A 56,683-nucleotide genomic window follows, 5' to 3' on the forward strand; every position below is an offset into this window, starting at 1 on the left:
ACCAGCGGTGAAATCACCGCGCCGAGCTTGCCGGGGACGCGGGTGCGCAGGAGGCTGAGGTCGTCCTCGGTGGTGTTGACAGGCTTGGTTTCGACAGGCTCAACCACCGAGAGCGCGGCTTTGGGAGCACGGGTGCGCCGGGCAACGCCGTGACCGCCGGGAGTGCCATAACCGATCAACACATTCCCCGACCCGGCCTTCTCCTCTTCCCGGTAAGTCTCGGCTGCCGCCTCTGAGGCAGCTGGCGCGGATGATGCCGCCCCGGGAGTGGCATCGGGCCTTCCTGAGCCGGACGACATGCTGCTTGCAGCATGGTCGTCCGGCGAAGGGGCGGGGGCGGCGTCATCCGCGTCAGCCCCACCGGCGACACCAGTAAAGAGCGGCGTCACCGAGATCAGCGGCTTCCCCACATCCAGGGTCTCCCCCGGCTTCCCGTGCAGCTCGGTGACGATCCCCGCGTACGGGGACGGAACCTCGACGGCGGACTTTGCGGTTTCCACCTCGGCGATCGGCTGGTCAACAACAATCGTGTCCCCCACCGAAACGTGCCAGGCAACGAGTTCGGCTTCGGTCAGGCCCTCGCCCAGGTCCGGCAACAAAAACACACGTGCTTGGCTCATGGTCAGTTCTCCCACTGAAGGTCGTCGACGGCGTCGAGGATGCGGTCCACGCCGGGCAGGTAGTACTTCTCGAGTTTGGGCGCCGGGTACGGGACGTCGAACCCGGTGACCCGGCGGATGGGCGCGGCCAAGTAGTGGAAGCAGCGTTCCTGGACCCGGGCAACGATCTCGGAAGAGACGGACGCGAAGCCGTGGGCCTCGGCGATCACCACGGCCCGGCCGGTCTTGCGGACGGACTCACACACGGTCTCATCATCGAACGGCACAATCGTCCGCACATCGATCACTTCCAGCGAGCGCCCTTCCAGGGCGGCGGCCTCGGCGGCGGCGAGCGCGGTGGGGAGGGACGGACCGTAGGCAATTAGCGTGGCGTCCGTGCCGGGACGGGCGACGGCGGCCCGGCCTTCGGAGGTGCGTCCCGTCGTCGTGCCTTCCGCCTGTTCGCGGCGCAGCTCACCCAAGTCCACCTGGTCCTTGGTCCAGTACATCTTCTTGGGCTCCATGAAGATAACGGGGTCGTCGGAGTCGATCGCTTCGCGGAGCATCCGGTAGCCGTCCGCCACGGTGGCGGGGGTGTACACCTTCAGGCCGGCGGTGTGGGCGTAGTAGGACTCGGAGGAATCGCAGTGGTGTTCCACTCCGCCGATGCCGCCGCCGTACGGGATGCGGATGACCATGGGCAGTTTCACGGCTCCCTTGGTGCGGTTGTGCATCTTGGCCACGTGGCTGACAATCTGCTCGAACGCGGGGTACGCGAACGCGTCGAACTGCATCTCGATCACCGGGCGCATCCCGTTGATCGCCATGCCGACGGCCATGCCCACAATGCCGGATTCGGCCAGCGGAGTGTCGAAGCAGCGCTGTTCGCCGAACGTGGCGGTGAGGCCGTCGGTGATGCGGAAGACGCCGCCCAGCATGCCCACGTCCTCGCCGAAGACCAGGACGGAGGAGTCGGCGTGCATGGCGTCGGCGAGCGCCGTGTTCAGGGCTTTGGCCATGGTGACCGGCTGCGGGCCGGCGGCTTCGGCGGACGCCGCCGCGGAGGCTGCGGCCCGGGCGGTGGCGGCGGAAACGTTGCCGTTGGCCTCGGACGAGGTGGTGATGGTGGGGCTCACTTGCCGGCCTCCTGTGAATCAGTAGCTGCTGCATCGCGGGCGAGTTCGTCGGCGAGCATGGCGGATTCTTCCGCCAGCTGCGGCGTCTGCCGGTCGAAAACGTGGCGGAACAGTTCCTGCGGGTCGACGGGAACGTCCTCGCTGAGGCCTTCGCGGAGCTGCGCGGCAACGGCCTCGGCGTGTTCACGGATGCGGGCCTCGCCGTCGTCATCCAACAACCCGCGGTCCGTGAGGTACGTGCGCATCCTGTTGACCGGGTCCTTGGCCCGCCACTCGGCAACCTCGCTGTTTTCGCGGTAGCGGGTGTCGTCGTCGGCGTTCGTGTGGGCCTGCATGCGGTACGTGTTCGCTTCCACCAGCAGCGGACCGGAGCCTTCTCGGGCGAGCTTGACGGCGCGGTCCAGGACGGCCAGGAGCGCCACGACGTCGTTTCCGTCCACGCGCTCGCCGGCCATGCCGTAGCCCACGGCCTTGTGCGCGAGCGACGGCGCCACAGACTGGTGCGCCAGCGGCACCGAGATGGCGTACTTGTTGTTCTGGACGAAGAAGATCACCGGCAGGTGGAAGACGGCGGCGAAGTTGAGGGCCTCATGAAAGTCACCTTCGCTGGTGGCTCCGTCGCCGCACATGGCCAGGACCACGGTGTCCTCGCCGCGGAGCTTGGCGGCGTGGGCCACCCCGACGGCGTGCAGCAGCTGGGTGGTCAGCGGGGTGCACTGGATGCCCACCTTGTTTTCGAGGGGGTCGTAACCGCCGTGCCAGTCGCCGCGGAAAATGGTCATCACCTGCACCGGGTCCACGCCACGGGTCATGACGGCCACGGCGTCGCGGTAGGTGGGGAACATCCAGTCGCCGTCGGAGAGGCACAGGGCGGCGGCAACCTGGCAGGCTTCCTGCCCGTGGCTGGAGGGGTAGACGGCCATCCGCCCCTGGCGGACCAAGGCGGAGTTCTGGTCGTTGACGCGGCGGCCGACGACGAGTTGCTCGTAGGCTGCCAGCAGTTCCTTGTCGCCGGGCACGGGGTATTCGTGGCCGGGCTGGGTGCCCTGCTCACCTTCGGGGATGAGCCGGCCGTCCGGGTCCACCATCTGGATCTGGTGCCGGGCGGGGAGCATGTAGTCCTCCACCGTGATGCCGAACTTCTTCACAGCTTCGGTCAGCGCGTTTCCTGCTGGCTCGGTGCTGGTGGTGTCCGGCGCGGTGTGGTCTGCGGAGATCGTCATTGGTCCGTCCTTCGGTTGCCACTATTCGCTCCCAGTATGGTCCCGCAGCAGGTTTCGTATCTACCGGGTGGGCAAATCGTGGAGAAGCTGCTTCAAAGTGCCTACTATGGGAGACGATTTGTAACTGTGACGTGGATTACCGACGGGAGCCGTGGACAAAATGCCGGGCAAGGATGCAGCAGCCGAGGTCCCGCTGGACGACATTGACCGCCGGATCATCAGTGAGCTCACCCGGGACGGACGGATGTCCGTCACCCAGGTGGCGGAAAACGTGCACATCTCCCGGGCACATGCCTATTCGCGGATCGCCCGGCTGACCGGCGACGGGGTGCTGACCCGCTTCACCGCACTGGTAGACCCCATCAAGGCAGGGCTGAAGTCATCGGCCTATGTCACCCTCAAGCTGAAGCAGGACTCCTGGCGGGAACTTCGGGACCAGCTGGGCGCCATCCCGGAGGTACACCATATCGCCCTGGTGGGCGGTGATTTCGACGTGATCCTCCTGGTCCGGGCCGTGGACAACATCGACCTTCGCCGGGTCATTTTCGACCAACTGCAGACCATGCCGGGCGTCCTGGATACGCAGACTTTCCTGGTGTTCGAGGACGTGGATACGCGGTAGAAGCGGGCTAATTCGCCGAGCATGTTCGTCGCCGGTGCCGGGACGTAATGCCGACGCGCACGTCAGGGCGCTGCCCACCCGCGCGAGTACTCGACCCCCGATCCAAGTAGCGGTCAACTCCAGTCGCTGGAAATTCGGGTACCACTACGTGTTGTTGCGCCCTTTTGCGTTCGCAAATATTGGGTCATCGATCCACCGGAAGGCACCTCGATGGAGCCACCTATGGGGGAACGGGTTCTCAATCACACACACAAGGAGTCTTTCCATGCGCCCAATGACCAAGAAGAACAAGATCGCCGCAGCTGCCGCTTCCATCGCCCTGGTGGCCGTTGGTGGCGGTGCGGCGTATGCCTACTGGAGCACCACGGGCGGTGGTAACGGCTCCGCGGTAGCCTCCTCCGGCACCAGCCCCGTCACCATCAACGTGACCGTGGCGCCGGGCGTTGCCCCAGGCACGCCTAAGAACATCACCTACACCGCCGCCAACCCCAATGCCAGCAACACCCAAGTGACGCTGGCAACCCCCGTCGTCACTACCGATGTTGAGGGCTGCCTGCCTGCCTGGTTTACGGCCACCGCTCCCACCGGCGCCACCAACGTTCCTGCCGGCGCGACAGCCACTGCCCTGGGCACCGGAACCCTGACCCTGACTGACAGTGCAACGGTCAACCAGGATGCCTGCAAGGGCGCAACCATCACCGTGACCGTCGGCAGCAACTAGCCAACAGCTGGCCGGGGGCGGCGAAATCCGCCCCCGGCTTGCCGTCGTCTGCACCAAGGAACAAGGGGGGCACATGGTGCACAAGCAGGACGGGCCATCGCGGCACGGCACACGGAACGGCATCAAGGCAGCGCTGATAGCGCTGCTGTTGCTGCTGGGCAGTGCGGGGGCGCTGATCGCGGCATCGAACAATCCAAAGCCGGGCATCACTGTGCAGGTCTCCCCTGCCAGCCAGTCCGTCCAGCAGGGCCAGTCGGCCTCCTACACGGTGACGGTGACGTCCACCGGAGGATTCAGCGGAGCCGTCAACCTGGCCACCGCGGGACTCCCGGCCGGCGCGGCAGGCGCCTTCACGCCGTCGTCCGTCACCCTGACCTCCGGCAGCAACGCGACCGCAACGTTGAACGCCACCACCGGCGCCACTACTCCGGCCGGGACCAATGCCCTGACCATTACCGGAACCAGTGGCAAGGTGTCCGGCAGCGTGGACGCCAGCCTCACCGTGAACTACAAGATGTCCACCGCGTTCTCGGTGGCATCCACACCGGATTCCGTCACCGTCCCGCCCGGGGCAACCGCCGTCTACACGCTGCAGTTGGCCCGCAACAACTTTCCCGCCGCCGTTTCCTTCAGCGTCCAGGGCGGACTGCCCGCCGGCGCCACGGCAACGTTCTCTCCCACACCGACAACCGGAAATTCGAGCACGCTCCAGGTGGCAACCACGGCCGCCTCACCAACCGGCAGCTACAACCTGTACCTGGTGGGGACCGGAAAAGACTCTGCCGGGAAATCGCAGTACGCCTACGCGAACGTCCAGCTGGTCCTGGATTCGACCATCAAGCAGTTCACCCTCTCCGGGAACGTGCCCGGGACACTGTCGCCCGGCACCTCGGCCGCACTGGACCTGCAGATCAGCAACCCGAACAACAAATCTGTTTCCCTGAGCAACCTGTCCGTAGCTATCGCGGGGGTTACCAGGAGCGCGGATGCCACCGCGAAGAACCTGGCCTGCACGCCGGCCGATTTCGCCCTCACCCAGTACAGCGGGCCATACCCCCTGGTGGCGCCGACTGGCAGTAGTTCGCTGTCCGGTCTCCGCCTGGCACAGTCTGCTTGGCCGCGGGTGGGGATGCTGGACAGTTCCAGGAACCAGGACGGTTGCAAAGGCGCAACCCTCCAGCTCACGTACTCGGGATCAGGACAGGGGAACTGAGATGACCAGCACCCACAGGCATCGCGGCATCAAGGCCGCGGCCCTCGCCGGGCTCCTGGCCACTGCCGGCGCCGGTACCGCCTACGCCTACTGGTCCGCGGCAGGCGGAGGCTCCGGGTCCGCCGCGGCCGGCACCATGCAGGCAGTCACAGTCGACGCCCTGGTGGCCGGCGACAACCCGAAGACGGCCCTCATCCCGGGCGGCAGCGCCGACGTCGTGCTCCGCCTGACCAATCCCAACCCGTATTCGGTGCAGGTTTACGGCGTCACGGCGAACGGCCCCGCCGCCGCTGATGCCGCGCATCCGGGCTGCACCACCACCGGTGTCCGCTTCGCGGGTGCCGCGCCGCTCGCTCCCGCAACGTACGTTGCCGCCAACTCATCAGCACTCATCACCCTCCCCGGAGCGGCCACCATGGACACCACTTCCCTCGCCGCCTGCCAGGGCGCAACCTTCAGCGTCCCCGTGACGGCGGAGGTGCGGAAATGAGGTTCCTCCTGCTGCGCCGCCCGTCCCGCCGGCTGCCTTGGATCGTTACCGCCCTGCTGCTCCTGCTGGGAACGGGCACCGCCGCCTACGCGTTTTGGGCCTCAAGCACCAGCAGCAGCAACGCGGCCGCCGCTGCAGACACGCTCTCACCAGGATCGAAGCCTGCGGTCACCGCCGCCGGCTCCGCATTAACGGTCACCTGGGCCGGCGGCACCACGGTGAACGGACGCGCCGCCACCGGCTACACCGTTGCACGCTATTCGGCGGCCACCGGCGGCACGGCTACCCCGGCCACGGGCGGCTGTGCCGGGACCGTCACCACGCTTACCTGCACGGAACAGTCTGTGCCCGGCGGCCTCTGGTACTACACGGTGACGCCTGCGATCGCCCTGTGGACCGGCGCCGAGAGCCCGCGAAGCAACGGCACCAGCAGTGACTCCACCGCACCGGTGGCCACCGTTTCCGGGATCTCGCCCACGCCCAACGCGGCCGGCTGGAACACCACAAGCCCCGTCAGCGTGACGGTCACGGCAGATGACGGGGCCGCCGGGTCCGGCGTCGCCTCCATTTCCTACGTGCTCGACGGCGGCGCGCAGCAGACGGTCAGCGGCGCTGTGGCCGTTGTCCCCGTCAGCGGCGACGGGACCCACACGCTCACATACTTCGCCACGGACAACGTGGGCAATGCCGGGTCCGCGCAGAGCCAGACAGTGCGGATCGACACCCAGGCACCGGCCGCGCCGGCGTTCACCCCTCCGGCGTACGTGAATGCCGGCAACGTTGGAGCCGTGCCGCTGACAGGCACCGCTGAGGCGGGGTCCAAGGTGACGCTTGTTGCCAGTGACGCGGGTACGGGGCATTCTGTTACGGCCACCGTGACGGCATCCGGGGCGGGTACCTGGTCTGCATCCCTGGACTTGACCAGCCTGAACCAGGGCACCGTCACCTACTCGGCCACGGCCACGGACGCCGCGGGCAATACCAGCCCGGCCAGGACGGCTACTGCCACGAAGGACACGGTGGCTCCGGCCGCAGCGCAGTTCTCGAGCGTGCCGCAATACGTGAACAGTGCCGGGGTTGGTTCGGTTCCCATTTCCGGCACCGCTGAAACCGGCGCGGTGGTGACCGTTTCGGCGATGAGCCCGGGTTCAGCCGCAGCGGTTACCGGCACGGCGACTGCCACGGCTTCAGGCTGGGCGGTGAATCTCAACCTCACGTCCCTGAGGGACGGAACGGTGACGTACACGGTCACCGTGGCGGACTCCGCGGGCAACACTAGCGCCCCTGCCACCGCGACCGATACGAAGGACACCGTGGCACCCGTCCTGACCATCACGGCGCCGATGTTCGTGAACCTCAGCAGCAACGTGGCGGCGGTCCCGGTCAGCGGAACCACCGAGGCGGGGACGGTCGTGAACGTGACGGTCAGGAACGGAGTCTCGCAAAGTGTCACCAAGCAGGTCACAGCCACCGGGACGGCCTGGTCCACCACCATGGACCTGTCCTCCCTGACCGACGGCACCCTGACTTACACGGCGGCTGCAACTGATGCTGCAGGAAACCCCGGGACGGCCACTGCTTCCGGCATTACCGCGAAGGACATGGTGGCTCCGACGGTTACCGCGGTCACGCTGGTGAACAGCGGGGGCACGTTGGGCAAGGTGGAACAAGGGGACTCGCTGACAATCCAGTTCTCCGAACAGATCGACGCAACGAAGATCTGCTCTAACTGGACCAACAGCGGAACTCAGACTCTGAGCGGCAACAACAACGTCACCGTGAACATCAGCACTGCCAACCTACTGACGGTGACCAGTACAAGTTGCACCTTGAACCTGGGCTCGATTGCCCTGGGATCCAACGCCAAGTACGCGTCAGCCGGCGCCCTCAGCTTCAGCGGCAATGGCAACGCGAGCAACATGAGCTCCGTAACCTGGGACGGGTCCAGCATCCTCACCATCAAACTGGGCAAGTCCGGCGGAGGGACCTCCGGGACCACCACCACCCCGGACGCTCCCACCTACACCCCCGGGACCGGCTTTGCCGACCCGGCGGGCAACCCGCTCGGTTCATTCGCACTCACGGCAACATCTCGTTTCTAGGCCCGGCGCAGCGGCTCCCCGTCGGTTCGTTGCCGGGGAGCCGCTGCGGCTTTTCGAGACATGTGGGTTTCCCGGTCACTTCCGGCAGCGCACCACCAAAACCGATTTGCCCGTGCGTATTGATAAACACAGTGGTTCAATGGCGATTGTGCCCCACAGCACAGTCAGGACCCCGAACACCAGGAGGACAGTATGGCTGGAATCAATGCGAAGTTCGACAAGGAATACCTCGACAAAGGCATCGACGACTTGGCTGCGGCGCCGGTCGAAGCACTGAAGGGCCTTTCCGAGGGCGACGCCCAAAAGCTCAAAGAGGCGCTGAACATCAAGACCGTCAAGGACTTGGGGACCAACAAGTTCTTCCTCTGGGCCCAGGCCGTCTCCAAGCTCGCGGAGTAGCGGGCACATGCACAGAATCAAGGAAGCCCCTGGCGCACACATGCCAGGGGCTTCCTGCTGGTCAGGGGCACAAACACCAACGTCCAGCGGCCCAAGAATCTCCACAGCGGTTGCACAGCGGAGCCCTACATCGGGAACAGCCGGGGCCCGGATGCTTGATTCATCCCCCTCCAGCGGAGGGCCAACCCAGAAGGAGCCCACATGAAGACCACCGTAAAGTCAGCGATCGCCAGCCTCGCCCTCGCAGCAGCCATCGGCGGTGGCGCCTTGGCCAGTGCGGCGTTGCCGGCCAATGCCGCCACTACGGACTCGAGCACCAGCCAGTCCAGCACCGGCACGTCCACCAGTCAGGCTCCGCGGGACGAATCAAAGGGCGGCCACCAGGCCAACGGCATCACGGAGACGCTCCTCACCGGGGACACCGCGACCAAAGTGACGGACGCCGCCCTGGCGGCGAACCCCGGCGCCACCATCCAGCGCGTGGAAAACGACGCCGAAGGCGCCACCTACGAGGCCCGCATCATCACGTCGGATGGAACGCGCGCCACCGTCTACCTGGACGCCTCCTTCACCGTCACTTCCACGGAAACCGGCGGCCCCGGCGGCGGCCCGCAGGGCTGACCCGGAAGTACAGTAACCCAACAGGAAACCCATTGAGCCCGGCACCCTTTTCACAAGGGTGCCGGGCTCAAAGGTGCAACCGGTCCGGTGGTCAGCCGGCGCTGGAAGTTGGCGCCGGAACAGGCGTGGCACCGTACCCGGCGTCGTTGGTGGGTGCCGGCGTCGCACCCGTAACGGCCGACGTCGGCTGCCCGCCTTCCACGTACTGGCCCGCCGGTGCCGTGGCCGCCCCGGTCCCTGCCGGGGCGGGTGCGGCGGTTTCGGCGGGTGCCGTCGCGGGAACCGCAGCAGGGCTGTCCACCGCCGGGGCGGTGGGCCCCGTGGAGGGAACGCCGCTGGGGCCCGCGGACGCCGGGGACGTTGCCACCGAGGTCCCTCCGGCCACGGAATTGCCCTTGACGATGGACGTGATCTGGTCTTTGTATCCGGACAGCGTGGCTTGGATCTCGGAGAGCGGCACGTCCTGGATGTGCCTCCCGTAGTCGGCGATCTGCGCCCACAATGCCTCGAGCTGCTGCTTGGCGGCCGCATCCAGCGGACCGTCGATCGTGAGGACAAGCTGGCTGGCCAGCGCATAGGTCAGGCAGTCCAGGCAGTTGTAGTTGGCGGCCGCGGAGAGGTTCTGCGGCACGATGACATCGGCCTGCCCCACCACCAGCACCACCTGGAAACCCACGGCCACGGCCGCGCACCCGGTGCAGTTGGCGAAAGCGTAGGCCTCGTTGGTGCTGGTCACAGGCTCGCCGTCCTCGGCCCATACGAGCGCGAACGCCACGCTGTAGGCCACGGAGCCGTCGGTGGTGTTGACGGCGAGCGCCTGGTTTCCGTCGGCGGCCGGCGCGGCTGGCCGGTCGAACGGGAACACCCAGGACGGAGCGGATGCGGGCGAGGCACTGCCGGACGCAGTGCCGGGCGATGCACCCGCCGGGGATCCGCCAACGGGCACCAAGACCATGCTCAGCTGCGGGTTGTCCCGGGTGGGCTTGGCGGCTCCAGCGGGCCACAACGCAAGGGTCCGTCCGGCACTGCCCTGCCGCAACGCCCCACTGTCGCGGACGGGAAGGATGGCCCGGGTGGCATCACCGATCGTCCCGCGTTCGTACGCCTGGACCGGACGGTACGTCCCGCCGTCGGGCCACCACGCCCAGGCCAGCCCGGCGAGCAGGACGGCCACGGCACCCATGGCGATGGTCCGCTGGACCAGCTTGCCGCGGGTCTTCTGCCACAGCCCCGTCACCAACTGCCGCAGCAGCCGCACCACGATGTACAGGACGCCCAGCACCGGCACCGCCACCACCACCATGGCCAGCGCCCGCACCGCCACGCCCGCGAAGTCACCGGCGGACAGGCTGGCAGCGAGCTGTTCCTGCTGCTTCCCCGCGCTGGCCCAGCCCGTGGCCAGCAGCCTGGGCAGGGACAGCACCATCATCACCATGCTGAAGAGCAGTACCGGCACGGTGACCAGGACCCAGGCGGTGACGACGGCGCGTGCCCAGGGCTTGAGCACCTTGCTTTCCGGGTTCCCCCACCGCCACGGCAGGATCCCCAGGAGGGTGGGTTTGATCCGTTGGAAGAGGTCCGGCACCCCGGTGGCGTCGGCGAGGATGTGGTACCCGTCGTACTTCACCAGCGGGATCAGCTGGCGGACCATCTGCAGGATCTGGGTAACCACCACCAGCAGCAGCGCGTCGAAGCCGGTGGCCCACCACAGCCCCATGATGGCCACCGCCACTATCGCGTTGAAGTACAGGCCGCCGAGGTCGGTGCGGATCCTGCCGCCGCGGCCCAGCCGGTAGGAGTCGGTGACGTCGGTGAAGAATGCCGGCCACAGGAGATACAGCCCGGCCCCCATGGCGCCGGGGGTTGCGCCGCCCTTGCGGGTGGCGGCGGCGTGGCCGAATTCGTGGAAGCCGGCGGAGAGGATGGTGACGGCGAGGATCAGCAACAGGAGGGCGGGCTGGGCAAACGCCTCGTGGGTGGCCGAGCCCAGGCCCTTGACCATGAGCACCCACCAGCAGGCCGCCAGGAACGCCGCGGTCACGGCCACCACGATCAGCGGGTTGAACAGGACAGCGAACGGCGCGGTGATCCTGCGGGTCCGTTCGGGATCCGTCACGATGTAGCGGAACCGCAGGCCCAGCAGCGGGTTGGACTTCTTGACCTCGGGCTGGCTGCCGTCGGCAAGCCGCAGCAGGCCCATCGGGAGCAGCTGCGAATCCATCAGGGTGCGCACGTTCTCCGCGCTGACCAGCCGCCCGGATCCCTCGCTGGCGTGCCGGGCGATTCCGTCGAGGTCCCGGTTCCCGTCCGCCGCTTCCAGCACCAGGTACAGCAGCCGGGTGAGCTGGAGGGTCTGGCCGTCGCCGCGGCGCACCAGGGCGGGCGGCTCACGGTAGCCGGAGCCCTCAGCCGTGCCAAGCAGCTGCACGCCGTCGGCCAGGGCCGGAAGGTGGACTCCCGCCGTCGTACGTCCTTGGCCCGGCGGTTCCTGGGCGAGGGAAACGCGTGACGACGGCGGGCCCGCCTCGGGAGGCGGGCCGCCGTGGGTTTGGGTCATCTTGGCTTACTGCTGCAGGTTGGACGTCTGGCCGGCTGTGGCGTTGGCCTCGCCGTCGATGTGCTGCGAAATGGTGGCGCTCTGGTCCGAGATGGCGTACGCCTGGCTGTCGATGGAACCGATGTTCGCGGCAACGGCCGCATCGATGGGGGCGGCGACGTTGGCGTTCGCGGCCACGGCACCGTTGATGGGGGCGGCGATGGCGGCGTCGGCGTCCAGGTTCACGTCCACGTTCAGCAGGTTGCCGTTCAGCGCGCCCGCTGCGTCGGTGACGCCACCGGTGCTTGTGGGGGCAGGAGCTGTTCCGGTGGTCCCATCCGTGGTTCCGGTGGTGCCAGCATCGGTGGTGCCTGTGCCCGTCTCGGTGGTGCCGTCGCCCTGGCCGATCACGCTGTCCTGGGCGGAGTCGGCATTGGCGTCGGCCACGATGCCCTGGTCAATCGCGGCGTCCTGGTTCGAGAGCGCCTGCGCGTCAGAGCCGAAGGAGAGAATGTTTGCCGAGGCTGCCGCGTCGATGGGGGCCGCCACGTTCGCGTTGGCGGCTACGGCCAGGTCGATGGGAGCCGCAGCGTTAATGCCCAGGTCCAGGTCCGCGTTCAGGTCCAGGACGGATGCCACTTCCTTGTCCGGCAGGGCGGTGGCCTGCTCAGACATCAGTTCATCATCGGTGAGGGGACGCAGTTCGTTGTCCATGCTTGAGAGACCTCCGGTGCGGCGCGGGTGCTCTGCCCCCAGCGGGCAGCCCGCGCCCCACAATAGTAAGCATGGTTAGCAGTTTTGCGAAGCACCGCCAGCGTCCCGGCGGCGGGGGCCGACCTCAGCGGCTTCGTGGCCTACTTCTGCTCGGGGATCCAGGCAGGTGCTTCCGCTCCCGTGCCTGTGAGATTGTCGCAACGCACGAGCTGGGACCCGATCCTTTCCAGCGGGCAGTCCACGTATGTAGTCAGTGGATTGTCCCCGGAATCGGATGAATTGGCAGTTCCTCCTCCGGTGAGGAAGAGCGCAGGGAAAAGGGCGGCAATGACTAAGTTGTGTTGTGCGATCATGGCTGTCTCCAAGTACGGCATGAACTGTAATGGGTGGCCAGCCCAAGAGAGTGGCGGGAAATGCCGGCTATTGAAGCACTTCGCCGCGACCTTGTTGCGCTGGCCCGGTGACTGCCGTGTGGCGTCCTGTGGCCTTGCTAGCCCAGCGCAGCGCAGACGTCCACGGCTTGCCCTGAGGTGCTGGCCAACGTGAACACGCCAGTGGCGGGATCGACCGTGTAAACGATGGCCCCGATGTACTGGGTGGTGGTTGGGCCAGCCGGAACGTCGGTGGGGAAGAGAATCAATCCGTTATGGCCACTTGCTCTGACGGTTAAGGAACCGTCAGCGTTGTACGTGGTCTTCGATACCGAGCCGCTCGTGTTGAAAGAAATGGATCGCCGGTTTGCCAAATTTGTATAGGTGAGCAGGACGCCCTTTCCCGCCGTAATGGTACGGACCTTGCTTCCGTCCCTGTCGTAGAAGTCTTTTGTCTGCAAATTACCTCCGGAGCTCTGGAGTTGCAGGTCAAAGTTTGCACAGCCCAAACCTGCAGGCAGGATGAGGGAATCGTCCGCGCGGGCTGGTTGGGCCGCGGCCACCGCGGTGGCCGTCAGCAGCGCAACGAGCGCAAAGGGTTTGGCTCCATTTTTCATGATTCTTCTCTATTCAAAATTGGGTGCTGGTGCGATGTGTCTTTCCGGAAATGGAATGTGCCTGCACGCTTCCGGGCAAGCCGTGCGACCGGACCTAGATCGCCGCCTCCCTGGGATGCAGGCGGCTCCAGTTCAATAGATGCAGGACAGTGAGGTAAGTTTCTGTGCCCGCTATGTCCAGCTTAGAAAAGTTTGCGGGCTGTTTCCCTAAGCAGTTCTACGTACTGGAAGGAACACTAAACAGGGGCTTAAATGGGTAGTATCGCGGCTGTTGTTGGGCGCCGCCTGGATCTAAGATTCTCGCGTGGTTCGCAATGACGCGCTTTACAAATTGTGGCTGGAGTTCTTGGGGGACGTCCTTCAGGGGCCGCCGGCCGCGTCCACGCACTACGAGGCACAGCTTCTTAAGCTCATGGCCGAGTCGTTCAACGGTTCGTTTGCATCGCGGAACCACGTGAGCCCGGAGTGGGAGAACCATATCCTTTCCTGTTGGCCGCTCGACTACATTCCGAACGATCCTCCAGGCGGTTACGACTTCAGGCAACAACCGCTGCTTCGCTGGTTTGTGTTCACTGGGCAGACCGCGCCGCAGTCCTACGGCCGGGTCCCCGCCGCGTTGGCCAGCGACCACCAGAAAGGGGTTTGGGAAGACTTGTCCCGCCCCTGGGGCGTTAACCATCAACTCTCCATACCGCTGCGACTCGGTGGCCCCGACCATAACGCCTACCTTGTCTCCCGGCCTGACAGGGACTTCACTGAACAGGAGATGGCGCTGGCCGGACTGCTGCAACCCGTGCTCACCGGGCTGTCCCTCCAACTGATTGTTGCCTCGGCTCAGGCCAGCCTGGTCCCGAAGAGCTCAGCACATGATTTGACGGGTCGTGAGCTGACAATCCTCACGCTCCTGAGTGAGGGTCTAACGGCAGAAGCACTCGCCAGGCGGCTCACCATATCGCCACGCACTGCAACCAAACACCTTGAGCATATTTACCGCAAACTGGACGTGCGTGACCGGCTCATGGCAGTCCAACAAGCACGCCTGTTGGGCATCCTGGCACCAACACCTGAGATCCCTGCCGGAGCGCCGTCGAAGCGCAGCTGCACGTAGTCGTTGAGGACGAACTCCACCGAGTACAGCCGGTCCCCCACCAGCCGTGACAGCAATTCATTCGGCACGTAAGGCTTCCCCTCCATGGCCTCATACCCCTTTCACAGTGCCCGAAAGACGACTCTAACCAATGGGCGTGAATGCGGGTTTGAGCAGCGTGAAGATGGGTGACCAGCACAAATGTGGGTACGGCCCAGGCATGGGGGAATACGTCACGCGGTTTAGCGACCCCACCAGGAAGGGACCCCGGATTGGAATCACTGCCCCTTGCAGTCCTCCTGCTCATCTTTGCCGCCGCTGCGGCCGTGATCTGGGTGGCCGGGATCCAGCTGTCCAAACAGACGGACATCCTCGATGACCGCCTGCACCTGGGCTCCGCGCTGGGCGGCCTCATCCTGCTGGCCATCGCCACCAACCTGCCCGAAATCGCCATCACCGTCTCCGCAGCCCTGGCCAACAACATTGGCGTGGCCGTGGGCAACATCCTGGGCGGCATTGCCATCCAGACGGTGGTGCTGGTGGTCCTGGATGCCCTGGGCAACAAAGGCGGCCACCCGCTGAGCTACCGCGCGGCATCCCTGACGCTGGTGATCGAGGCGGTCACCGTCGTCGCCGTCCTGGGCGTGGTGATCGCCGGCAGCCAGATGCCCGGCAACCTGGTGGCGTTCCGGCTCACGCCCGCCGCGGTCCTCATTGCGGTGTTCTGGATTGTTGGCCTGATCCTGGTGCAGCGCTCCCAGAAGGACCTGCCCTGGCACCAGCAAGGGGACGCCCCCGGGGCGCAGGACAAACCCAGGGGGCACTCCAAGAAGCAGGGCGCCGAGAAGAACAAGCACCTGCGCACCGGCACCTCGGTGCTGATCTTCAGCGTCGCCGCGCTTGCCACCCTGGGCGCCGGTGTGGTGCTGGAACGCAGCGGTGATGCGATCGCCGGAAACATCGGACTCTCCGGGGTGCTGTTCGGTGCCACGTTCCTGGCGCTGGCAACCTCACTGCCGGAGATCTCCACCGGGCTCACGTCCGTGAAGCAGGGGGACTACAAACTCGCGTTCAGCGACATCTTCGGCGGCAATGCCTTCCTTCCGGTGCTGTTCCTGCTGGCGGTGCTGATCACGGGCAAGCCGGTACTCCCCCAAGCCCAGTCAACGGACATCTACCTCACCGCGTTGGCCATCCTGCTCACCCTCGTCTACCTGCTGGGGATCCTCTTCCGGCCGCAAAAGAAGCTGCTGGGCATGGGCGTGGACTCCTTGCTGGTCCTGGTGTTGTACCTGCTCGGCGTTGCCGGGCTGTTCGCCGTCGCGGCTTCCTAGAGCGGGCCGCTATTCGTTGTCCCGGATGTCGTCTCGTGGTGGTCATTCAAAACCGGTTTGAACGATGTCCATAACGGTCCTTCCGCGGGAGCTGTGGAACCAGCCACCCCGGAGCAACCGGGGCCTGCTTGTGCATCCGGCTGCCCCGCGCAACCACCGCGTAGGCCCGTGCAGGCCCCGGCGGCAGGGCAGGGAAGTACGACGGCGGCGCGCACCACAGTGCATGCGGGAACCTTCAGCACCCGGCGGAAGGGGCCGCCGTTACCTGCTCTTGGTGGGCTGCGGGCCGGGGGCGCTGACCAAGCTCTGCGGCGGGGCGTCGAAGTTCCCGTGGTCGAAGAGGCCCACCACGCCCTGCATGTACTGCGCCCATTGCGGTCCGGCAATGTAGGCCCCGTCCACTGCCGGATAGAACTTTCCGTTGACAGTGATGTTGCGCCCCAGCCGGCTGGGTCCGCCGTTGAAGGGGTCGCCGAAGAACGACGCCGTGGCCAGCCCCTTGGTGTAGCCCACCACCCAGGTCTGGTTGTTGTACTCGTTGGTGCCCGTCTTGGCGGCGTCCGGAACTCCCAGCTTCTGCGGAATCAGCAGGCCCGATCCCTTGGTGAGGACGTCCTGGAGGACGTTGGTGACGGCTTTGGCCACGTCCGGATTCAGGGAGCCTGGCTGGCAGGACGGTGCCTGTCCGCCGATCTTCTTGCCTTGGGCGTCGTCCACTTCGGTGATGGAGATGGGTGCGCAGTAGGTGCCGTTGGCGGCGAAGGTTGCGAAGGCGTTCGCCATGGTCAGGGGGGCAACGTTCTGGCTGCCCAGGATGTTGCCCAGGGTGGAGAGGTCGATCTTTTGGTCGTGCCCGCTGCCCAGGTGCAGCCCTATGGCGTCTGCCGCACGCTGGACGTCGCAGAAATCGTTCAACCCGGCCAGCGACGCGAACGTTGCCGTGTTGATCGACTGGTAGATGCCTTCCCGGACCGTCATGGGCCGGTACCAGTTGGGCTCGTCGTTTTGCAGGTCGGAGGACTGCGGCACGGTGCTGTCGAACCAGCCCTGGACGGGGTGGCAGGTTGTCTTCCACGGGTAGTTGATGCCGTAGCGGCGCCTGGAGGCATCGACCACCTGGTTGGTGGACTTGCCCTCCCCCAGCCACGCGGCGAGGGTGACGGGCTTCATCGTGGAACCGGGCTGCATCCCGCCAACACCGCCGAGGCTGTTCCCGGCGGCGTCGCTGCTGTCCACGTTGAAGTTGTAGTCGGAGACGAACCCGCTGCCTTCATCGGGCAGCTTCCTGGAGTTCTGCGCCATGGACAGCACCTTCCCGGTACCGGGTTCGATGGTGACCAGGGATGCGCCCCATTTGTCCGGATTGGCGCCGGCCGTGGCGTCCACCTGGGACTGTGCCGGTCCTTGCAGCCGCGGGTCCAGGGTGGTCTTGATGGTCAGGCCGCCCGCCATGATCTTCTGGTCCCGTTCATCCTGCGTGGCGCCGTAGGCGGGGTCATTTTCGATCTGGTGGAGCACGTAGTCGCAGAAGTACTGGGCCTGGGAGGCGTAGGCGCACCCTTGCTTGGGTGGATTGACCTTGAGCTGGAGGGGCATGTTCACGGCGTCGTCGTGCTGCTGCTGGTCGATGTAGCCGTGCTGCAGCATGGCGTCCAGCACCAGGTCACGCCGGGTTTTCGCGGCCTCGGGATGGACGGTGGGGTCATACAGCGAGGGGCCGTTGACCAGTCCGGCCAGCAGCGCCCCCTGCGGCAGCGTGAGGTCCTTGGCGTCGACGGAGAAGAAGTACTGACTGGCCGCCTCGATGCCGTAGGCGTTCGCGTTGAAACCCACCACGTTCAGGTACCCGGCGAGGATCTGGTCCTTCGAGTACTTTTCTTCGAGGCCGATGGCGAGCTTCATCTCCTGGACTTTCTGGTCCAGGCCTTTCTGCCCGTTCAGCACCACCTGGGCGTCCTTGCCCTGGGCAATCAGGTTTTCGTTGAGCATGTTGGTGACGTACTGCTGCGTCAGCGTCGAGGCCCCCTGGTGGCCGCCGCCGGCGTCAATGACCAAGGCACGGAAGATGCCCTCGGGATCGATGCCGCCGTGCTGGTAGAACCGGTAGTCCTCAATGGCCACGATGGCGTTCTTGATGTTGGGGGACATCTGGTCCAGGGAAATCCGGGTCCGGTTCTCACTGAACAGGGTGGCAATCAGTGACCCGTCAGCGGCCAGCACCCGCGTCATCTGGGCCGGTGGCGCCGAAAACACGTCGTTGGGCAGATCAGTCTTGAGCGCGGCGGCGCCGTCCGCCACCGCCGTCTCGGTCACCGCCGCCGCGGGCATCATCAGGCCCGCCACCAGGGCGCCGCAGAGCGCGCTAACGCCCAGGAAAAGCGTGATCCAGCCCAGGGTTGTTCCCGTGGCGCGGAAAAGGTTGGGGCGCTTGGCAGGTTCCCGCGCGGCAGGGAATTCCTTGGGCATAGGTGTCTCCGGTTCCGCGCGTGGTGGTACAGCACCGGTTGCCAGCTCCCCGCGTCACATCACGCCGGCAACCGTCTTTTCACCCTACTCCGCGAAGAGGGCTGTGACGGACCGGCACCCCGGACCGCGGGACACTGGCAGGCAATTCACAGGAACTACGAGCCGGCGCTTGAGGCCACCATCCCCAGGCCCAAGGCGGCGAGGATGCCACTGCTCCCGCGTTCCAAGGACCGGCTCACCCGGGGGCGCTGCAGCCACGCCATTGCCTTGGCGGCTACGACGGCGACGGCCGCCAAGTACAGGAACCCGATGACGCTTTCGATGGCGCCCAGGACCAGGGCGGTGTTCAGGGTGTTGCCGCCGTGCGGGATGAACTGGGGCACCACCGCAAGGTAGAACAGCCCAACTTTGGGGTTGAGCAGTGTGGAGAAGGCACCGGCGCCGAACCCGGCCCGGCGGCTGTACGCCCGGCGGGCGGGGACTTCCGGGCCGGCAGTCCCCGAGGTGCGCCGCGCCCGGATCAGTGACGAGACTCCCAGGTACAGCAGGTACAGGCCGCCGGCGATCTTAAGCCAGCGGAACACCTCGGCCGACTCCTCGAGCACTGCGGCCAGGCCCACACCCACCAGGGCGGCCCACACCAGGGCCGCCGCGGCCGAACCGAACGCCGCCGCAATTCCGGCCCCGGCGTTCTGCAGCGAGATCCTCAGCACCAGGAAGGTGTCCGGACCCGGCGTGACAGACAGCAGCAGGCACAGCCCGGCGAAGGCGAGAAGGGACATGGGAGTCATGGGCACCATTGTGGCGGAGCCCGCCGTCGGACGGCAACGCAGGCACCCCGGCGCTGCGATGTCAGGGCACGACGGCGGCCTCCCGGCAAGGGCTGTCGCGGGCGGCCGGGGCGGCACTAGAGTCGGTAGCAGACCATCCGGCACTTTCCCAACAAACCCCAGGAGTCCCCATGCCCCAGCCAACGTTTGCCCCCGGTGATCCCTGCTGGATCGACCTCATGACCTCGGATCCTGAGAGGTCCCGCGAGTTCTACAACCGGCTGTTCGGCTGGACGTATCAGGAGGGTGACCAGGAGAAATACGGCGGTTACATCACGGCCCTCGCCAATGGCTTGCCGGTGGCCGGGATGATGAAGAACGACGCCGAATCCGGCTATCCCGACGTGTGGACCACGTATTTGCGGGTGGAGGACATCAAGGCCACCGCGGCGGCTGCCCACGCGGCCGGCGGCCAGGTTTTCATGCCGCCCATGGAGGTCCCGGAGCAGGGGCACATGGCCATGTTTGGTGACACGGGCGGCGCGGCCGTGGGAGCTTGGCAGTTCGGCGGCCACACCGGGTACCAGGCGAAGGGCGAACCCGGCACCCCCTACTGGCACGAACTCCACACCCGCGAATACGCGCCGTCGGTGAAGTTCTACCAGGACGTCTTTGGCTGGGAAACCGACGTCATGAGCGACACCGATGATTTCCGTTACACCACGCTCGGCTCCGGTGATTCCTCACGGGCCGGCATCATGGAGGCCAGCTACCTTCCGGAGGGCGTGCCGTCCAACTGGACGGTGTATTTTCACATTGCGGACGCCGATGCCGGGGTGGATATGGCCACGTCCATGGGTGGCACGGTGATCCATCCTGCCGAGGATACGCCGTTTGGCCGCATTGCCGTCCTGGCCGATCCCACGGGAGCGCTGTTCAGGATCGCCCAGCGCTAGGTTGCCGGGCTGTGGGCGGGCCTAGCGGCACCGGACCGGGGATGCCGCCCTTGGGTACTGTCAGACCATGATCCAGGCAGCGGCTGTGTCCGCACTGACGTCTTATAACTGGCTGGGCATCCCCATCGCAGTGGCAGGCGCAGTCCTGCTCGCGCTGGGAACCCTGTTCCAGCACCGGGCCGTAGAAGACCAGCCGGCCGCGTCCGGGCGTTCGGCGGGCAGCATGGGCGGCGGGCGCCTTCAGGCCCTGGTACGCCGGCCGGTGTGGCTCGCCGGGACGGGGATGCTGGGTGCGGCTGTCCTCCTCCAGCTGACCAGCCTCCGATTCTCTCCCCTGATCGTTGTGCAGCCCATTGGCGCCGTGGCGTTGGTGGTCACAACTCTTGCGACTGCCCGGATGACCCGCAGGCCGCCCGGGCGCCGGGCCCTGACCGCCGTCGCCCTCTGCATCGGCGGGGTGGGTGTGTTCGTCACCGTGGCGGCGTTCTCGGCGGCGGATGTGGAAATCAGCGACCGGCACCTGGTCACCATCCTGATCGTGCTCGCCGTCGTCCTCGCGTGCGTGGCGATGGCGTACGCGCTGTGGCGCCACCGCTCGGGTGCCGTGGTGTTTACCGCCGGCGCCGGAATCCTGTTCGGTTTCGTCGCAGCCTTAGCCAAGACCGTCATCGCCAGGCTGTTCCAGGGTGATTTCGAATGGCTGTCCCTGACGTGCCTGGCGGGGTTGCTCATTGCGGCGCTGGCAGGCAGCTTCCTGGTCCAGAATGCCCACACCAGAGGTACCCCGGAACTGGTGGTGGCCGGCCTGACCGTCATCGACCCGCTCGTCGCCGTGGCCATCGGCGTCACCATCCTCGGCGAGGCGGCCGCGGCTCCCCCACTGGCCATCGTCCTGTTCCTGCTGTCCGGTGCCACCGCCGTCGCCGGTGTTTTCCTGCTGGCCACGGTCAAGAAACCGGTGGAGCCAAGGGTCACAAGCTGACGGTCACGCCATGCGCTATTCGTTATCGCGGACGTAATCTTCGGGGCTGACGTCCTGGGCCTTGATGCCGGAGGCGTGCTTCGACTCAAAGATGGCGAAGGACAAGCCCAGGCGGTGGCGCAGCTCCAGGGACGCGTGCTGCCGGAAGTCGGTCAGGCCTTCGCGTTCCTCCTCCGCCATGTGATCACCGTTGGCTTCATTGACCTTGGCCAAGGCCGCCCACCACTGCTGCGTCCCCGCCTGGTGCCGGGAGACTTCACTGATGGCGTCCCTGATTTCGTTGTGGTCATGAATCGCATCGGTGGTTTCGTCCTCGGGGGAATCCTTCCCACCTGCGCCCTCCCCCAATTTCAGCAACTCGGGGTAAAACAGGTCCTCCTCCCCTTTGGCGTGGACTTCCAGCAGGATGCGGAGTTGGTTCCAGACAGCGTCGAGGTCTGACGGTTCGGAGCCGTGCATCTCGTCCAGCAGGGCGAACCGGCGCCGTTGTTCGTGGTGGTCGTTCAGAATCACTTCAACGATGTCCATGGTGGTCCTTTCAGAGGGCGGCGGGGTCAACTGCCCCGGGGTGGCGATGAGCCGCTCGCAACGGATACCCCTCAAGAATGGCTCTCAACGGTTCACCTGTTACTCGGTCAATCAAGGCTAACGATGGCAAGTCCCATGCCTAGCAACAACGGCCCGACCAAGCGTGTCCTCGACGCTGGGCCGGGACACTTCCCATCGAAGCTTCAGCCAAGGCGTCCGGCCGTCCGACGCGAGAAACAGGCGACGACGACGGCCAGGCCGCCGGCCAGGGCGAGGTTGAAAAGGTCCGGCCCGGCGAATGCCTGGTCGGACCTTTTCCATTCCACAAGGGATTTCTGCCCCTCAAGAAATCTCGCGGTCAGTTGGAGAGTATTTCCACGCGGTCGGCGGCGGCGTAGGTGCCGCTGGAGGAGGCGTTCTTGGTTCCCGTGATGCGGACCCTCAGGGTGTGCGTGCCGCTGGCCAGGACCGGGCTGGTGTAGAGCAGGTTCTGCTCAGACCGGGACGAGGCGTAGGGGTCAACCATCGTCTCGGGGCCACCGTCGATGGAGACACCCACGATGCCCAGGGCCGAACTCTTCTCGGCGAAGATCTTGGCCTGCGTACCGCTGAACTGCACCTGATAACTGGCGTTGGTGGCGTTGGCAAAGTGGTTGTCCGACTTGTACGCCGTCGCAGGGTTGCTGACGCTCCAGGAACCGCTGTAATTGAACTGGTTCAGCCCCGTACCCACCGTGGCATCATTGAGCTCCAGCGGCGTGTTGGTACCTGCGGTGGTCACCGTGATGGTGCTGGTGGCCGACCCTGAACCCGTGCCGTTCGTCGCGGTCAGCTTGGCCGTGTACGTCCCCGCCGCCGCGTAACTGTGCGTCGGGTTCTGCACCGCGGAAGTCCCGCCGTCACCAAAATCCCACGCCCACGACGTCGGGGTGCCCGTCGACGTATCCGTGAACGTCACGTTCAACGGCGCCGTCCCCGACGTCGGCGAAGCCGTAAACGACGCCACCGGGGCAGGAGGCGGCGGCGGGGTGGTCCCGCTGGCCGTGATTTCGACGCGGTCGGCGGCGGCGTAGGTGCCGGTGGCGGAGGCGTTCTTGGTTCCCGTGATGCGGACCTTCAGTGTGTGGGTGCCGCTGGCCAGGACCGGGCTGGTGTAGAGCAGGTTCTGCTCAGACCGGGACGAGGCGTACGGGTCAACCATCGTCTCGGGGCCACCGTCGATGGAGACACCCACGATGCCCAGGGCCGAACTCTTCTCGGCGAAGATCTTGGCCTGCGTACCGCTGAACTGCACCTGATAACTGGCGTTGGTGGCGTTGGCAAAGTGGTTGTCCGACTTGTACGCCGTCGCAGGGTTGCTGACGCTCCAGGAACCGCTGTAATTGAACTGGTTCAGCCCCGTACCCACCGTGGCATCATTGAGCTCCAGCGGCGTGTTGGTACCTGCGGTGGTCACCGTGATGGTGCTGGTGGCCGAGCCTGAACCCGTGCCGTTCGTCGCGGTCAGCTTGGCCGTATACGTCCCCGCCGCCGCATAACTGTGCGTCGGGTTCTGCACCGTGGAAGTCCCGCCATCTCCAAAATCCCATGCCCACGACGTCGGGGTGCCCGTCGACGTATCCGTGAACGCCACGTTCAACGGCGCCGTCCCCGACGTCGGCGAAGCCGTAAACGACGCCACCGGCGCCTGCCCGGCCGCCGTCACCGTAATCGTCGCCGAAGCGGGCGACGACGGCCCCGTGCCGTTCGTCGCGGTCAGCTTGGCCACATACGTCCCCGCCGCCGCATAACTGTGGGTCGGGTTCTGCACCGTGGAGGTCCCGCCGTCACCAAAATCCCATGCCCACGACGTCGGGGTGCCCGTCGACGTATCCGTGAACGCCACGTTCAACGGCGCCGTCCCCGACGTCGGCGAAGCCGTAAACGACGCCACCGGCGCCTGCCCGGCCGCCGTCACCGTAATCGTCGCCGAAGCGGGCGACGACGGCCCCGTGCCGTTCGTCGCGGTCAGCTTGGCCATATACGTCCCCGCCGCCGCATAACTGTGGGTCGGGTTCTGCACCGTGGAGGTCCCGCCGTCACCAAAATCCCATGCCCACGACGTCGGCGACCCCGTCGACGTGTCCGTGAACGTCACGTTCAACGGCGCCGTCCCCGACGTCGGCGAAGCCGTAAACGACGCCACCGGGGCAGGGGCGGCGGGGCCGAGGGACCGGTCCGAGAACCAGTAGCGCTTTGCCACGTTGTCGCTGGCCATGACCACCAGGCCGGTGGTGCCGTCAACGCCCTGTTTGGTGGTGGTCACATCATTCATGTTGGACGAGGAGGCGCTTTGGATGACCGGCGTTCCACGTCCCGAGCCGAACACCGGGTTGTCCATGGACGCGGTCTTCTCATAGATGCTTCCGGCCACGCCCGAGAATGCGCACCCGCTGACCGACGTCGGCGGTGCCGTCTCGAAGGCGTGGACCAGGTTGTTTTGGGTGTCCAGGACGATCTGCGGCCGGGTGACGCAGTCCCCGGTTGTGGAAAGCGTTGATTGCGTGAAGGAGCCGGTTCCCGGCTTGAAGACGAGCAGCAACAGTTGGGGCAGCGTGGGATCCGAGGACGTATCGTTGAGGCTCGTCTTGACGGCGGCAAAGACCCGCCCGCTGGGATCAGCCTGCAACGACTTGATGTTGAGGTGGTCATCAGCCTGGCCAGTACCCCTGATGGCGGGCTGTTGTTTCCACGATGACGACGCCGTGGGCGAGGTTCCGTCGGTCCGCGTGGCCCACCAGACAGACCCGGTGAGCTGGTCGCTCCACATGACGCCAATCTTGTTCTTGTTGAATGCGACAACCGCTGAGATGTCATCTGGTGTGGCATTCGGGTTGGAGACCGGGATGACAAACGGGCTTGCCCAGCTGGTGCCCCCGGGTGCGGAGTCGTTCACATACACGGTGTTGGTGTAGCCGGCGGTGGAGTTCCCGGCCACCTGCGTCCAGGTGGCCCAGATGGCCCCGGTACTGTCTTCGTCAATGGTCATTGATTCACTGGTGTTGTTCGTGATGACCGTGGGGAATCCGGCGTCAAGGGTGTACTTGCCGCCGGCGTAGCTGTACCGGTAAAGGTTGGCGGGCTGACCGGTCACCGAAACGACGGGGCTTGAGTTGGTCGAAACCGCAACGACGTGGGAGGCAATGTACAGATGCGTGCCGTCCCACAGCACATCGGCCAGCGTATTTCCGCGCGCGTCATTCAGTAATCCGGTATCCACCCAGGTGTGCGTTCCACGGTCGAGGCGGTAAATGTGCCAGCCGCTGCCGGTTGTCCACATATCCGCCCACCAGGAGCCGTCATTCCACCACAGTTTGCTCTGGGGTTTATCCGAGGTGGGCGGATTCGCCACCCCTGAGTAGGAGATGCTTTGCGTACCGTAGACCGGATCAGCCGAGGCCGCCGGCGACATCGCCAGAAGGGACCCGGCCACCAAGGCGGCGGCAACAACGGACTGGGACAACCATGTCAGGGAACGCTTGATGCTCACAAAAGGCTCCTGGGCACTAATAAGCAAATAATCAGCAATTTCTTCACTGGTTCTTATTCGTGCGCCCAGTCACCACGAATTTCAAAGTTAGCCCAGACGTTAGACCTGAATACACAACTGCGCAAGGACCTGCTGGCACAGGACTCCGCCCCCTCCGTCCAAGCGAAAAATCGAGGCAAGGTGGACCACCCGTCAATAGTGATGTGGCGGCTCCCAGCCTTTTCCGGGCCGGTATTCAGGCTATTTGCGTAAGCTCACGGCAAACGCTGGGAAAACCACATGTTTTCTGCACGGATCCAAATGGAACGGGCACCACAAAGTGTCCTGAGGCAGGGAGGAAATTGTGAAAGCTTTAACCGTTATCCCCGGTTCCGTCGATTCAATGGAGCTCAGGGAAATCGCCGAACCCGCCACCGCCGAAGGTTCGGTCCTCGTTGAAACCCTGGCCATAGGCCTCTGCGGAACGGACATTGAAATCACCGCCGGCGAGTACGGCGAAGCACCGGAGGTCTCCCCCTACCTTGTCCTGGGCCACGAAAACCTCGGGCGGGTCCTCGAAGCCCCGGAATGCAGCGGACTCAGCGCCGGTGACCTGGTGGTGGGAATCGTCAGGCGCCCGGATCCTGTGCCGTGCCCCGCTTGTGCGGCCGGCCAGTGGGACATGTGCCGCAACGGCCGCTACACCGAACATGGAATCAAAGGACTGCACGGCTTTGCCCGTGACCGCTACCGCGCCGACCCCCACGCACTGGTGCGGCTTTCGGGGTCCCTGGAAGATGTGGGTGTCCTGCTGGAGCCCACCACCATCGTCGCCAAGGCGTGGCAGCACATTGATGCGATCGGTTCGCGCGCCTTTTTCGAGCCCAAAACCGCCGTGGTGACAGGTGCCGGCCCCGTGGGCCTGCTGGCAGCGCTCCTGGGCGTGCAGCGCGGTCTGGAAGTGCACGTGTTTGATCGGGTGACCACCGGCCCCAAACCCGAACTCGTCGCTGACCTTGGTGCCATTTACCATTCGGAAAGCCTTGCGACCTCCGGGGTGGAAGCCGACGTGCTAGTCGAATGCACCGGTGTGGCCTCCGTAGTGATGGAGACCCTGACCTGCCGTGCGGTGGATTCGGTCACGTGCCTGACGGGGGTTTCCTCACCCGGCAAGACCAATTCCGTGGACGTTGGTTCCGTCAACCGGACCCTGGTACTGGGCAACGAATCGGTGTTCGGCAGCGTCAATGCCAACCGCAGCCACTACGAGGCTGCGGTTGAGGCGTTGGAAAAGGCGGACCAGGGCTGGCTTCACCGGTTGATTTCCCGCCGGGTCCCCTTGGCTGACTTTGACGATGCCTTCCGGCGGAGGGACGACGACGTGAAAGTCGTCCTGGACTTCCAGGACCTCTGAGATGCGGAAGATCGAGGACTACGCCATCATCGGCGATCTGCACACGGCCGCGCTGGTCGGCGCTGACGGCTCCATCGACTGGTTGTGCCTCCCCCATTTTGACTCCCCTGCCTGTTTCGCGGCCCTCCTGGACAGTCCGGAGGCCGGGCGGTGGCTTCTGGCACCCGTGAATGCGGGAGCCTGCACCAGCCGCCGTTACCGCCACGACACGCTGGTCTTGGAAACCGAGTGGGAGACCGGCACGGGGCGGGTCCGGGTCACCGACTTCATGCCTCCCCGGGATGAAGCCGCCAACCTGGTCCGGATCGTTGAGGGACTGGAGGGCACAGTCCAGCTGCACAGCGAATTGGCGTTGCGCTTCGACTACGGGCACGTGGTTCCATGGGTTCGTCGCACCAAGACCGGGATCCACGCCGTCGCCGGGCCCGACTCGGTGCACGTCGCCTCACCGGTTCCCATGCACGGCGAACACCGCCGCACTGTCAGTGAGTTCACGGTCCATGCCGGGGACACGGTTCCGTTCGTCCTGACCTGGGCCCCCAGCTACCGCCAGCGTTCGCGGACGATCGGTGCTGACGCCGCGCTGTCCCAGACCGTGGCTTACTGGGAGGAATGGTCGGCCCGCAGCGGGGCGGACGGTCCGTACCGCGACGCCATTCAGCGCTCCTTGATCACGCTGAAAGCGCTGACCTTCGCCCCCACCGGCGGGATCGTAGCGGCCGCCACAACCTCTTTGCCTGAGCAGCCGGGCGGCCCGCGCAACTGGGATTACCGCTACTGCTGGCTCCGGGATGCCACCCTCACCCTCCAGTCGCTCATTACGGCCGGCTACACGGACGAAGCCAAGGCCTGGCGGCAATGGCTGCTGCGGGCGGTGGCGGGGGACCCTGCAGACCTGCAGATCATGTACTCCCTCGACGGGCGGCGCCGGCTTCCTGAGTCCGAGCTGCCCTGGCTGGCCGGTTACGAAAAGTCCTCGCCGGTCCGGACCGGCAACGCCGCGGCGGACCAACTTCAGCTGGATGTGTGGGGCGAAGTCATCGATGGGCTTTCCCTTACCCGCAACGCGCTCCTGCATGTCCCGGACGATTCGTGGGACATCCAGACTGCGCTGATGGAACACCTCGAGGGTGTGTGGCAGCAACCTGACAACGGGTTATGGGAAGTCCGCGGACCCCGCAGGCATTTCACCCATTCCAAGGTCATGGCCTGGGTGGCCGTGGACCGCATGGTCAAGGGCGTCCGCCAGTTCCACCTGCCGGGCCCGGCGGACCGGTGGGAAGATTTGCGGGACGCGATCCATAAAGACGTCATGGAGCACGGCTTCAACGCTGAGCTGAACTCCTTCGTCCAGTCCTACGGCGGCACTGAACTGGATGCCAGCCTGCTCCTCATTCCACGGGTCGGCTTCCTGCCGGCGGACCACCCGGCCGTCGTCGGGACGATCGAAGCCATCCAGCGTGACCTGACGCAGGACGGATTCGTCCTGCGTTACCGGCCGGAGGAGAGCGACGACGGACTGCCCGGCAATGAAGGCGTCTTCCTGGCGTGTTCCTTCTGGCTGGTGGACGCCCTTCTCGGCGCCGGGCGGCGGACCGAAGCCACGGAACTCTTTGAAAGGCTGCTTGCGCTCCGCAACGACGTGGGCCTGCTCAGCGAGGAATGGGACGCACGCGCAGGCCGCCAGCTGGGCAACACTCCGCAGGCTTTCAGCCACTTTGCCATGGTCACCACGGCCTTCCAGCTCCACCGCGGGCAGCCGGGTCAAAGCGATGAGCAGATTCCTGCGGGCCGCGCTTCCTGAGCCACACGGGCCGGCGGCCGCTGCCCCGGCCCTGCGGCCGGGGCAGCGGGGCCGGGGCAGCGGCCTAGGTGGCCAAGGCAGCGCCAACGTGCCGGAGCAAGGCCAATGTCCCGTGGAGTCGCCTACGGCTTCGCGGGTGTTTGGGCCGCTTTGGCTTCGATGGCCTTGGCCGCCTTTTGAATCTTGTCCCCGTAGCCTCCGTTGAGGGCAGTGTCCTTGATCTTCGCCGCATCGCCGTCACGGTCGGGAGCCGCGGCTGCTTCCAGGGTCTTCAGGTCTGCCTGCAGGTTGGCCGGGAGCTTTTCGAAGGCTTTGGTGTGGTGGATCAGCACATAGGCGATCTCGTGGGCCTTGTCCCCGAAGCCGTCGGCTCCCTGGAGGTCCACCCTGAGCTCGTTCCGGAGGGCGCGGGCGAAGGGATGGGCGGCGGACTGTTTCCCGTTGCCTGGGCTCGCCGCCGCGGAGGTGGCACCGGCTGAAGGTGCCGGGCTTTGGCCAGCCGCCGAGGCCGACGTCGCCCCAAGAACCGCTCCCCCGATGAGGACAGCTCCTGCAGCGGCCGCGCCTGCGCGAACGCGCCAGCGGCGTGCGTCGCTGTCGCGCGGCGCGGTGGGATTGGTGTTCATGCGTATCTCCTCGATGGTTCAGTGGACCCGGGCAGTTTGTGCCGGGCCTGCGCTGTGTTGCCTTTCCACTGTGGCGCGGGCAAGTCAGGACTGTGTTCGGCGAATGTAAGAGGACGGTAAAGTTCAGGCGACGGCCGGCCGGCCGGGTGCTGCTATGGCGTTGAATGGATGCATGGAGCAATCAACAGCTGCCGGCACCACGCCGTCCCGCGGGCTTGTGCTGATTGTTGAGGACGAGCGCGCCATCGCTGACGTGCAGCGCCTCTACCTGAGCCGGGCCGGCTTCGGCGTGCACGTCGAGGCCACCGGGGAAGGCGGCCTGGAGCGGGTCCGGAGCCTGCGGCCGGTGGCGGTGGTGCTCGACGTCGGGCTGCCGGGCATTGACGGGATCGAGGTCTGCCAGCGCATGCGTGCCCGGAACGACTGGACGCCGATCATCTTCGTCACCGCCCGCGACGAGGAGGTGGACATGCTGCTGGGGTTGGAGCTGGGCGCCGATGACTACCTGACGAAGCCGTTTTCGCCCCGGGAACTGGTGGTGCGCCTCAAGACGGTGCTCCGCCGCACCGCCGGCGTCCCGGGCAGCGGAATCCTGCGCGTCGGGTCGGTGGCCCTGGACCGGGAGAACCGCACCGCCAGCGTGGAAGGGAAGCCGGTGGAGTTGACTGCGCGGGAATTCGATGTGCTCGCCTACCTGTTGGCCAGCCCCGGCCGGGTGTTCAGCCGGGAGCAGCTCCTGTCGGCGGTGTGGGGACAGGCTGACTACTCGGCGGGGAGAACCGTGGATGTGCATATCGCCCAGCTGCGTTCCAAGCTCGGTCCGGGCAACCCCATCCGCACCCTGCGCGGGGTCGGATACTCTGCGGACGGCGACCGGGCGTGAGTGGCCCGCCGCCCGGACCGGGCGTACGCGGGGAGCGCCGCCCCGAACCTGCCACGATGTTGTGGCTGCGTTCCCTGGCCGGTCGCATCACCCTCGTCACGGCCGCCGTCGCCGTCCTGGCAGTCCTTGTCACCGGCAGTGTCGCCTTTCCGCTGATCCGTTCCGCTGCCGTCAACCAGGCCCGGGAGCAGCTTTCCCGCCAGGCTGATGCCTTCAGCGCCGCCCCGGTGGCCGCCCAGGCATTGGACCTGCGGGAGCGCAATCTCCTCGGACCGGACAATTACGATCTCTCCACCATTACTCCCGCCGGTTCCGTCACCGGTGCGGCCTCCCAGATCCTGGGCCCGGACGCGGTCCACCCGGTGCTCGCCGGGCAAAAAATCTCCCGCACCGTCACCCGTGGAGGTGTTCAGTTCCTGGTCGAAGCGAGGCCCCTCGCCAAAGGCGGCGGGATCGTCCTGACCCGGTCGCTCTCGGACGTCAACGCAGCATCGGCCCGGCTCCTGCAACCAACGCTCCTTGCCCTGGCGGCCGGGCTCCTGATCGCAGCCCTGGCCGGGACCCTGCTTGCCCGCCGGCTCTCAGGCCCGCTCGTCAGGACTGCAGCGGCGGCACGGCGGATGGCCGCCGGTGAACGGACCGTTCATTTTGAACCCGCAGGCGCTGCCGAGGTCCGTGCCGTGGGCGAGGCGATCAACACGCTGGACGATGCGCTGCTGGCCAGCGAAAGCCGGCAACGGGAATTCCTGCTGTCCATCTCGCATGAGATCCGCACGCCGCTCACCGCGCTGCGCGGATACGCCGAGGCCCTGCAGGACGGATTGGTGCCACCCGAAGACGCAGCCCGTGTGGGCCAGACCCTGGCCGCGGAAACGGACCGGCTGGACGGTTTTGTCCGGGACCTGCTGGCACTGGCCCGGCTGGAGGCTGACGATTTCACGCTCGATGTCCAACCTGTCGACGTCTCCGCGCTCCTGAAACAGACGCAGCGCGCCTGGCAGCCGGCAGCGGCCCAGGCGGGCGTGGAGGTCACAGTCCACCTGCCCGCTGCGGATGCCGGGGAACCCTTGATGGTCACCACGGACGCCCAGCGGCTCCGCCAAATCATTGACGGGCTCATCGGCAACGCCTTGCGCGTCACGCCGCCGGGGAAACCCCTGGCCCTGAAGGTGATGATCGAAGATGAGCCGCCCTCCCCCGCGACGGCGCCAGGTAACCACCAGCGCGGCATCGTCGCCATCCAGGTTCGTGACAGCGGTCCCGGGCTTACCGCGGAGGACGCCGCCATCGCCTTCGACCGTGGAGCCCTGGCACGCCGGTACAGCGGACAACGGCCCACCGGCAGCGGACTCGGCTTGTCCATCGCGGCCCGGCTGGCCCAGCGGATGAATCTCAGCCTCACGGTGGAACCAACGGCGCCGGGCGGGGATGGCGCCTGCTTTGGCATCCGGCTGCCGCGGGCAACCACCGTCCCGCGGTAAACGGGCCAGGGGAAGTACGACGGCGGCGCGCGGCAAAGTGCCGGGGCGCACCGTTGCCGGGCCGGGCGCTAATTGATCAGGTAACTGTCCTCGGCGTCGTGCCCGGGCGCGGGCTTCACGAACGGCAGCGAGCTCACCACCGTCTTCACCCCGATCACGGGCAACAGTACAGCCGCGGCCGCCACGGACACCGCCGTGAACCCAACGAGCTCGAGCGTCTCGCGCTTCGGCAGGCGGCGACGGCGGCGCCCACCATCCATGAGATCCATCATGCTGACGAGGCTACGAGCGTGCCGCCGGGATGTCCCCGGTACCGGCTACCTGTCTTTCGCACCGGGCACTACTCAGGCGATCAGCTACTGGCTGCGGCGGGCACCGTCAGCCACGGACAGGTAGGTGTCATAGCAGTCCCGGGAGCAAAACACCGCAGTGGGAGAGGGAGGGAGGACCAAGCCGCAGACCTTGCACTTTGGCTTGGGACGAAAACTCCGAAGCACGGTTTTCAGCATGAATGCAGGATATGCAGCCGCCCGAAAAATGTGATCAGTAACCGATACCTGAATCCGGCGGCGGGGATACCTGCCCCGGCGCCGGAAAATAACGAACTGGTTACCGGTACCCGTCCACGATTGCGGCGGCAATCTCCTTGTAGGCGCGCCGCGTCTCGGGCTTCAAAACATCCAGGGTGACCAGGTCGCCGTCGGCCACGCCGCGGTCGTGCGGCACGGCGATCAGTTCGCGGCAGATCCCGGAGAGGTGTTCCTCGATGGCGTCCTTGTCCACCCGGGAGGACACCTCGTCCTTGTCCGTGATTACCACGATCGCGTTCCGGGCCAGGTCCTCGTAGCCGTGGCTGGCCAGCCAGTGCAGGGTGCTGCGGGCCCGCTTGGCGCCGGAGACGGCGTAGCCTGCGGCGATCACCAGGTTGTCTGCCGACTGCAGGATCCCGCTCATCGCGTTGTGCGTCACGCCGGTGCCGCAGTCGGTCAGCGCCACCGAGTAGTAGCTGGAGATGAGCTTGCGGATCCGCAGGTATTCCTCGGCGGTCAGCGAGTCCGAGACCTCCGGGTCCTGCTCCCCCGCGATCAGGTGCAGCCGGCCGGCGTGGTGCATGTACCGGGCCAGGGCGGTGAGGGAGTCGATGGATTCGATGTTCTCCAGCAGGTCCGTGATGGTCCGCGGGCTGGACTGCTGGTAGATGCCCTCGCCCAGGGCGCGTTCCACGAGGTCGCCGGAGTCCGGGTTGGCGTCGATGGCGCACGGCGCGTCGCCCCGGTATTCGGCCAGGGTCAGGCCCACGCCCACCGTGGTGGAGGTCTTGCCGATGCCGCCCTTGAGGCTCAGGACGGCGGTGTTGTAGCTGCCCTGGAGCTGCCGGGAAATCCGGCGGCCCAGCTCGTCCTCCTGGCGCTGCTTGGGTCCGGGGCCCAGGTTCCAGGCACCGCCCGTGAGGTTGTACAGCGCCCCGCGGAACCCGCCCACGGGCCGCGGCTTCTGTTCCTTGACGAACAGGCCGGGCGAGCTGATGAAGTTAGGCATGGGGCTTTCCGCGATTGTGTCGGCCACGGTGGGCCGGCTGCGGCGGAATGACGGAGTGTCCGACGACGGCGCTGCCGCTTCCGGAGCAACCCCGCCGGCGCGGCGGGCGGGCTCAGCCGCGGCAGGTTCGGCGGTTCCCGGCCGGGAGGTGCCCGGCACGGAGGCGATGGGTTCGGCGGGCGTCGACACCGGCGCAGCGGGCGGGGCTGCGGGTGCCGGAGGCGGGGTGCGGGTGGGGGCCGGGGCGCGGGACGGCTTGGTGGCGTCGGCTGCGGCGGCCGCCTCGGCCCAGGACGTGCGGCGCGTCACCGGCTTTCCGGCGTCGTTCTGGCTGGAAGGGGAAGGGGTTACTGCTGGCATGGTTCCTGTCCAGGCATCGTCCACTGTTCCGTCGGCACGACGAAGGTCGCGGCGTCGGCGCAGTTGCGGCTGCCCTGCATCCTCTGCTGGGGCGCCTGCATTCTGATCCGCCGGTTGTGGCATGTCTGTCCCCCCCGGACGATCGGCAAACTGTTATGCAGCACTAGTTCAAACAGTAAGTCTACGGGCTATGCCGGGAGCATCCGGCCCCGGGCGGCGGCCGCCTGTTCCTTTTGGCACTGTTGCTCGCAGGGTTCCGGCGGATCATATTCACATGAGAAGGATCATGTGGTGCGTGACCGCAGCCATCATTGCCACTTTCGCTTTCGGCAGCACCTACGTCACGTTCCAGCAAATCGGACGCCGTGCGGCCAACACCGCTCCCGCGGCGGCAGCGGCGGCGCGGACGATGGGGACGGACACGGTGACGTGGCAGCCGGAGACCGGCCTGCGGATGGCAATCGTCGCGCGGGAGGCGGCCGGCAAGGTGGTGGTGGCCGGCCAGTCGCTGGCGCCGGTGGAAGCCAGTGACCGGATGACCTTGCTGATCCTTGCCGCCGGCTGGCTGGGCAGCATGGTGGTCATTTCAGGGGCCCTCGGCGCGGCAACGCTGATGGACCGCAGGGCAGGCAGAGTTCCTTGGCGCCGCATAGGGGAATCAGCCGGGTAAGAGTGGCAAAAATTCTTCCGCGGGCTGCATCCGGGCAGGGCATTCGGCCGGTAGTAGGGGGTGTAAGCGGAACCTCAGCCCCATCGGGGCCCCTCATTAGGAGTTGGAATGCGCAAGACACTTTCTGCAGTCGCAGGAGCAACGACGCTGCTGGCAGCACTCGCTTTCGCCACCCCCGCCCAGGCGTCCGGGTGGCACCACGACCATGACGGAACGGCCAAACTCTCCGTCCTCCACGGCGTCCCGGGCCTGACCGTGGACGTCTGGGTGGACGGCAAGCTCACCCTGGACAACTTCACGCCGGGCACCCTGGCCGGGCCGCTGGAGGTTCCGGACGGAGACCACAAAATTGCCATTACGGGCGCCGACGCGACCAGCGCCGACAACCCGGTGATCGGCCCGGTCACCGTGGACCTCAAGGCCGGCAGGGACTACACGGCGGTGGCGCACCTGGCCGCGGACGGGACCCCCACCGCCACGCTTTTCAAGAACAACACCAAGCCCAGCCCTGACGGCAAGGGGAAGCTGACCGTCCGGCACGTCGCGGCCGCCCCGGCCGTCGATGTCCTGGCCGGCGGGACCGCCGTCGTCAAGGGGCTCACCAACCCGAACCAGAAGACCCTCACCTTGAAGGAAGGAACCGTCTCTGCCTCGGTGGCGGCAGCGGGAACCACCACCCCGCTCATCGGCCCCGCCGACTTGAACATCGCCGAGGGCAAGAACACGATCGTGTACGCCTGGGGCAGCCTGGCCGATAACACCCTGGGCGTGGCCGTCCAGGTGGTGGACTCCGCCTCACGCGGACGCGACTGCGACTAACCCCCGCAGTCCGGCCGCACGCACCTGCAACTTGTCCCCGGCGGCGCCGGCACCCTGGCGCCGCCGGGGACAAGCACGGGGGTACCCGCCAGTGCCATGAGCCCGTAGCGGGCCGTCCCGTGCAGCGGCATAATGGGGCTTCCAATCAGGCCCATTGCCGCCCAAGGAGCATCCGATGGAGGCTGCCGCCACCCGAGAATGGGACCCCGGCCTCGACCCGGCGTTTGCCGGCGGGGACGAGAACGCCCTCGTGGAGGCTGTGGCCGACCGGCTGATCCTTGACGATGAACTGGAACATTTGGGAGACCCCCAACAGGCGATACTCAGGCTGGCGTTCTACGATGACTTGACCCACGATCAGATCTCGTCGCGGCTGAACCTGCCGCTCGGAACAGTCAAAAGCCATATCCGGCGCAGCCTGGCCCGGCTGCGCACCCGCCTGGAGGTGGAGCATGGAACACCTTGACGCGGAACTGTTGGGCCTCATGGCCCTGGGCGAGACACCGGGCACGGAGGCCGACGCACACCACCTGGCCACCTGTCCGGAGTGCGCCGCAACCCTGCGGGGTTTCCGGCGGGTCACCGACATCGCCACCCTGGATCCTGCGGGCATCGTGCTCGAACAACCCAGCGCCAGGACCTGGACGGCCATCCATCAGGCCTTGGGACTTTCACCGGCGCTGGCAGCGGATCCCCTGGCCGGGCCCGATCCCATGGCCACGCCCGGGAGCCAGGCTGACCAACCGGCTGCCCCGCCTGCTGAGGTGGAGACACCGTCAACGCCCGACGACGGCAAGGTTGCCGCACCCATTCCGCTGCGGCCGAGTGCCAAGGACCGGCGCCGCCCCAGGCTGTGGATGGCAACCGCAGCCGCCGGGATCGTCCTCGGCACGGCCGCCGGCTGGACCGCTGCGGGGGTCCTGGGACAAAGGGGTACGCCGTCGCCCGGCCCCGCCCGGTCAGGTCCGGTTGCGAGGGTCCTCGCCGAAACGCCGTTGACTCCCCTGGCCGCGCATACGGGCAGCGGCGAGGCACAGATGGAACAACTGCCCGACGGGACCCGCCAACTCACCATCCATCTCTCCGCCGAGCAGACTTCGGGGTACCGGGAGGTGTGGGTGGCCACCAGCGATCTTTCCGGGATGGTCGGCCTGGGCGTCCTCGCCAACGATACGGGCTCGTTCACCATCCCCACCGGCATCGACTTGGCCCAGTATCCGGTGGTGGACATCTCGAACCAGGCGTACAACGGGAATCCGGCACATTCGGACGACAGCGTCGCCCGGGGAAAGCTCAGTCCCAAGGCCTGAGACCGGGACATCCCGGCGACGGAGGTACTCCCCCGGCCGGGATGGATGCTTAGTGGTGGGTGAGTGCTGCGGCCACGACGGCGACGGTGAGCACCAGGAGAACAGTCAGGACAGCGTAGCCCACCCACTTGGGACGGCCTTTGTGGGGGTTGATATCGACATACGGCATGTCAGCGCTTAATACCTCGGGGTGCGGGACGGACGGGGATCCGGAGGGCGCGGCGCTTAAGCCGCAGCATCTGGTAGAGGACTGCAAAGGGGATCAACAGGGTGCCGAGCAGTGCGCCAAGCGCCATTGCGTAGTCGGAAAAAGCCACAACAGTCTCCATTGGTGATAGTGAGCCCCCGCATAGACCCAACCAGATGAAACCCAAAGTGACAAATTGCGTCAAAAACTCAAGGTTTCCTCAAGATGATTGACGCAGCCATCCCACCGTACTGAAGACGAGCGGCAACTGGGCCAAGGCGTAAACAGCGTGGAACAGGTAATGACTGAGTGTTTGTTCCGGCAGGAACGGGAGGAACGGCAAGGGAAGAACGCTGATCAGCCCCCCGCCAAAGAAATGCAGCAGCCCCCAGCCCAGCATGGCCAGGGTGGCCGCGTGCCGGATCGGCGTGAACCACCCGGCCACCAGCAGGGCAGTAACGAGTAACGGGATGAAGGATTCCGGGCTGAGAAGGCTTTGTCCGGGCAGCTCGGCGAGATTATGGATGAACAGCCCCGACCAGCCGATTATTGCGGTCAGCGGCACAGCGGGTAACGGGGCCGTTGTAAGGCTCATGCCGCTGCTTGCCGGTTCAGGGTCTCTGACCAGAAGGCAAGGACGTGCTGGGTGACTTCGTGCGGTGCCAGCAGGAGCGGGGCAACGTGTCCGGCCCCGGTCACACGTGCAAACCGCCCGTCCGGAACACTGCGTGCTGCGCGCTCCGCCTGCTCAGGGTCATTCATGGGATCGTCCCGGCCCACCAGCATCAGCGTGGGGGCCCGAAGCAGAGGCAGGACCGGACGGAGGTCAGGGCGCTCCAGCATCACTGACTGCATGGCCCAGTATTTGCCCTGTTTGGTGCCGCGGCGGAACGCATCGCCTACCGCTTCGGCAGCGGCCGGCGATGTCTTCGCCACATTATGCCCGGCCAGCGCCTCCACTATGGTCCCGCTGAAAGGTCCCGGACCCAGGACCCGGTAAAGGTAGACCAGTAGCGAAGTCTGCAGGCGCTCTGCACGGGAGAACGGATAGGCGGGCGTGCCGATCGTGGTCAGTGTTCGGATGCGCGCGGGGAACGTGCGGGCAAAAACGATGCCTACGTGCCCGCCCCAGGCATTGCCCACCCAGTCCACAGGCGAAGACACGCCTGACGCATCCAGGACCTGGGCGGCTGCACTGGCGCACTCCTCAAGGGAATAGCGCCTGCGGGGTCCGGGGCTGCCGCCGTGCCCCGGCCCGTCAACCAAAAACAGCTCACGATGCCGGCCCAGATCCTCCAAGACGCCATCGAAGGTTTGACTATCCACAAAGAGGCTGTGCCACAACAATGCAGGCGCACCGGCGCCGGTCCGGCGGACCATCAGGGGACCCAGCGTTGTATCAATCAGGGTTGGCGAAGTTTCCGAAGACATTGCAGCCTCCAAACGGTCGTGTACTTCACACCAGGCAATCGGCCGAATTTACTTCGGATTCCGAACCTTCTGGGATAAAGTCTCCTCCATGCCCATGCCGTCGTCAAGTGATTCCGACCATCCGCGGAGACTCCCCGTAGGCCAGCTGCTCGTGCGCCTTCTGGCCGAGTTCCGGCGCGAGCTTCTGGACGAAGCGGAATCCCATGGCTATGGCGACATCCGCCTGGCCCACCTCCAGATCACGGGCAATGTTGGCACCAAGGGAATCCGGCTGACAGCCCTGGCAGAGCGGGCCCAGCTCAGCCTTGCTGCCACGTCAGAACTGGTTAACGAGCTGCAGGCGCTGGGATACCTGGAACGCCGGCCAGACCCTTCCGATGCCCGGGCGAAACTCATCTTCCCGTCCCCCCGGGGACTGACGATGCTGCGGGAAGCATCGGCCAAGGTCCAGGCGTTGGAACAGCTTTGGGGTTCCTACGCGGGCAAGCAGCGCTTCGAAGCAGCCCTGCAGACTCTTCAAGACGTCTTGGACGCCACACGGGAATCGGGTAGGCAGGATCGGGGACCGGCCTATAACGGTTCCGCCCGGAGGACGCCCAAGACGCCCCCTCCTCAGCCCTCTCTGAGCGGGCCCGGAGGACCGCCGGACGACATTTAGGATGGGAGACAAAACCGCAGGCCACCAGGGGGTTCCGCTTTGCCTGAAGAGCAGTCCACGGACAATTCCGTGACCCGCCGGGGGGCCATGGCGGACCGGTTCAAGTCCTGGGCACTCCCCGTGGCCGCCGCAGTGTTGGCCGTGGGATTCGGGGTGGCCAGCATCTCCAACGGGCTGGCTGACCGGAACCGGGACACCTCGGCCTCGGACCAAAGCACAGCGGGCCAAGCCTCCACGGACCAAAGCCTGCCCGTCTGTGAGGCGGCGGACCGCGCCAGCCTGGTGCCGTCGTCGGGAGCGCTCTTTGGGGTGAACCTGGACCTGGCGGCCAAACCGCTGGCCCAATACGCCGCGGACCTGGGGCATAAGCCCGCCGTGAGCGTCTCCTTTGTGGACTTCCCCTACACGGACCAGGACCGCACCAACCTGCAGCAGGCCGCGGCCCAGATCCGCAAGGACGGTCAGATGATGCTGCTGACGCTCGAACCCAAGAACGGCCTGTCCGCGGTCACCCCCGACGCCATCGCCGGCCTGGTGAAGGACCCGGCGTCCATCAACGGCCAGGGCGTGCCGGTGATCGTCCGTTTTGGGCACGAGATGAACGGCTTCTGGTTCCCGTGGGCGCAGCAGCCGATTGAGTACCGGGCGGCCTTCACCAGGGTGGCTGACGCCGTCCATGCGGGGGCGCCGGGCTCGGCCATGATGTGGGCGCCGTCCTACGCCGGCGGCTACGCCTACCCCGGCCGCCTCAACGACGCCCAGCCCGGAACGCCGGACTTCGCGGCCCTGGACACGAACCACGACGGCGTCCTCACCATCGCGGATGACCCTTACGCCCCGTATTACCCCGGGGACGCCGCGGTGGACTGGGTGGGCCTGTCCCTCTTCCACTGGGGCGCCACATACCCGTGGGGTGCGAACGCCGTGCCGGAGGCGAACAAGTTCGCAGACCAGCTCACCGGCAACTACAACGGCACCAACGGGGACGAGCGGTCCCTGCCGGACTTTTACGGCGAGTACGCGGTGAACCACAACAAGCCGCTGGCCATCCCGGGAACCGCTGCCCTGTACAACCCGGGCGCAGGCGGTCCGGCCGCGGCGGAGATCAAGCGCGCCTGGTGGGAGCAGGTGTTCAGCGCCCAGACACACGCCCGGTTCCCGCAGCTGAAGATGATCAACTGGTTCGAGTGGGACAAGGACGAGGCCGAAGTGAACGGCCGGATCGACTGGACCGTCACCACCACCCCGGCCATCAGGGCAGCCTTCACGGCGGCGCTGCCGGACTGGCTCAAGTACGGCGCAGGGACCAACTGCCGCCCCGCCGGGTCCTAGCCACGGGGCAAACCCGGTAAACGCCGCCGCGCGCAGAAAAGTCCGCGAGTTGCCCATCACGTCCCTAGGATGGGACAGAACTGCTGGTCAGGAAAGGTTTGGTGTCGGTTGTGGGGGAACGTCCTGCGGAGCACAGCGGGTCCAGGAAAGAGAACAGGGCAGAACTGCGCCGGGCGTTCGTGCTGCCCGTCCTGATCGGGCTGGTGGCTTTGGGCTTTGCCGGATGGAACTTCGCCAATGACCTCTCCCAGCGGCAGTCGCAGTCATCCCCGGCGGCGTCCACGTGCGAGGTGGAGCCCCGCGCGTCGCTTGCCCCGGCTGATGGCGCCCTGTTTGGCGTGAACCTGGACTTTCACTCCAAGCCGCTGGCCACGTTCGCCGCGGACCTGGGCCATAAGCCGGCAGTCAGTGTGTCGTTCACCGGCTTCCCGCTGACAGCCAAGGATGAGGATGACCTTGCCAAAGCGGTGGACCAGATCCGCGCCGACGGCCACATGATGCTCCTGACCCTGGAGCCCGCCGACGGGTTGTCCACCATTACCGACGCTACCGCCACGGCCCTGGCGAAGGACCTGGACCGGTTCAACAGGAACGGCGTCCCGGTGATTGTCCGGTTCGCCCACGAAATGAACGGCTCCTGGTATGCCTGGTCGCAGCAGCCGCTGGAGTACGTGGCCGCCTTTAGGACCCTCGCCACTGCGGTGCACACCACCGCACCGGGGTCCGCCATGATGTGGGCTCCGAACTATGGTGGGGGCTACCCGTTCGCCGGCGGCAAATATGAGGCCAAGCCGGGCACCGCGGATTTCGCCGCCCTGGACACCAACCACGACGGCGTGATCACCATGGCGGACGACGCCTACGCCCCGTACTACCCGGGTGACGACGCGGTGGACTGGGTGGGGATGTCGCTTTACCACTGGGGCGCGAAGTATCCGTGGGGCGAGAACGAAATCCCGGAGGCGAAGAAGTTCGCGGACCAGTTGACCGGCAACTACAACGGAGCCAACGGCGATGACAGCCTGCTGCCTGATTTCTACGGCGTGTACGGCAAGGACCACAACAAGCCTGTTGCCATCCCGGAAACCGCTGCCCTGTACAACCCTGCGGTGGGTGGCGCGTCCGAGGCGGAGATCAAGCGCGCCTGGTGGGAGCAGGTGTTCGGCGCCCAGACGCACGCACAGTTCCCCAACCTGAAGATGATCAACTGGTTCGAGTGGGACAAGAACGAGACCGAGGTCAACGGCCGGATCGACTGGACCATCACCAACACCCCCGCCATCCGGGACGCCTTCACCGCGGCCCTGCCGGACTGGCTGCAGTATGGGTCAGGGACCAATTGCAGCCCCGCAGGGTCCTAGACCAGGAACCGCGGCTCAGCGGTGCAGGAGTTGCCATCAGTGTTACGGCGACTACCGCGTGCTGAAAGGACGGAGTACGACGACGGCCACCACGCCGGTGCTGATGATCGCCTGCAGGATGATCAGGAAGGGGTTGACGGCGCCAAAGTAGAGGGCGAGCAGCAGCGGGCCCAGCGCGAGGATGGTTACGTCCAGCCCGCGCAGGAGGGACGAAAATTGTGATTGGGGCACCGGCCCGAATGGTGTTTCGACCGGGGGAACGGACCAGTCAGGTGCCGGGCGGGTCGCGCTGCGTACCGCGCCGGCGCCCATCGCGACACCCGATAGCGCCCCCATCAGGACTAGCGCCGGTTCAACTGGCCCCAACATCACCAGGATGCCACTCAGGCATACCATCCAGAGGGACATTGCAAGGGCCGGCATGAGTGTCCTGTTGGCCCTCACCAGGGCCGGCGCTACGGGCAGGAGTGCGTCGAGTTCAGGAACCAAGGCTGTCCGGCGCGGCACGGTTCCAACACTGGAAGCAGTGGCGCAGCCTGCAAGGGTGATGACGGCGAGTTGAAGGGGCGCGGGCAGGCCGGCGTCGACGAGCAAAACCGAGATGCATGCCCCCAGACAGAACACCGGAGCAGCCATGGACGGGTGCAGGCGGATGAATGCCACGATGTCTGCCCGGAACAGCGCGCCGACTGGGCCACGTGCAGGCCGGGCGTAGAACCGGGCTGCTCTCCCGGTCTCGACCGCGTGCCGGTTTCCTCGGAACACCCGGAACATTTCGTTGGTGTCCATGAAGAAAATGGATGCACTCGCGTGGCCGGCCACGGCGCCGCCACGGATCAGCTCCGCTCCCCGAACGTGGCCCGCACGTGGCGCGATGACGCTGATGAGGACGATGGCGGACAAGGCCGCCAGGATCAGCGGCCAGGGTGACCAAGTCAGGGAAGGGAGAACAGCACACGGCAGCAGGACAACGGCGGAGGCCGAACGGGTGAACCGGTGGTTGATTATCTCCAACTGCTGCAGTGCCGCCAGGGCTACGGCCAGGACGCTGACTGCGCCGAAGGTAGCTGATGCCAGCAGGTGTTGGGGTGCGGTTCGCCCAAGGGAGGTCAGGAAGCTGAAGGGCAGGAATGCGGCAAATGCGCCGGCACATGTGAGGACGCACCGGCGCAGAAAGGCCGGTAGCACCATCGGCCGCCGGTCCACCGGCAGGGGCAACCACCAATTCCCTTCGGGTCCCCGGACAGAAATCGGACCGAGCCTCCGGGCAAGTGTCGTGATCCCGGCAAGGGCCGCATACGTGAGAAGCGTCCAGAGGACCGGGCCCGGCAGCACGAGCCACTCCGGGCTGATGACGCCTCGCCCGGCAGGCCCCCGGTCACCAATCTCAATGCGCAGGCCGATGACGAAAGACACAGCCACTGTCAGGGCGCAGCCCAGCGCCAAGGCGTAGCTGTAAAGGTCCGCGAAAAGGTCCGCCACGGATGTACGGCTGCGGTTGTACCGGCGCGAAGATCTCCGGGTTGACCTGACGATTTCCCAGGCAAGAGACCGGCTCGATGCTGCCCGGGACACGGCTGCGGCCCGGCCATCGAGCATTTCAACGTCAACTCCCGGCAATGGTCGACGCCCCCTGCTCCGGTGTGACGGTGTGTACGGCGTCGTCTATGACCAGGCAGGTCGATGCGGCAGTGTTCAGCAGGACGGGATCGTGAGTGACCAGCACCACCGTTCCCCCGCCCCTGGCATAGTCGCGTAGCCGTTGCCCGAGATCGTCGCGCATCAGCGGGTCAAGGCGCTGTTCGGGCTCATCGAGGATCAGCAGGTTCGAGGGACGCATCAGGCCGGCTGCCAGCAGCAGCCTGCGCCGTTGCCCGGACGACAATGCATCCGGTACGACGTGTGACCGGGCCGCCAGGCCAAAGAACGCTAGTTCAGCGTCAACGCTCTCGTCAGGGTTTTTCATTGAATGCCCGCGTGCCACGAGCAGCAAGTGCTCACGGACAGTCAGGGAAGGAAAGAACAGGTCATCATCGAAGACTGCAGATACGCCCCGGCGAAACTGGACCGTGTCAGGATCCACGGGTAGCCCTTGGACTCTGACGTCACCGGCCAGTGGAACCTGCCGTCCAGCGAGTGTCCGGGCGACGGTGGATTTGCCGGCACCGTTGAGGCCAACAATTCCCAGCACATCACCGGCTCGCAAGGCCATCGACACCGCACCGCACACCGGCGCCCCCGCGTATCCCACCAATAGCTCTTCAGCCTCAAGGACTGTCCCCACATCAGTCATCCCGCCAGCCTATCGGCGGGAAAACTCCAGCGGGGACCTGCAAGATTCCCCAGGCATGCCCACCTGCCGTCCCAATACCCCGGGTCAGGGGTGCAGCAGCCCGTTGACGACGGCGCCCCCGGCCGTCCGGACGGCGGCGACGGCGGGTGCCAGGACCTCGAGCAGGGGTTCCGCGGCTGCCCAGTCGCCCCGGCACATCAGCGCCTCCATGGTTTCGGCGACCGCCGCCAGTTGCAGGGCGCCCACCATGGTGGAGGTGACTTTGAGGCTGAGCGCCCGGTCCATGGCGGTGTCCCAGTCGCCACCGCGGACGGCGTGGCACACCGACGCCAGCCGGTCCGGCAGCATCTCCAGGTAGGTGCCCAGGAACGCGTGCGCGCCGGCGGGGCTGTCCAGCTCCTCCCCCAGGTCCCTGACGTGCCGGGGGTCCAGCACCGGAAGGGTCAGCGGGTCCAGCACGGAAAGGTGCGCGCTCACGCGGACCACCGCCCGTCGTCGTGGTATTCCTCGTCCAGGCCGTGCGGGGTCTTCTCCCACTTGTGCGGGCTGGAGAGCATCTGCCAGGCCGCCCGCCACGCGGCCACGGCGTGCAGCACCCAGTACGCCGGGTTGAGCAGCGCGAAGATGGCGATCCGCCAGCCGTGCCGCCGCCAGGTGGCGATGCCGGACACCAGGATCATCATGGCGTTGCCGAACAGCATGGACACCACCCCGCCCAGCAGCAGCCACTCGGGCAGCACCAGGCCCACGAAGTTGTAGCCCACATAGGTGACCACGGTGAAGCCGAGCACCAGCGGGTAGGCCAGGAACGCCAGCGGGGTGCCCAGGATCAGGCCCAGGAAGCCGACGGCGCCGGCCACCCCGGTGCGCTTGACGTACCGGACGGTGTTGCGGGTGTTCACGGCCGCGGTGACCATGTATCCCTTGATCCAGCGGGTGCGCTGCTTGATCCATGCCGGCACCTGCGAGCAGGCTTCCTCCCAGGTGGTGGAGTTGATGACGCCCACCCGGTAGCCTTCGACGGCGGCGCGGAGCCCCAGGTCCGCGTCTTCGGTGACGTTCCACGGGTCCCAGGCGCCCACGAGCCGCAGCAGCCGGGTGTCGAAGTGGTTGGAGGTGCCCCCCAGCGGCAGCGGGATGCCGGAGCGGTCCAGGCCCGGGAGCATGGAGTCGAACCAGTGCGTGTATTCGATGGCGAAGAGCCGGGTGAGCACGTTCTGGTCCGCGTTGAAGTAGTTCAGGGCGGCCTGCACGCAGATCAGCGGGCGCCGGTCCGGGGCCAGGTAGCGGCGTTCGAAGGCGTCCTGCCGGAACGCGTCGATGGCCGCGCGGAGCTGTCCCGGGTCGGGCCGGTCTTCGGCGTCGTAAATCACTACGTACTCGCCGCGCGCGAAGGTGAGGCCGTAGTTGCAGGCCCTGGGCTTGGTTTGCGGCTCGCCGCGGGGCACCACCAGGATCCGCACGTATTCGGGCGGCCGGGAGCGCTTGGCGGCCTCGATGGTTTCGGTGTCGTCCTCTTCCAGCAGCACCAGCACGTCCAGCTTGGAGCGCGGATAGTCCAGCTGCCCCAGGTTGGCCAGCAGCTTGTTGATGATGTTGGCCTCGCGGAACACCGGGATCAGGATGGTGTACACGGGCAGTTCGCCGTCCGGGATCCGCCCGGCCAGCCCGGACGGGTCACCCAGCGCTCCGGTCCCCACGCCGCGCCGCTCCAGTTCCCGGGCCTGTGCCTTGGCGGCGGCCCTGTCATGCAGCGCGTCGAACGGCTGGCGGAGGCTGGCCAGGGTCTTGAAGCCGATGCTCACCAGGAACACCACGTTCACGGCGGTGAGCAGCACGATCACGGTCAGCTGCGCATCGAGGAGCAGCCCGCCCAGCAGGCAGCTGAGCAGGACGGCGGGCAGGAGCCGCTGCCACAGGTTCAGGGCGGTGCGGGCGGAGCCGTCCGGTTGTTCCTCGGCCAGGCGTTCGGCGGATTCGTAGAGCAGGTGGTTGCGGAAGGCGCGCTGGATGGAGTGGTTGATGTCCCAGTCGGTGGTGGTGCGGAACACCACCTGTTCGGCCCCGGGGATGCGGAGCGCGGCGCGGCGGATCTCGTCGCTGGGTTTGACGGCGGTGGCCACGGTGAGGACGCCGTCCTCCAGGTGCCAGGGCAGCCAGCCGGGCTCGGACACCTCGGTGAAGCTCAGCTGCTCCAGCAGGGCGTCGTCCGAGGGGTGCTGCACCAGGTCCACCAGGGGCGCATCCCATTGCTCGGCCAGCACCTGGTAGACGTGCCGCCGGTTCAGCCCGGTTTCCAGGATGATGTGCCGGCCCAGCAGGCCGCCTTCGGTGTTCGCGCGGTCCAGGGCGCGGTCCAGCTGCTCCGGGGTGATCAGCCCTGCCATGAGCAGCGACTGGCCCAGCGCCACGGACTGCACGCCCACGCCGTCGTCCAAGGAACCGGCGGGACCACCGGCGCGGGCGGTGGAGAGGACCGGGGCGTGCTCTGCCATCAGTTGACGGTCCTTTCGTAGATCCGGTGCGTGGGGCTGGAGAACACCACGGCGTAGCGGGCGTTGAACGTGGGGCTGGCGCTGATGGCCTGGTGCACCAGGTCCGTGAACCCGGAGTCCAGGGGCGCGTCCTCGCCTTCGACGTTCACCAGCACCCATTTGGCGTACTTGGCCGGGTCCTGCAGGGCGGGGCCAAAGTGGTCGCCGGCGGCCCGGTTGTAGATGTTGGCGAGCGGGATGCCCATCATGGGGAGCACGGCGTTCCCGCGGGCGCTTTCGTCCAGGAGGATCCCGCCGCCGTCGTAATGCTGTTTCAGCCAGCGGGCCGCGGCGAAGGAGTAGGTGTTGGAATCGTGGGACATGCGGCCCTCGGCCAGGATGGCCATCCTGCCGGCGGGGTCCTGCAGCCACCACGCGTTTTGCCCGGCCAGGGCGAGCAGGAGGAACGCCACAACCCAGGAACGGGTCCGACGGCGGCGGGTCACCTGGTGCACGAACGCCGCCACCAGCACGGCGGCCAGGGGCAGCGCGGTGAGGGCGAAGCGGTTGTTCCACCAGGTGCTGGGGAGCGAATGGTCGTTGTTGATGGCAGTCTGGCCCAGGTAGAGGCTGACCAGGGCGAAGGCGTAGGCGCTTCCGGTGACGGCCACCAGCAGGGTGCTGGTGGCCAGTCCGCGCCGGTACACCACCACCAGGGCGCCGCAGGCCGCGGCGGCGAGCACCACCACGCCCAGGGTTTCGAGCAGGGACCAGTGGAACGTCCAGAGGGTCAGGCCCAGGTTGCCCTTGGTGGGGAGCAGGCCGCCGTCGGTGATGTTCTTCTGCTGGGCGTAGGCGGAGTACTGGCCGAACATGAATTCCAGCGGGTTGCCGTAGATGGCCCAGTTATAGGAGAGCCACCAGAGGACGGCGGCGGCGGGGACCATGGCGTAGGCCGCGGCCATCTTGGTGGCCTCGCGCCATTGGCGGGAGCGGCGGAGCTCGGTGACCAGGACGAACAGGGTGCCGGTGAGGACCAGCGCCCAGCCTTCGTAGCGGGAGAGCACGGCGGCGCCGGAGGGGATGCCGGCGAACACGGCCAGCTCGCCGGCGCTCATGCGGCGGCGGCTGGTGGCCCAGTGCGCCAGGCCCGCCATGCCGGCCACCAGGCACATGAGCAGCACGGGTTCGGTGAGGGCGGTGGTGTAGGTGTAGAGGATGGCGGGGTTGGCCAGGAGCACCAGCACGGCGGCCAGCCGGCCGGTGCGTCCGTACCCCAGGCGGGCGCAGATCCGGTACAGCCCGGAGGCGGTGGCGGCCAGGGCGATGATACCCAGCACGCAGGCGCCCCAGCCGCTGCTGAACATCCAGAGGTTGATGATGAACGGCATGAGCAGCAGGTGCGGCATGGGCAGCCACACGGTGCCGAGCTGTTCGAAGCCGGGGGCTTTGCTGTCGAACACGCGCCGGGCGATGGTGAGGTGGCTTTGGGCGTCCGAATAATCCAGGTTGCTGCCCTGCCCGGTGGTGTAGAGGCAGGCGAGGAAGCCGACGGCGGCCGCCACCACGGCGATGGCGGCCGTCCCGGGGACGCGGCGCCCGGCAGCCGGGGCACCCAGGGCGGTCCAGGTGCGGGCCAGCCACGGGGCCCGCTCCCCCGCCGGCGCCGCCGGTCCGGCCGGCGCGTCCGTCAGGAGTGCGGGGGCCGCCTGCAGGTCACTGGCCATGGGCGGTGTCCGCGGCGGCCTGTTCCAGGGCGTCGGCGTGGGCCCGGGCGGTGCGACGGTGCTTGCGGCGGAGCAGGACCCGGGTGCCTGCGGCCAGGATGAGCGCGGCGGCTGCGGCGGCGAGCCAGAGTGCCAGCGGCCGGAAACTGTCGGTGACCTCGGCCTGCGGGGTGATGGCGTTGGTTTCCAGCAGCACGGGGTTGCCGGTGGTCTGGGTGACCAGGAGGTTGCGAGACAGGGAGCTCCAGCCGCCGGGCTGCTGCTGGATGTAGCTGGCCAGGCTGGCCTGCAACGTTCCTGGGGTGGCTGCTGCCTCCGCCGTGGCGTCGGCAGTGTCCGGGGCCCAGCCGCCCAGGAGCAGGAGGTTGCGGCCGTTGTGTTCGTAGGCTTCCAGGGCGCCGTAGGCGGCGGTGGTGCCCACGCCGTACTCGATGTCCTTGCTGGAGACGGTGCGGAACCCGGCGAGCCGGAGCGGGGCACCGGCCTGTTCGGCGGTGGCGGGGGTGGCGCCCACCAGGAGGCCGGAGTCGCTGGAGTCCAGCAGGGCGGCGGGGGTGGTGAGGCGGACGTCCAGGAGGGCGTCGTTGTCGCGTTGGAGGGAGAACGCCAGCGTGGCGGCGTTGATGGTGTTTTCCTGGGCGGTAGCGCCGGCGTCGAACGCGATGGGGAGGGTGGTGCCCAGGACCTGGGGGAAGCGGGCGAAGCCGGGCTTGATGGAGTGGCCGCGCTGGGCGGTGAGTTTGCTGCCGGTGGTGTCCACGGTCAGTTCCATGGGGAGCAGGCCCGCGGGGCCGGAGCAGTCGCCCCCGGCGGGGAGGGCGGTGAGGCGCAGGCGGAGTCCGTTGCGGGACTGGATGTGGCCGGCGGGGACGTCCGCGGTGATGTCGAAGGTGTCGCCGTTGAGGGTTTGGGAGCTGAGCAGGTAGTCGTTCCAGTAGACGGAGAGTGCGGCCTGCCCGCCGGTGGGGATGGCGGTGTGGGTGCCGCGGAGCTGGAGGCTGATGGCGGAGACGGGGCCGCCGAACTGGGACTGGTTGACGCCCAGGTAGGTTTCCTGGGTTCCGTAGCCGGACAGCCGGATGGCCTGGGCGCCCAGGTCCGTGAAGGTTTGTTCGGGTCCGGCGGCGGCTGGGACGGTGGCGGTCATGCCGGTGACGGTGGCGCCGTCCGCCAGGGCGGATTTGGTGTCTGCCAGGGCGCGGGCGGCGGTGCGGAGGCCCTCACCGGTGCCGGTGATGGTCAGGGCGGGGCGGCCGGCCCGGGTGCCGAGCGTGGTGCTGGCGGCGCCGTCCGTGCTGCTGATGGTGATGATGCGGGAGCCGGCGGGGAGGGCGGCGGCCTGGGCGTCCATGTCCGACGGCGGCACGAGCTTGAGGGCGGCGTCAGGGTAGCGGTGGGCCATGGCGGCGGACGCGGCGAGGACGGCGGCGGAGACGTCCGTGGCGGGTTCGGCCGGGACGGGGATGAGGATGGCCGGTACGGAGGGGGCCAGGAATTCGGCCACGGTGGTGGGCGCGGTTTCGGTGCCCTGGGTGGTGAGGCTGAGGCTGCTGAGGGTGGCGGTGGACTGGGTGGCGGTGCAGACGTCCCGGACGGCGGGGTTGTATTCGAGGGCCAGGACCAGCTGGTGGTCGGTGAGGTCCGCCGCGCTGACGGGGGCGTCCAGGGCGATGGTTCCCTTGGCGGGTGCTTCGAGGAGGGTCCTGCCCTGGGCGCTGACGCGGATGGTGCCGGTGGTGGGCTGGCCGGTGACGGCGATGCTGCCGGTGATGCGGGCGGGCTGCAGGCCGGGGGCCACCGGGACCGCGAGCTCCTGCCCGGACTGGCCGGGCATGGCCGAGACGGAGCCCAGGCTGGCGTTGGCGGTGGCCGGGTTGGTGTGGGTGGCGGCGCGTTCCGCGGGTGCTGCGGCGGGAGCGGCGGCTGCGGCGGTGGCGGGCTGGAATGGGACGGCGGCAAGCAGGGCGCAGGTGAGAACAACGCTCCCTGCCCGGAGACGTGAGAGCATGCCTCCACCTTGGCGGGGCGAACTCAATTTACCCTGCGGCGCACCCTCAAGGTTGACTCAAGAATGGGTGTTCGTGCAGCTCAGGACTGCTTTTAGGGTCCTGTGCTTCGGTGGCGCGCTTACCGCTCCACAGCCATCAGGACCACCCCGATGGTGGCCACGGCCAACGCGGCCAGTGCCACGTAGGAGATGAACCGCAGCCTGCGCTGCCGTGCATCCCGCTTCGAATAGCGAACGTCGTAACTTCCCCCGTGCCGGCTCATGCGCTGACCATAGGGAGGAAACCTCAAGATTGGCTGTGAACGGCCGTTTGTTACGAGGCGTCTTGGCCGCTGCGCCAGTTCTCCTGGAACCGTTTGATGAACCACCGGGACTGCTCAGGGCCGTAGGGCAGGACGGGAATGGCCTTGGTTGCGTCGTTGGGGGTGTCGCGGATGGACTGGCGGGCCTGGCCCATCTGGATGCGCTCAAGGTTCTCATACCGCCGATCGCCCCTCCGCTCATCCGGGGATCAGGGATTTGTCAAGCTAGAAATGGTGTTCGGCCGGGGACTCATGCTGGAAACGGCAATGTCAGGTGTGCCTGGTGGCTGGATGATTCGGGCACGAGCGCCACGCTATCGATCGCGACAGGTGCGGCAGTCCTCGGGAACATGTCCAAAATAATGTCCACAGATCTGGCGGCGACGGCAAACCTCTACCAACTTTCCAGCGGCCGGAACCGCATGGAGCGTTGGCGATACCTTGGAGTTCAGCGGCATTTTCTCCGCCGACGGCGCGAGCCGGCCACGCATCCAGATCTTCGCTACAGGCGCGGCCTCGACTGAGCAGAGTCTGAACCTGATCTACAACACCAAAGTGGCGGTCACACGGGGCTACTTCGGCAAACGCTGGAAGGTGCCTGCCGGGACAACCGCCGTTAGCCTCGGCCTGAAAATGACTGCAGGACCTGGAGTCGTTGACTTCGCACGCGTCGGGGTCGCAAACCTCACAACTCTGGGCATCGCCTAAGTTGTTGGTTTCGTCCTCGCCATGAGGGCATCCTTCAGCTTGTTGGCGATCAGAACATGGCCCGCCACCGTCGGGTGACCGGTGGCGGGATCCATGTTCGCATCCTTGTTGATATCGCTGATCCACTGCTCGGCATCAGGGTCCACAAACTGCACACCAGATATCTCCGCGCCGTTCGAAATTGCGCGGTCAACGATGGTGATTCGCGGATCTTTTGGATAGCCGGGGGACATCGGCCCCATAAGCACGACCTGTACAGCGGGGAACTTGTCTTTCGCAGCCTTTACCGTGTCCACAACGGCCTGCGTAAGGTCAAAGTGTGATTGGTCCCTGTCGTTTGTCCCGCCTTGAATCACCATGAGCTTTAGTGCGGGATCGGCTGGAAGGGCCGCTATGCGCTGCCGGTAGTCGCCTTCCGTCCGCTTGTTTGGGTTTAGGAAGCCGGACCCTGGGAAGCCAAGAACTTGGCCATCCAGATCCATCTTGTCAATCGTGAGGTACGCGAAGCCTTGCTTGAAGTCAGGGATGTGCTGCCCGAAAGTCCATGAGTCGCCAAGGAAGATGGCTTTGTCGCCAGCCTTGATACTCAGCGGCACGAGCGGTGGAAGCGTTGGCGCTGGCGTGCTGGGCGGGAGCGTCTTCCCGGCATCGTAGGCCTTCTGCACTTGCTCGGAAACAGGAGGTGGAGTTGAGGAACACCCGGTCAGGACGAGAGCAGCCGACAGTGCAAGGAATCCCCCAAGTTTCATGATGGCAATTCTACGATGACCTAAGGGACCAACGAGACGAATTAGGTTCCCGCCTGCCGGACCTATGGCGACACCTAGGTTGAAATATCCGTCACGCGAAAGTCGCTGGAACCCACGCATGAGTCTTAGGACGCACGACTCGTCTCTCCGCGGTTCTCCTGCAGACGCTTGATGAACCACCGGGACTGTTCGGGTCCATAGGGCAGGACGGGAATGGCTTTGGTGGCATCATTCGGCGTGTCGCGGATGGACTGACGGGCTTGGCGAACAGCGGTTGTCATGGTGTTGGCCATGGTTTTGACGAACTGGTCACTGCAGGGCTTACCGTGGCCGGGAATCAGAAATTCGTACCGGTGGCGCAGCGCGGAGATGTGCCGGAGCGCGTCGGCCCACTCCTCGGGGTAGGAGTCTTCGAAGGAAGGATGGGCGCCCTGTTCCACCAAGTCACCCACATAGAGCGTGGTGGGCGTCCCCACTAAAAGATCGCCATCTGTGTGGCCGCGGCCCAGGTAGAACAGGGTTGGGGTAAGGCCGCCGAGGTCCACCAACACGGGCTGGTCTTTGACGATTGCGTTGGGCACCACGAGTTCCACGTTCCGACCTTCACCGGCGGCCATCTCTGGTTCTAGCGTTCCAACGTGCCGACGCTGGATGTCACCGAGCTGGTCTATCTCGACGGCGCAGTTCTGATGGGCCCAGAATTCGGAAACGCCAGCTTCGGCGAAAACGGCGTTGCCGAAGAAGTGATCGTAGTGGGCGTGAGTGTTGACGACTACGAGAGGTAGGTCCGTTTTGAACCTTACTGCATCAAGTATCTCGTGCCCCTGGCGGGGGCCGCATCCGGTGTCGATGACCATCGCGCGCTCGGAGCCGACGATCAGGCCCGTGTTCAGTAGGGATCCTTCGGTAACAAGGACATAGTTGTCCGTGCCGACTTCGAGCCATTCCGACATTGTTTCTCCGTACCTCCGGCAAAGCAGCGTGCATACATCCTTGGTGACCGATTGTACCTACCAAAGTAGCGACACTCGGGAATCAAACCAATCGACTGCCGTCGTCGTAAAAGCCGGTTCGTCTGCTCAGTGCCGGGAGACACGCCGAAAGGAGGACTACGGTCACTTACGCCAAAATGCAGCCATCCGACGGCCGATGGATCTCAAGCTCATGACGGGACCACGAAACACAAAATCCGCGCTGACGCCACGCCTCTTCAGCAGGTCGATAAGTTCAAGAAGGTCAGGGTCTTCCACCGCATCGTGCCGGCCAGGGTTTTGGGCAGGTTTCATGAGGAAGACACTATTTACACGGACCGCGGACTACACCAGTAGAGAGTACTCAGATGTCGCCGGATGAGTACTTGAATTCAAACTTCCGTGGAAGACGAGCCGAAAACTGAGACTGCATACTGAACTTCAAGGCAGCGAAGCTGCGGAGTTCAGAAGATCGCATCGATTCAAGCGACGAGTGAGGCTACCAAAAAGTTCGCTATCGCGGAACTCGCAGCCTGCGTAGCAGACCCGCCATGATGGCAAAATCGTTCATTCGAACGCCGTAAAATTCCCGCCAACAAATTTTATGTCTACGTTGAACATAAACAATATTACCGTGACTAGCAAATAGATTTCCTACCAAGGTGGCAATTGCGGCACCAACCGCTCCAAAACTTGGAACAAGTGCGAACAAGACTGCAATACTCAAGAAGCACGCTATCGTAAGGGAAAAACTCCGTAGCTCAGGAGCTCCCCGCGCACCCAAAGCGGCACCAGCAATAGATCCCGGGGTCCCAGCAACAACGGCAAAAATAAGGATCAACATGGCGGGTATGGCATCACTGAATTCTCGACCAAAAATTATAGGGACCCAGATAAACAGAGTAGCGGCCATAACAATACCGATGATCAGGCAAACAAAACTTGAGATACGCGCCGACGCAACCAAACGGTGATCATCACTTTCAGCTGCATCCGACGTGAACATGACTTCACGAACTGCGGTGTTAACTATCAGTGGTACTTCACTGACATTTACGGCAATTGCATAAAGTCCGAGTTGATACGGGCTTGACAACGGAGCCATGATCGCTTGATCAACTCGGAGAAGCAGGACGCCCGATATAGACCCAAACCAGACCCTTGAGCCGTACCAAAGAAGAGAACGCCTTGTAACAGCCACAGCAGCTGCCGGATTCAGACCCCCTCCACGAACCCCTTTTTTGGCCAGAAATAGATACGAGGTCCCCGACAATACTGGAGCAACGGCAAGGCAAATAGAAGCAGATAGTGGTGTCAGCTGGCCAACCAAAGCCAACGCAGCAATGCTTGCGACCCGAAAGACGCCGGTTAAAATTCTCTCAAAAGCAACCAGTTTCCAAGAATTTAGACCAGAAGCTGCACCCCTGAGTAGAGCGACAACGAGAGCTGGAGCTGTCGCGGTACTCACAATAACGATTAGATCGCTGAGATGCGACCTCCCCGCACTCAAAACAGGAGCCAAGAAATACACGCCAAGCGTCGCCAGCAGCCCGCTCAGAACCACCATCCATATAGTCCGCTTTACAATGCTTCCCCACAAACCCGGAAACCGGGCCACCGCCTGAGTCACAGCTTCCGGAAGCCCAAGAGTAGCAATTGAAACTGCGAGCAGGTACGGTGCCGTTGCCGCCGCCAGCTCACCCCGCCCCACTACCCCAAGGCTTTGAGCAAGAATAGGAGCAATTAACAGCGTCGACAGGGGTGGAACAAGATTTCCAACTCCGTTGATGAAAACCCGCGACGAAACCGAACGCGGATCCCCCCCTGTCGATGTATTCAAAAGCCTAAACCTCACTAAATAGAATCGGGATGGAAACCTGGCTGAAGGACCCCACTGTCTCTGGCATCCATGCCGTACCAAACGCAACTACAGGGACGGAGAACTGTTACCCACTCATTCGCTCAATATCTTCCTCACGATAAGTAGCCGCGATCTGTCGATCGTTACCGTCCATGAGAACATTGTTTCTTGAAAGGGCTAGTCCCTGAGTTCCTGGAATAACCGGAAACTCAATCGGACTCTTATGAACCTGGCGAGTCGGAAACCCACTTCCCACGGCTGAAGCGTGGAGCCACACATCATCCGCGTGAGGAGAGACCACCAAAAAGTCGGTTCCTCTTGCCTTTAGAATCCGCAGAAGACCGGGAGGGTACAGCGCCCCGGATGCCCCGGTGCTAAAAGAACTAAAGCTGGGAAGATCGTCTAAGCACGGCTCCCATTGACGATACGGTTCAATGACAGAACCGCTAATGGACACCCTGTGGGCCCTGAAACATGACACAGATGTCGGATACTCAAGATATGACTGGAGGAGCTCCCTTAGCCAAAACCGCGGATAAATGATGTCATCATCTGCAGTCACCAGGGGCAAATAGAAGTTCTCCTCAGATTCGACGAATGAGTAAAACTTTTTGTGCGGACCATAATTTTTAGTGCGTCTGATCTCAAGCCCACGACGCTGAAGGCGTAACAGCGTCCTCGGCAAATCGTTCAGTATAGCCTCGTCATCAATCCAGAGAATGAGCCTGGACGGCCTAACTGCTCCCCTTGCAATACTCTCAACGGAAAGAAAGACCCAGCGAGTCCGCTTGGAATAAGTCGTAAGAGAGACAGCGCAGGCTCCGTCACCCGTTACTGACTGGTTGCCCACTAGGTTCATGACAGTAAATACAAAGAGCGACGGGACAAGTCGTATTAGTCCCAGAAGCCTTCTCAAAGAACTATTGGCTCTTTTCATCGCCGACCTTGGCAAGAATATTCACGTTGGCCCAAAAATCTTTGTGAAATCGAGAAGCCCTACGTTCACTATCTGCAGTCGCACGCACGCACCTGGCAACTCGATTAGCCTTTGGAACCTCTAATTCATCCCGCAGAACAGCAGAAATATTAGACGCTTGAAGAACATTCTTGCCAAGTCCGAGATTATCCACCGCCTCTGCAAAATCAACCTGGTGATTATCAACATGTTCGTTTAGCTCTCGTCGCCGGCCTAGGACAAGCGGCCAAGTTTCCTGTTCAAGAGCCCCAAATACATTGCCGGGGCTCGCCTGAGAAATCAATATGTCCGCGGAATGAAGGTGAGAAGTCATATCATCATGCGAAAAATATCGAACTGACTCCACATTCGCCATAGTGGGCCAATATCCCGTCCCGAACTGTACGACAAACAAAAGGTTTGGGAACTGATGAATCGCACTACGCACACCATCGAGCAGTCTCTGAAAGGGCTGTTCGTGGGTACCGACAGAAACGAGCACCTTCGTAATCACTAGCGACTCCTTCCCAGATTGACACGATCCGAATACCCAGGCAACTGGGTCTCCCATTGACATACATAAAGGTCCGTAAATGGCCGAACTAATTTTGCCGTCAGTGTAGGTAGGGAAATTCGGTCAATACACTCTATAAATACATTCTTAGATCGTCTGACAACTTTACCGACCATAAAAAATGGCAACGCGGCCGCCGCGCCAGTGCTGATTACGATGTCTGGACGTTCGATGCGCATTACACGAATGGCTAGGGCAGTATTACGAATTGCATTCTTCAAACTTCGGTTCGTGGGCCAATACAGCCAATAAGTTTGATAGCCCTCAAGTTTGGCAAGCGCATCCGGTTTGTTGAAGGTTGCAAATACGACTTCATACTCGTCCGGTGCCGGGAATATTGCAAGCATCTGATCTAAGTGCCCGCCGGAGCTACATACACAGAGGATCTTTTTCATCGGACAGGCCCGTACTCTGCAGCCCGCGCGACCCAAGCCTTTACGGTAGAGTCAAGAACATACGGCCTTATGTAGTCTGACGCGTCGATAGGCCAAGATTCACGACGAGCAATCTGCGTGTTTATTGTTTCTGCCAAATCTTGTGGGTCACTTTTACGATAAAGCTCAAGAATATGCGGGTTCGCTCCCAATACAGCGCGCATTTCGGTGGGTCCTATGGAATCTGCCGCAATAACAGGTGTTCCGACGGCCATCGCTTCCAACAGCACAATACCGAAGGCCTCGCTTACGGCACCGTGAACCATGAGATCGCACGCTTGCATGATTCCGTAGGGGTTGGGCATTCCACCGTGCAGGATTATCTCCACGTTCTCACAACTTTGGGTCTCCAGGAATTCCCTGAGAGGCCCCTCCCCTACGACGTGCCATCTTATAGCTTCACCGGTCTGACGCAGACCTTCCAGAGTATCTCTTAGGCCTTTTCGTTCAATTAGCGAACCGACAGTCACGATGTTTAGCTTGTCTCTGCTAAAAACATTGGGCACGTTGGCTTCACTGGCTTTTTTTCTCACGAGCTCGGGCTCAACAACACTAGAGATGACTGCAATGGGTTTGGTCAGGTTGTACTGCAGACGCATGGAGTCGGCAACCGTATTCGTGTTTGCGGAAAGAAGTTTTTTCCTGCGGAAAATACTTCCAATCAAGGCCTGTTTTAGCTTGCCAAATCTAATGAAAGCAGCGTGATCAGAAGGATCAAGATCTTCGCAGTAATTGTAGACATGTTGAGGAGTCCTCT

The 56,683-nt window shown here is 65.2% G+C and carries 52 protein-coding genes and 2 pseudogenes (2 of these 54 only partly in view); 23 read left to right on the forward strand and 31 right to left on the reverse strand.

Going from position 1 to position 56,683, the window contains the following annotated elements; translation table 11 throughout:
• The 3 genes in view from QRM96_RS08980 to pdhA are tightly spaced (at most 2 nt apart) and all read right to left on the reverse strand, a layout consistent with a single transcriptional unit that may run on beyond the window.
• Window positions 1-620 carry the start of a dihydrolipoamide acetyltransferase family protein gene (locus tag QRM96_RS08980; RefSeq protein ID WP_285319303.1) on the reverse strand. It extends 922 nt beyond the left edge of the window, so only the first 620 of its 1,542 coding nucleotides appear in the window; it begins with the start codon at window positions 618-620; its stop codon lies off the left edge, out of view.
• Window positions 621-622: 2 nt separating this feature from the next.
• Window positions 623-1,735, reverse strand: a complete 1,113-nt coding sequence (locus QRM96_RS08985) for an alpha-ketoacid dehydrogenase subunit beta (RefSeq protein ID WP_285319304.1) — start codon at window positions 1,733-1,735, stop codon at window positions 623-625.
• Entirely contained in the window at window positions 1,732-2,958 is a 1,227-nt protein-coding gene (gene pdhA / locus QRM96_RS08990) for a pyruvate dehydrogenase (acetyl-transferring) E1 component subunit alpha (RefSeq protein ID WP_285319305.1), read from the reverse strand. Before pdhA ends, QRM96_RS08985 begins: the two co-directional genes overlap by 4 nt.
• Before the next feature lie 160 nt (window positions 2,959-3,118).
• On the opposite strand from pdhA, the gene QRM96_RS08995 reads away from it, so the two are divergent.
• From QRM96_RS08995 to QRM96_RS09025, 7 genes are all read left to right on the forward strand, one after another.
• Window positions 3,119-3,580: an Lrp/AsnC family transcriptional regulator gene (locus tag QRM96_RS08995; RefSeq protein ID WP_109044260.1), complete on the forward strand. Its 462-nt coding sequence runs from the start codon at window positions 3,119-3,121 to the stop codon at window positions 3,578-3,580.
• Between the two features lie 265 nt (window positions 3,581-3,845).
• Window positions 3,846-4,301: a hypothetical protein gene (locus tag QRM96_RS09000; protein ID WP_285319306.1), complete on the forward strand. Its 456-nt coding sequence runs from the start codon at window positions 3,846-3,848 to the stop codon at window positions 4,299-4,301.
• A 73-nt stretch (window positions 4,302-4,374) separates the two neighbouring features.
• Window positions 4,375-5,514: a COG1470 family protein gene (locus QRM96_RS09005; RefSeq protein ID WP_285319308.1), complete on the forward strand. Its 1,140-nt coding sequence runs from the start codon at window positions 4,375-4,377 to the stop codon at window positions 5,512-5,514.
• A gap of 1 nt (window position 5,515) precedes the next feature.
• Window positions 5,516-6,004 (forward strand): hypothetical protein, encoded by a 489-nt coding sequence (locus tag QRM96_RS09010; protein WP_285319310.1) that lies wholly within the window; start codon window positions 5,516-5,518, stop codon window positions 6,002-6,004.
• Window positions 6,001-8,106 (forward strand): beta strand repeat-containing protein, encoded by a 2,106-nt coding sequence (locus QRM96_RS09015; RefSeq protein ID WP_285319311.1) that lies wholly within the window; start codon window positions 6,001-6,003, stop codon window positions 8,104-8,106. The genes QRM96_RS09010 and QRM96_RS09015 overlap by 4 nt, the downstream gene beginning before the upstream one ends.
• Window positions 8,107-8,298: 192 nt before the next feature.
• Entirely contained in the window at window positions 8,299-8,505 is a 207-nt protein-coding gene (locus QRM96_RS09020) for a hypothetical protein (protein WP_018760638.1), read from the forward strand.
• 201 nt (window positions 8,506-8,706) lie between these two features.
• A complete protein-coding gene (locus QRM96_RS09025) occupies window positions 8,707-9,126 on the forward strand; it encodes a hypothetical protein (RefSeq protein ID WP_285319313.1) in 420 nt (139 codons plus the stop codon).
• Window positions 9,127-9,217: 91 nt separating this feature from the next.
• Here QRM96_RS09025 and QRM96_RS09030 read toward each other — a convergent pair whose 3' ends face one another.
• The 3 genes from QRM96_RS09030 to QRM96_RS09040 all read right to left on the reverse strand — a co-directional run bounded on the left by QRM96_RS09030 (window position 9,218) and on the right by QRM96_RS09040 (window position 13,364).
• Window positions 9,218-11,683: a hypothetical protein gene (locus tag QRM96_RS09030; RefSeq protein WP_285319314.1), complete on the reverse strand. Its 2,466-nt coding sequence runs from the start codon at window positions 11,681-11,683 to the stop codon at window positions 9,218-9,220.
• A gap of 6 nt (window positions 11,684-11,689) precedes the next feature.
• Window positions 11,690-12,376 carry a hypothetical protein gene (locus QRM96_RS09035; RefSeq protein WP_018760641.1) on the reverse strand — a complete coding sequence of 229 codons (687 nt, stop codon included), beginning with the start codon at window positions 12,374-12,376 and terminating at the stop codon, window positions 11,690-11,692.
• A 490-nt stretch (window positions 12,377-12,866) separates the two neighbouring features.
• A complete protein-coding gene (locus QRM96_RS09040) occupies window positions 12,867-13,364 on the reverse strand; it encodes a hypothetical protein (RefSeq protein WP_285319315.1) in 498 nt (165 codons plus the stop codon).
• A gap of 304 nt (window positions 13,365-13,668) precedes the next feature.
• Between QRM96_RS09040 and QRM96_RS09045 the strand changes: the two genes are divergently transcribed.
• Both QRM96_RS09045 and QRM96_RS09050 read left to right on the forward strand, forming a co-directional pair.
• The gene (locus QRM96_RS09045) at window positions 13,669-14,472 is read left to right on the forward strand and encodes a helix-turn-helix transcriptional regulator (RefSeq protein ID WP_285319316.1); all 804 of its coding nucleotides are present in this window, start codon (window positions 13,669-13,671) and stop codon (window positions 14,470-14,472) included.
• Between the two features lie 251 nt (window positions 14,473-14,723).
• On the forward strand, window positions 14,724-15,785 hold the full coding sequence (locus QRM96_RS09050; protein WP_285319317.1) for a sodium:calcium antiporter: 1,062 nt from the start codon (window positions 14,724-14,726) through the stop codon (window positions 15,783-15,785).
• Window positions 15,786-16,046: 261 nt separating this feature from the next.
• Here QRM96_RS09050 and QRM96_RS09055 read toward each other — a convergent pair whose 3' ends face one another.
• On the reverse strand, window positions 16,047-18,251 hold the full coding sequence (locus QRM96_RS09055) for a transglycosylase domain-containing protein (protein WP_285319318.1): 2,205 nt from the start codon (window positions 18,249-18,251) through the stop codon (window positions 16,047-16,049).
• A gap of 155 nt (window positions 18,252-18,406) precedes the next feature.
• Window positions 18,407-19,042, reverse strand: a complete 636-nt coding sequence (locus QRM96_RS09060) for a LysE family translocator (protein WP_285319319.1) — start codon at window positions 19,040-19,042, stop codon at window positions 18,407-18,409.
• Window positions 19,043-19,212: 170 nt separating this feature from the next.
• On the opposite strand from QRM96_RS09060, the gene QRM96_RS09065 reads away from it, so the two are divergent.
• A complete protein-coding gene (locus QRM96_RS09065; protein WP_285319321.1) occupies window positions 19,213-19,977 on the forward strand; it encodes a VOC family protein in 765 nt (254 codons plus the stop codon).
• A gap of 67 nt (window positions 19,978-20,044) precedes the next feature.
• On the forward strand, window positions 20,045-20,959 hold the full coding sequence (locus tag QRM96_RS09070; protein ID WP_285319323.1) for a DMT family transporter: 915 nt from the start codon (window positions 20,045-20,047) through the stop codon (window positions 20,957-20,959).
• 15 nt (window positions 20,960-20,974) lie between these two features.
• On the opposite strand, the gene QRM96_RS09075 is transcribed toward QRM96_RS09070, so the two are convergent.
• The 3 genes from QRM96_RS09075 to QRM96_RS09085 all read right to left on the reverse strand — a co-directional run bounded on the left by QRM96_RS09075 (window position 20,975) and on the right by QRM96_RS09085 (window position 25,016).
• Window positions 20,975-21,487 carry a hemerythrin domain-containing protein gene (locus QRM96_RS09075; RefSeq protein ID WP_109044249.1) on the reverse strand — a complete coding sequence of 171 codons (513 nt, stop codon included), beginning with the start codon at window positions 21,485-21,487 and terminating at the stop codon, window positions 20,975-20,977.
• 203 nt (window positions 21,488-21,690) lie between these two features.
• On the reverse strand, window positions 21,691-21,813 hold the full coding sequence (locus tag QRM96_RS09080) for a hypothetical protein (protein ID WP_285319325.1): 123 nt from the start codon (window positions 21,811-21,813) through the stop codon (window positions 21,691-21,693).
• Between the two features lie 32 nt (window positions 21,814-21,845).
• Complete coding sequence (locus tag QRM96_RS09085; protein ID WP_285319327.1) at window positions 21,846-25,016, reverse strand: PKD domain-containing protein; 3,171 nt, start codon at window positions 25,014-25,016, stop codon at window positions 21,846-21,848.
• A 343-nt stretch (window positions 25,017-25,359) separates the two neighbouring features.
• Here QRM96_RS09085 and QRM96_RS09090 point away from each other — a divergent pair, with 343 nt between their 5' ends.
• On the forward strand, window positions 25,360-26,409 hold the full coding sequence (locus QRM96_RS09090; protein WP_285319328.1) for a glucose 1-dehydrogenase: 1,050 nt from the start codon (window positions 25,360-25,362) through the stop codon (window positions 26,407-26,409).
• A 1-nt stretch (window position 26,410) separates the two neighbouring features.
• Entirely contained in the window at window positions 26,411-28,213 is a 1,803-nt protein-coding gene (locus QRM96_RS09095; protein WP_285319329.1) for a glycoside hydrolase family 15 protein, read from the forward strand.
• Between the two features lie 122 nt (window positions 28,214-28,335).
• Here QRM96_RS09095 and QRM96_RS09100 read toward each other — a convergent pair whose 3' ends face one another.
• The gene (locus QRM96_RS09100) at window positions 28,336-28,839 is read right to left on the reverse strand and encodes a hypothetical protein (protein ID WP_285319331.1); all 504 of its coding nucleotides are present in this window, start codon (window positions 28,837-28,839) and stop codon (window positions 28,336-28,338) included.
• A gap of 172 nt (window positions 28,840-29,011) precedes the next feature.
• Here QRM96_RS09100 and QRM96_RS09105 point away from each other — a divergent pair, with 172 nt between their 5' ends.
• Complete coding sequence (locus QRM96_RS09105; protein WP_285319332.1) at window positions 29,012-29,722, forward strand: response regulator transcription factor; 711 nt, start codon at window positions 29,012-29,014, stop codon at window positions 29,720-29,722.
• Window positions 29,723-29,778: 56 nt separating this feature from the next.
• Window positions 29,779-31,203 carry a sensor histidine kinase gene (locus QRM96_RS09110; RefSeq protein ID WP_285319333.1) on the forward strand — a complete coding sequence of 475 codons (1,425 nt, stop codon included), beginning with the start codon at window positions 29,779-29,781 and terminating at the stop codon, window positions 31,201-31,203.
• A 68-nt stretch (window positions 31,204-31,271) separates the two neighbouring features.
• Here QRM96_RS09110 and QRM96_RS09115 read toward each other — a convergent pair whose 3' ends face one another.
• Both QRM96_RS09115 and QRM96_RS09120 read right to left on the reverse strand, forming a co-directional pair.
• The gene (locus QRM96_RS09115) at window positions 31,272-31,475 is read right to left on the reverse strand and encodes a hypothetical protein (RefSeq protein WP_240617753.1); all 204 of its coding nucleotides are present in this window, start codon (window positions 31,473-31,475) and stop codon (window positions 31,272-31,274) included.
• A 337-nt stretch (window positions 31,476-31,812) separates the two neighbouring features.
• Complete coding sequence (locus tag QRM96_RS09120; RefSeq protein WP_285319334.1) at window positions 31,813-33,102, reverse strand: MinD/ParA family ATP-binding protein; 1,290 nt, start codon at window positions 33,100-33,102, stop codon at window positions 31,813-31,815.
• Between the two features lie 295 nt (window positions 33,103-33,397).
• Here QRM96_RS09120 and QRM96_RS09125 point away from each other — a divergent pair, with 295 nt between their 5' ends.
• The 4 genes and pseudogenes from QRM96_RS09125 (at window position 33,398) to QRM96_RS09140 (ending at window position 35,901) form a co-directional block, all read left to right on the forward strand.
• Entirely contained in the window at window positions 33,398-33,772 is a 375-nt protein-coding gene (locus QRM96_RS09125) for a hypothetical protein (protein ID WP_285319335.1), read from the forward strand.
• A gap of 108 nt (window positions 33,773-33,880) precedes the next feature.
• The gene (locus tag QRM96_RS09130) at window positions 33,881-34,591 is read left to right on the forward strand and encodes a DUF4397 domain-containing protein (RefSeq protein WP_285319337.1); all 711 of its coding nucleotides are present in this window, start codon (window positions 33,881-33,883) and stop codon (window positions 34,589-34,591) included.
• A 250-nt stretch (window positions 34,592-34,841) separates the two neighbouring features.
• Window positions 34,842-35,057 (forward strand): annotated as a pseudogene (locus QRM96_RS09135) (RNA polymerase sigma factor); the annotation flags it as partial.
• The gene (locus QRM96_RS09140) at window positions 35,044-35,901 is read left to right on the forward strand and encodes an anti-sigma factor (RefSeq protein WP_285319338.1); all 858 of its coding nucleotides are present in this window, start codon (window positions 35,044-35,046) and stop codon (window positions 35,899-35,901) included. The pseudogene QRM96_RS09135 and the gene QRM96_RS09140, both read left to right, overlap by 14 nt.
• A 170-nt stretch (window positions 35,902-36,071) precedes the next feature.
• Here the strand turns inward: QRM96_RS09140 and QRM96_RS09145 are convergent, their stop codons facing one another.
• The 3 genes from QRM96_RS09145 to QRM96_RS09155 form a co-directional block, all read right to left on the reverse strand.
• Window positions 36,072-36,218: a hypothetical protein gene (locus tag QRM96_RS09145; protein WP_166651652.1), complete on the reverse strand. Its 147-nt coding sequence runs from the start codon at window positions 36,216-36,218 to the stop codon at window positions 36,072-36,074.
• 90 nt (window positions 36,219-36,308) lie between these two features.
• Window positions 36,309-36,653, reverse strand: coding sequence for a hypothetical protein (locus tag QRM96_RS09150; RefSeq protein ID WP_285319340.1), 345 nt, complete (start codon window positions 36,651-36,653; stop codon window positions 36,309-36,311).
• A 26-nt stretch (window positions 36,654-36,679) separates the two neighbouring features.
• Window positions 36,680-37,519, reverse strand: a complete 840-nt coding sequence (locus tag QRM96_RS09155) for an alpha/beta fold hydrolase (protein ID WP_285319341.1) — start codon at window positions 37,517-37,519, stop codon at window positions 36,680-36,682.
• 88 nt (window positions 37,520-37,607) lie between these two features.
• Between QRM96_RS09155 and QRM96_RS09160 the strand changes: the two genes are divergently transcribed.
• From QRM96_RS09160 to QRM96_RS09170, 3 genes are all read left to right on the forward strand, one after another.
• Window positions 37,608-38,177, forward strand: a complete 570-nt coding sequence (locus QRM96_RS09160; protein ID WP_285319343.1) for a MarR family winged helix-turn-helix transcriptional regulator — start codon at window positions 37,608-37,610, stop codon at window positions 38,175-38,177.
• A 39-nt stretch (window positions 38,178-38,216) separates the two neighbouring features.
• Window positions 38,217-39,509, forward strand: a complete 1,293-nt coding sequence (locus tag QRM96_RS09165) for a glycoside hydrolase family 26 protein (protein WP_285319344.1) — start codon at window positions 38,217-38,219, stop codon at window positions 39,507-39,509.
• A gap of 179 nt (window positions 39,510-39,688) precedes the next feature.
• Window positions 39,689-40,870, forward strand: coding sequence for a glycoside hydrolase family 26 protein (locus tag QRM96_RS09170; RefSeq protein ID WP_285319608.1), 1,182 nt, complete (start codon window positions 39,689-39,691; stop codon window positions 40,868-40,870).
• A gap of 51 nt (window positions 40,871-40,921) precedes the next feature.
• On the opposite strand, the gene QRM96_RS09175 is transcribed toward QRM96_RS09170, so the two are convergent.
• The 8 genes and pseudogenes from QRM96_RS09175 to QRM96_RS09210 all read right to left on the reverse strand — a co-directional run.
• Window positions 40,922-42,469, reverse strand: a complete 1,548-nt coding sequence (locus tag QRM96_RS09175) for a DUF6297 family protein (RefSeq protein ID WP_285319346.1) — start codon at window positions 42,467-42,469, stop codon at window positions 40,922-40,924.
• A gap of 7 nt (window positions 42,470-42,476) precedes the next feature.
• Window positions 42,477-43,163, reverse strand: coding sequence for an ABC transporter ATP-binding protein (locus QRM96_RS09180; protein ID WP_285319347.1), 687 nt, complete (start codon window positions 43,161-43,163; stop codon window positions 42,477-42,479).
• Between the two features lie 84 nt (window positions 43,164-43,247).
• Window positions 43,248-43,640: an Hpt domain-containing protein gene (locus QRM96_RS09185; RefSeq protein WP_285319348.1), complete on the reverse strand. Its 393-nt coding sequence runs from the start codon at window positions 43,638-43,640 to the stop codon at window positions 43,248-43,250.
• A complete protein-coding gene (locus QRM96_RS09190; RefSeq protein WP_285319349.1) occupies window positions 43,637-45,658 on the reverse strand; it encodes a glycosyltransferase in 2,022 nt (673 codons plus the stop codon). Before QRM96_RS09190 ends, QRM96_RS09185 begins: the two co-directional genes overlap by 4 nt.
• Complete coding sequence (locus QRM96_RS09195; RefSeq protein ID WP_285319351.1) at window positions 45,658-47,364, reverse strand: glycosyltransferase family 39 protein; 1,707 nt, start codon at window positions 47,362-47,364, stop codon at window positions 45,658-45,660. The genes QRM96_RS09190 and QRM96_RS09195 overlap by 1 nt, the downstream gene beginning before the upstream one ends.
• Window positions 47,354-49,372, reverse strand: coding sequence for a cellulose biosynthesis cyclic di-GMP-binding regulatory protein BcsB (locus tag QRM96_RS09200; RefSeq protein ID WP_285319352.1), 2,019 nt, complete (start codon window positions 49,370-49,372; stop codon window positions 47,354-47,356). The genes QRM96_RS09195 and QRM96_RS09200 overlap by 11 nt, the downstream gene beginning before the upstream one ends.
• A gap of 119 nt (window positions 49,373-49,491) precedes the next feature.
• Complete coding sequence (locus QRM96_RS09205; protein WP_285319353.1) at window positions 49,492-49,635, reverse strand: hypothetical protein; 144 nt, start codon at window positions 49,633-49,635, stop codon at window positions 49,492-49,494.
• A gap of 50 nt (window positions 49,636-49,685) precedes the next feature.
• Window positions 49,686-49,823, reverse strand: a pseudogene (locus tag QRM96_RS09210) (MBL fold metallo-hydrolase); the annotation flags it as partial.
• Window positions 49,824-50,115: 292 nt separating this feature from the next.
• On the opposite strand from QRM96_RS09210, the gene QRM96_RS09215 reads away from it, so the two are divergent.
• Complete coding sequence (locus QRM96_RS09215) at window positions 50,116-50,382, forward strand: hypothetical protein (protein WP_285319354.1); 267 nt, start codon at window positions 50,116-50,118, stop codon at window positions 50,380-50,382.
• Here QRM96_RS09215 and QRM96_RS09220 read toward each other — a convergent pair.
• The 6 genes from QRM96_RS09220 to QRM96_RS09245 all read right to left on the reverse strand — a co-directional run.
• Complete coding sequence (locus QRM96_RS09220; protein ID WP_285319355.1) at window positions 50,379-51,131, reverse strand: SGNH/GDSL hydrolase family protein; 753 nt, start codon at window positions 51,129-51,131, stop codon at window positions 50,379-50,381. The two genes, QRM96_RS09215 and QRM96_RS09220, sit on opposite strands and share 4 nt — an antisense overlap.
• 125 nt (window positions 51,132-51,256) lie before the next feature.
• Window positions 51,257-52,084 carry an MBL fold metallo-hydrolase gene (locus QRM96_RS09225; RefSeq protein WP_285319356.1) on the reverse strand — a complete coding sequence of 276 codons (828 nt, stop codon included), beginning with the start codon at window positions 52,082-52,084 and terminating at the stop codon, window positions 51,257-51,259.
• 532 nt (window positions 52,085-52,616) lie between these two features.
• On the reverse strand, window positions 52,617-53,942 hold the full coding sequence (locus tag QRM96_RS09230; RefSeq protein WP_285319357.1) for an oligosaccharide flippase family protein: 1,326 nt from the start codon (window positions 53,940-53,942) through the stop codon (window positions 52,617-52,619).
• Between the two features lie 941 nt (window positions 53,943-54,883).
• Window positions 54,884-55,432, reverse strand: coding sequence for a glycosyltransferase (locus tag QRM96_RS09235; protein WP_285319358.1), 549 nt, complete (start codon window positions 55,430-55,432; stop codon window positions 54,884-54,886).
• Window positions 55,432-55,887, reverse strand: a complete 456-nt coding sequence (locus QRM96_RS09240) for a glycosyltransferase family protein (RefSeq protein WP_285319359.1) — start codon at window positions 55,885-55,887, stop codon at window positions 55,432-55,434. The genes QRM96_RS09235 and QRM96_RS09240 overlap by 1 nt, the downstream gene beginning before the upstream one ends.
• Window positions 55,884-56,683 carry the 3' portion of a glycosyltransferase gene (locus QRM96_RS09245; protein ID WP_285319361.1) on the reverse strand. 400 nt of this gene lie beyond the right edge of the window, so 800 of the gene's 1,200 nt are visible here — the last part of the coding sequence; its start codon lies beyond the right edge, outside the window; it ends in the stop codon at window positions 55,884-55,886. Before QRM96_RS09245 ends, QRM96_RS09240 begins: the two co-directional genes overlap by 4 nt.

This window comes from Pseudarthrobacter sp. lyk4-40-TYG-27, from assembly GCF_030209295.1.
GTDB lineage: Bacteria > Actinomycetota > Actinomycetes > Actinomycetales > Micrococcaceae > Arthrobacter.

Excerpts from the sequence above, each read along its gene's own strand:
- pdhA (WP_285319305.1), bottom strand. The coding sequence starts at position 2,958 with ATGACGATCTCCGCAGACCACACCGCGCCGGACACCACCAGCACCGAG.
- QRM96_RS08995 (WP_109044260.1), top strand. The coding sequence starts at position 3,119 with ATGCCGGGCAAGGATGCAGCAGCCGAGGTCCCGCTGGACGACATTGAC.
- QRM96_RS09000 (WP_285319306.1), top strand. The coding sequence starts at position 3,846 with ATGCGCCCAATGACCAAGAAGAACAAGATCGCCGCAGCTGCCGCTTCC.
- QRM96_RS09005 (WP_285319308.1), top strand. The coding sequence starts at position 4,375 with ATGGTGCACAAGCAGGACGGGCCATCGCGGCACGGCACACGGAACGGC.
- QRM96_RS09010 (WP_285319310.1), top strand. The coding sequence starts at position 5,516 with ATGACCAGCACCCACAGGCATCGCGGCATCAAGGCCGCGGCCCTCGCC.
- QRM96_RS09015 (WP_285319311.1), top strand. The coding sequence starts at position 6,001 with ATGAGGTTCCTCCTGCTGCGCCGCCCGTCCCGCCGGCTGCCTTGGATC.
- QRM96_RS09020 (WP_018760638.1), top strand. The coding sequence starts at position 8,299 with ATGGCTGGAATCAATGCGAAGTTCGACAAGGAATACCTCGACAAAGGC.
- QRM96_RS09025 (WP_285319313.1), top strand. The coding sequence starts at position 8,707 with ATGAAGACCACCGTAAAGTCAGCGATCGCCAGCCTCGCCCTCGCAGCA.
- QRM96_RS09030 (WP_285319314.1), bottom strand. The coding sequence starts at position 11,683 with ATGACCCAAACCCACGGCGGCCCGCCTCCCGAGGCGGGCCCGCCGTCG.
- QRM96_RS09035 (WP_018760641.1), bottom strand. The coding sequence starts at position 12,376 with ATGGACAACGAACTGCGTCCCCTCACCGATGATGAACTGATGTCTGAG.
- QRM96_RS09040 (WP_285319315.1), bottom strand. The coding sequence starts at position 13,364 with ATGAAAAATGGAGCCAAACCCTTTGCGCTCGTTGCGCTGCTGACGGCC.
- QRM96_RS09055 (WP_285319318.1), bottom strand. The coding sequence starts at position 18,251 with ATGCCCAAGGAATTCCCTGCCGCGCGGGAACCTGCCAAGCGCCCCAAC.
- QRM96_RS09060 (WP_285319319.1), bottom strand. The coding sequence starts at position 19,042 with ATGACTCCCATGTCCCTTCTCGCCTTCGCCGGGCTGTGCCTGCTGCTG.
- QRM96_RS09065 (WP_285319321.1), top strand. The coding sequence starts at position 19,213 with ATGCCCCAGCCAACGTTTGCCCCCGGTGATCCCTGCTGGATCGACCTC.
- QRM96_RS09070 (WP_285319323.1), top strand. The coding sequence starts at position 20,045 with ATGATCCAGGCAGCGGCTGTGTCCGCACTGACGTCTTATAACTGGCTG.
- QRM96_RS09075 (WP_109044249.1), bottom strand. The coding sequence starts at position 21,487 with ATGGACATCGTTGAAGTGATTCTGAACGACCACCACGAACAACGGCGC.
- QRM96_RS09095 (WP_285319329.1), top strand. The coding sequence starts at position 26,411 with ATGCGGAAGATCGAGGACTACGCCATCATCGGCGATCTGCACACGGCC.
- QRM96_RS09100 (WP_285319331.1), bottom strand. The coding sequence starts at position 28,839 with ATGAACACCAATCCCACCGCGCCGCGCGACAGCGACGCACGCCGCTGG.
- QRM96_RS09105 (WP_285319332.1), top strand. The coding sequence starts at position 29,012 with ATGGAGCAATCAACAGCTGCCGGCACCACGCCGTCCCGCGGGCTTGTG.
- QRM96_RS09110 (WP_285319333.1), top strand. The coding sequence starts at position 29,779 with ATGTTGTGGCTGCGTTCCCTGGCCGGTCGCATCACCCTCGTCACGGCC.
- QRM96_RS09115 (WP_240617753.1), bottom strand. The coding sequence starts at position 31,475 with ATGATGGATCTCATGGATGGTGGGCGCCGCCGTCGCCGCCTGCCGAAG.
- QRM96_RS09120 (WP_285319334.1), bottom strand. The coding sequence starts at position 33,102 with ATGCCAGCAGTAACCCCTTCCCCTTCCAGCCAGAACGACGCCGGAAAG.
- QRM96_RS09130 (WP_285319337.1), top strand. The coding sequence starts at position 33,881 with ATGCGCAAGACACTTTCTGCAGTCGCAGGAGCAACGACGCTGCTGGCA.
- QRM96_RS09140 (WP_285319338.1), top strand. The coding sequence starts at position 35,044 with ATGGAACACCTTGACGCGGAACTGTTGGGCCTCATGGCCCTGGGCGAG.
- QRM96_RS09155 (WP_285319341.1), bottom strand. The coding sequence starts at position 37,519 with ATGTCTTCGGAAACTTCGCCAACCCTGATTGATACAACGCTGGGTCCC.
- QRM96_RS09160 (WP_285319343.1), top strand. The coding sequence starts at position 37,608 with ATGCCCATGCCGTCGTCAAGTGATTCCGACCATCCGCGGAGACTCCCC.
- QRM96_RS09175 (WP_285319346.1), bottom strand. The coding sequence starts at position 42,469 with ATGCTCGATGGCCGGGCCGCAGCCGTGTCCCGGGCAGCATCGAGCCGG.
- QRM96_RS09180 (WP_285319347.1), bottom strand. The coding sequence starts at position 43,163 with ATGACTGATGTGGGGACAGTCCTTGAGGCTGAAGAGCTATTGGTGGGA.
- QRM96_RS09190 (WP_285319349.1), bottom strand. The coding sequence starts at position 45,658 with ATGGCAGAGCACGCCCCGGTCCTCTCCACCGCCCGCGCCGGTGGTCCC.
- QRM96_RS09195 (WP_285319351.1), bottom strand. The coding sequence starts at position 47,364 with ATGGCCAGTGACCTGCAGGCGGCCCCCGCACTCCTGACGGACGCGCCG.
- QRM96_RS09200 (WP_285319352.1), bottom strand. The coding sequence starts at position 49,372 with ATGCTCTCACGTCTCCGGGCAGGGAGCGTTGTTCTCACCTGCGCCCTG.
- QRM96_RS09205 (WP_285319353.1), bottom strand. The coding sequence starts at position 49,635 with ATGAGCCGGCACGGGGGAAGTTACGACGTTCGCTATTCGAAGCGGGAT.
- QRM96_RS09220 (WP_285319355.1), bottom strand. The coding sequence starts at position 51,131 with ATGAAACTTGGGGGATTCCTTGCACTGTCGGCTGCTCTCGTCCTGACC.
- QRM96_RS09225 (WP_285319356.1), bottom strand. The coding sequence starts at position 52,084 with ATGTCGGAATGGCTCGAAGTCGGCACGGACAACTATGTCCTTGTTACC.
- QRM96_RS09240 (WP_285319359.1), bottom strand. The coding sequence starts at position 55,887 with ATGAAAAAGATCCTCTGTGTATGTAGCTCCGGCGGGCACTTAGATCAG.